This is a genomic window from Sphingomonas antarctica (genome assembly GCF_965137005.1).
Lineage (GTDB): Bacteria > Pseudomonadota > Alphaproteobacteria > Sphingomonadales > Sphingomonadaceae > Sphingomonas_O > Sphingomonas_O antarctica.
Genome location: NZ_CBCRXM010000009.1, coordinates 55,021 through 110,691, shown reverse-complemented (window position 1 = coordinate 110,691; position 55,671 = coordinate 55,021). Strand labels below are relative to the sequence as shown.

Sequence of the window (55,671 nt, the reverse complement as noted above, 5' to 3'; positions counted from 1 at the left end):
ACTGCCGTTTCCGCTCGATGTGCTGGCTGCAGTGTCGCCGATCAGGGCATTCGTAGCGCGATCAACCGGTCCGCGATTTGGGTCGTCATGGCCGATGGCCGCATCGATCCCGCCCGTGCCGCCGGTGACGGCGTTCGCTGCACGGTCAAGCGGACCACGGTTGGGGTCGTCATGGGTGAAACCGTTGTTGTCATTGTTCATTAGATCTCTCCTTGTGGGTAATTTGGTTTGCTGCGGACCGTGTGCCGACGAAGTCGAATTTAGCGGACCGAGCCGCGACGAACGAGATTGACGATCGCCAGCAGCACTACCGCGCCGAGCAGTGACACGAGGATCGACTGGATGCTGATCACGCCGCTGGTGATGGGTGCGCCGCCAATGAGCGGGGTCACGACGAAGCCTGCGAGTAAAGCGCCCACGATGCCCACGACGACGTTTAAAACGATGCCCTGTTGTCCGTCGGTGCGCATGATCATGCTGGCGAGCCAGCCAATGATCCCACCTACGACGAGGAGAATGATGAGGCCCATGGTTATTCCTTCCGGTATGACAGAGGCCATCCAAACGATCGCACCATCGGGAATGTTCAGAATGCGCACGATCGGCTGGTGTCTCGGTTAGTGCTGGTGCACTAGCTACTGTAGTTATCTCACAGGGAACGTTGGGCGTGTCCGAGCGCTTTGCGGTGATGACCCTTATGTCAGCAAACGACGAACGACCGAGCCTGCGTCATTTGGAGCAGCTCATGGCTCAATTGCTCGACGGCGTAATTCTCGTTGATCCCACAGGTGTCATACTGAGCGCCAACGAAGCTGCATTGCGGATGCATGGCGTTTCGTCTGTCGATGAGTTGGGCGGGACCGCCGAGGGCTATGCGAAGCGGTTCGCTTTATGGTCGGCTGAGCACAAACCGCTCAAGCACCGCGACTACCCGCTGTTCCGGCTGCTTGCTGGTGAAAGCATGCCAGACTCCGTGGTAGAGGTTGCGCCGGCCGGGACAGAGCAGGTCCGTTGGGTTCACGAGGTCCGTGATGTCTTCATGGACGATAATGGTGGGGAGCCAGATTATCTGGCACTGGTCATCAGCGACGTCTCCGAACGGTTCGACGCCGAAGCGCGCTTCAAAGCGATGTTCAATGCGAACCCCGCGCCGGCGATCGTTGTGGGCTTGCGGGACCATCGGATCATGCAGATCAATCCGGGGTTCCAGGCGCTAACCGATTTCGAGCCAGCCAAGCTCGTCGGCGAGAAGCTGGTCAGCTCCGATTTGCTGGGCTCGATCGCTGATCCGCAAACCTTTTGGCGGCTGATCGATACCGGCTCCGTGGTGCCTCAAACGGAGGCCGAGTTGCTCACGGCTGACGGCTCACGGCGGCTTGTGCTGTTCGCTGGTCAACCGATTGATGTTACCGAAGAGGACGCGTTACTGCTGACATTCGCCGATTTGGAGCCGCGGCGAGAAGCGGAAACAGCGCTCGCGGACAGCGAGCAACACTTATCGTCGGTCTTTGAAATGGCTCCGGTCGCCATGGTCGTCACGCGCGATCGTGATCACCGTATTTCTCGCGTGAACGCGGCCTTCCGGCGATTGACCGGCTATGGCGACGACGAAGCAATCGGGCGAACAGCAAACGACCTGCAGCTTTGGAACAGTTCGGAGGAGCGCGCCGCTTTGGAGCGCGACCTGATGACGGGAGGTGGAGTGCGAGACCGGGACGGCCTGCTGCTGTCAAAAGATGGTCACAAGATCGACTGCGTGGTGTCAGCAGAGACGGTGAGCCTAGAGCGAGCCCCATGCGTCCTGTGGGTCTATCAGGATATGACCGAGCGACGTCGCAGCGAGGGCGAGTTGGCTGGCGCGATCAGCGAAGTGATGAAGGACGCCAGCTGGCTCAGTCAGTCGATATTGGACAAATTGGCTAACCTCCGCCGGCCAAAAGTCACCGCGCCAAGCGTAGAGCTCAGTCCACGCGAACGTGAGATCCTCGACCTCATCTGCGATGATCACGACGACACTGCGATTGCCGAACGACTTGGGTTATCGCGCAATACCGTGCGCAATCACGTTGCCCGCATTTATTCGAAAGTCGGCACGAACCGACGCAGCGGTGCTGTTGTGTGGGGCCGAGAGCGAGGCATGGGCAATCGGCAGGAATGAGTTGAGCCGCCGTGTTGACCAAAACCAGATCTGATGTTGGAACAAGCGAGTGGATACCGAACAACCCGGCAGCGAACCGCCGCCACCTAGCCAGGAAGCTCGAGACGCCGAAGCGGCATCGATCCGTCGGCGATGGATCACGATCGGAGAAGCGCTCGCGGTCATCGCCGTGCTTATCTCTGCACTGACGCTGTGGAACAGCTGGTCCGAACGAAGCGCGGACCAAGCGTCGAAAGCAGCGGAGACGCAGAAGGCGGCATCGCGTGCAGAACGGCTGGTCCTTACGGCGTCAGCCGACAAGCGAGGGCTGGCTTTGGCCCCGACCTCCTCAGAGCAGACGATCCAGGAACAGACGATAACGTTTCCGACGGCGCTGGCTGCAGCGCCCGCCAAGACGACGGGAGAGCCGCGTATCGAAACAGCCTGGTTCGCTCAGCCCCTGAAGCGGGCTCGAGAGAATGCGGGGATGCCAGATGACAGCCGCGGCGACGAGAAGCTGCCGGTGCTGATCGAGACGCGTTTCATCGTCAGTGGAGAGCCGCACGTCGACGTCGCGATCTACGACCTTGGCTACACAGTGGCGGGCAAGTGGATTGGCGGTCATGACGTTGACCTGCGCGGGCTGGCGCGTGTTTCCGCAGCGCGAAAGGGTGCGGCGCAGTCCCAGCTGGACGCCCGCTGGAAACGGCTCTTCCCGCACGTAAAGGCTCAGTAGTTATCGGGCGTGCCGGTACGCCCGCCGCCCGTGCGACTGCACGGATGCGAAGTGCAGCCGCGAGCGCGTCCTCAACGTCGGCATAGAGGTCGCACGCCGGGTCGAAATATCCTTGGCAGAAATCGATCAGGATCAGTGCCGGCCGTACGCCAAAACCAACGCGGGTGTTGTACGCTCGAGCGTAATTGGCCGCGAGGTCGTCGGTCATGCGTGTTCCCAAAGCCATGGTTGCGCCACCCGTTGCCGATCCTCGAACGCGTCAACGTCGGCCATGCGGGTGTTGAGGATCGTCGCGGTATCGTCCCACCCGTTAAGCATTGCCAGTTTTTGTTCGGCGGGCACCGTAAATCGCGTCTCGGCATCATCGACGACGATTCGTTGCGTACCCAAGTCGACCGTAAACCATCGGCCTGCGCCAGCCAGCACGGCGAGATCGGCAACCGCCGCCTGCGTCAGAACGATCGGCAGCACGCCGTTGCGATAACAATTTGCCTGAAAGATTTCGCCGAAACTCGGCGCGATTACGCAACCAATGCCGATCTCGGCGAGCGCCCACACTGCTTGTTCGCGGCTCGATCCCGATCCGAAATTGGCGTCGGCGATCAGGATACGCGCGGTGTCGAACGGCGCGCGGCTCAGTACGAAGTGGGGGTCGGCGGCACGGCGATCGTGGAACACATATTGCCCCAGTCCGTAGCGCGCGGTGATCAGCAGAAAGCGTGCTGGAAAGATGATGTCGGTATCGACATTCTCTTCCATCAACGGCGCGGCAATGCCTGTCAGGGTTTGGAAAGGCGTCACGCCATCAATCGTCGCACGTCGATCAGATGTCCGGCGATCCCGGCCGCCGCCGCCATTGCCGGGCTCATCAAATGGGTCCTTCCGCCCGCCCCCTGACGTCCCTCGAAGTTGCGATTGCTGGTCGATGCGCAGCGTTCGCCCGGGCTCAGCCGGTCGTCGTTCATGGCCACGCACATCGAGCAGCCCGCATGCCGCCACTCGAAGCCGGCATCGGTGAAGACGCGGTCCAGCCCCTCGACCTCCGCGGCGGCTCTGGTCGCGGTCGATCCGGGGACGACGATCGCGGTCACACCCGGAGCGACGCGCCGTCCCCTTGCGATGGCGGCGGCGGCGCGCAAATCTTCGATCCGTCCGTTGGTGCAGCTGCCGATGAATACGCGGTCGATCGCAATCGCTTCGATCGAGGTACCGGGGGCGAGCGCCATATATGCCAATGCCTTTTCGGCATGACGCCTGGCGCTGGCGGTATTGGCTTTGGCGGGGTCGGGTACGTTTGCGGTAATCGGCGCGGCTTCGTCGGGGGTGGTGCCCCATGTGACATGCGGCGCGATATCGCCCAAATCGAATGTCACTTCGCGGTCGAACACCGCATCGGCGTCGGTGGCCAACGTGCGCCAGTGGTCGACCGCGCGACCCCACATCGTACCCCTGGGCGCGAGCTTGCGGTCGCGCAGGAAGGCGAAGGTTGTGTCATCCGGTGCGATCAGCCCGATGCGGCCGCCAGCCTCGATCGTCATGTTGCACAGCGTCATCCGGGCCGCCATCGACATCGCCGTCACCGATGGCCCGGTATATTCGACGGCATGTCCCGCAGCACCCAGTGCGCCAATTTGGGCGATCAGCGCGAGAGCAACGTCCTTGGCAGAGACCCATGGCGACAATTCGCCGGTCAAGGTCACGCGCATGGTTTTGGCGCGCATCTGGCGCAGACATTGCGCAGCCATCACTGTGCCGCATTCGCTGGCACCGATCCCGAACGCCAGCGCGCCAAACGCGCCGTGGGTGGTAGTGTGGCTGTCTCCGCAGACCAGCGTGATCCCGGGCAGGGTTAACCCGGACTCCGGTCCGACGACATGGACGACGCCTTGGCCCGGGCTGTCGAGCGGCAGATAGGGCATGCCGAACTGGGCCGCATTGCCGGCCAATTCAGCAACTTGCGCCCGCGCCAGCGGATCGATGATGGTGTCGCGGCTTCGCGTCGGCACTGCATGGTCGGCGACGGCGAGGTGTGTTGCGGGTCTGCGCAGTGCGCGACCGTTTTCGCGCAACGCCCGGAATGCCTGTGGACTTGACACCTCATGGACCAGCTGCCGATCGATGTAGAGCAACGCCTCGCCCTCGCCGAAATCGGCAACGACGTGCGCGTCCCACAATTTGTCATACAGCGTGCGTGCCGTCATCGGGGCGTCGCGGCTTCGATCCACGCAGTTGCGATCCGGACGAACCGGTCGGGCGTTTCGATCGGCGGAAAATGCCCGACGTCGGGCATGTAAACGACCGCCGCATCGGTGCCCGTCAGGTAATCACGCAGGGTGCGTCCGGCGGAAGCCGGCAGCAATTTGTCGCTGCCGCCCCAAATCAGCAAGGTCGGCGCGCGTACCGCGGCGTCCGCAGCCACGGCTTTGGCATGATCGGCAACCCTGGCCGTCAAAGCGATCATATTCTTGTTCGGCGAGCGCCGGTTGAAGTCCACGAAACCGGCGCGGGTCGCGGCATCGATCCGTCGCCCATCCCCCGCGAAATAGCTGAGAAACTCATTCCAAAACATGTGGTTCTGAAACCCGCTTGCTTTCGCATCGGCCTGAGCTTTGGCCCATGCGGGAGACAGAACCATGTGAGACGTATCGACCGGATCCGACGGCGCGTTGGAAATGATCAGCCGCTCGACCATATCGGGACGGCGCGCCGCGAGCTGGATGCCCAAAGTCCCGCCGCTCGATACGCCGATCACCGTGACTTTTGTGACCTTGAGCCGCGCGAGCAACCCTTCGGCGATAGTCGCCGGCGCTACCGTAGCGGCCGCTTGGTCGGACACATCGCCCGACAATCCCTGGCCCGGCACGTCATAGCGGATCACGCGGTAACGTGCGGTCAGCAGCCGCGTTGCCGCGTCCCATGTCCGCATCGTACTCGACGATCCGTGGACCAGCAGCAGTGCCGGGCCATGTCCTTCATCCTTATAATGAACGTCGATGCCAGCAATCGTCGCATAGCGACTCGCGCGATTGGCATATTTCGCGCGCAGTTCACCAAGCGTCAGATACGATTTGCCCGGCGCGGTCTGCGCGAACGCCGGCGCACACACCAGCAGCAGCGCTGCCGCCAGACGCGCGATCATTTCTTGCCCTTGAGCGTACCCAGATAGGCGATCAGGTCGGCGCGCGCCGTTGCGTCGGCGACCCCGGCAAAACCCATTTTGGTACCCGGGACCGCCGCCGTCGGTCGTTTGATAAAAGCGTTGAGCACGACCGGGGTCCACGTGATCCCCGACTTCGTCAAAGCAGCGGAGTAGGTGTAATCGGACCGCATGGCCGCCTTTGTGCCGAATATCCCCGCCAGATTGGGGCCGACAGTATTCGCCGCCCCCGGCGCGACTGTGTGACAGGCGCGGCATTGCAGGAACAACCGGCTTCCGCGGACAGGGTCGGGCCGAGCGGGGGGCGGCGCATCGGTCGCCAGCACATCCGGGACGAGCATGAAGCCGCCACTGACGGCGGCAAGCGCAAATACGAGCTTGGCAATGGTCATAGCGTCCTCCTTTGTCAGCGCGAATATCGCGCCACTGCCGTGTATGACTTATCACTCGCGATGTATCCGCTGCGTGAACAACCGCCGTCGCCTTATCGACTGGCAGCAAGATCGTATCGAATGGTGGGTGATGATAGGAGCAAAGCGATGATCCTCACTCGCCGATCATTCACTTTGGGTGCCGCCGCGCTTGGAACCGCGACCGTGCTTGATGGAGCTACTGGCCCCCGTCGAACCAAGCCGGTCGGCGGCGCGATGCTTGATACGATCGTGCTTGGTGCAGGAATTGCTGGGCTCAACACCGCCTGGCTGCTCGAGCAGCAAGGCCAGACGGTCATGGTACTCGAGGCGCGACAGCGTGTTGGCGGGCGTGTCTTCACCCTGCTCGACCAACCGGGCCTGCCGGAAATGGGGTTCAATTCGATGGCGGCCGGTTACGGTCGTGGGATCGACGCGGCAAAACGCGCGGGGGTCGAACTGTACGATGTTTCGCCCCGCTACCGCGCCGCGGGCGGCATGGCGCTGTTCCTGGGCGGTCAGCCCCTAACTCGTGAACAATGGGCTGTCTCACCGCTCAATCCCTTCCCCGACGCGCTCAAAACGGTAATGCCATGGGAGATCGTCAACAAACTGGTCGGTGCCAGAACGCCGCTCGCCGACTGGACCGAATGGACCGATCCAAAGAATGCCGCGCTCGACATATCGCTGCGCGATTTTCTGAAGGCGCAGGGGCTGCCCGATCCGGCGATCCGTCTGGCCTATGACACCTCGCCCTATTACGGCACTTCGGCGTTCGATGCGTCGGCGCTGATGCTCGAATATAATGATGGCTTCGTAAAGGCTCAGGCGCTGGCCGGTCCGGGATCGCTGGCGGTGAGAGGCGGCAACAGCAAGCTGCCGGTCGCCATGGCCAAGCTGCTCAAGGGCGATCTGCTGATGGACAAGGAAGCCGTGGCGATCGACAGCGCGGCGGACGGCGCCACCGTAACCTGCGCCGATGGCAGCAGTTTTCGCGCGAAGCGCATCGTCTGCGCGCTCCCGTTCTCCGTGGCGCGGCGGCTGAAGTTCACGCCCGGCCTAGCGGGTGTGCAGGCGCAAGCGGTCGCGACGCTCGGTGTGCAGCCCCTGTCGGTAGCGTTCCTGACTGTGAAGACGAATTATTGGGAACAGGACAAGCTCAACCCGTCAATGTGGACGGACGGCCCGGCCGGCACTGTGCTCGCGCAGCATTTCGGCCCTACCGATACGGAGGTTACGGGCCTGCTGTTGCAGGCGCGTGGCAATCTGGCGCGCTATTGGGACCGGCTGGGCAAGTCTGCGGCACTCGATCTGATCGCCCGTACGATCGAAACGTATCGGCCCGCTGCGAAGGGACAGATCGTGCCCGCCGCGCTGCATTCTTGGGAAAATGAAGTGTTTAGCGGCGGCGCATGGGCGGTGTTCGCCCCGGGCCAGGTTGCTGCCCTCGCCTCGACGATGTCGGCTCCCGCCGGCCGCGTGCATTTTTGTGGCGAGCACACCGCAGTCGGCGCGCGCGGGATTGAGGGCGCCCTGGAATCGTCGGAACGCGTCGCGATCGAAATCCTCTCCTGACGGTTGGTACGAAGGAGCCATCCGAGACACCGCCTGTATTCGGCGCTATGTCTGGCCGTTTCCATTCGGATTCACCAGACTGATGTCCGCTTTCGATACGTCGTACCAATGATCCCCCGCGAACTGATTGGCGTGGCGGAAGTGCCGGGCGGTCCGCCACTGAGGCTGATCCGGCATGGCGGCGACTTCATCATCATGCTCGATCGCAACGATTTGATGAGTAGCCGCATGAGCGGATCCGAAAAGGCACTCGGCACGATGACCTGCGCCCGGTTGCAGGGGAACCCGGCGCCGCGATTTCTCATCGGCGGCTATGGCATGGGCTTCACGCTGCGCGCGGTTCTCGGAGAGGTTGGGGCAGCAGCGCGGATCGTTGTTGCGGAACTGGTCCCCGGAATCATCGAATGGGCGCGCGGCCCCCTGCAGCACATCACCGGCGATTGCCTCGACGATCCTCGTGTGGAGATCGAAATCGACGATGTCGGCAAGCTGATCAGCTCAGCGAGCCACGCCTATGATGCGATATTGCTGGACGTCGACAATGGTCCGGACGGATTGACCCGCGAGGCCAATGACGGGCTGTACACCATGACCGGACTGGCGCGCGCGCGAGCGGCATTACGGCCGGGGGGCATTCTCGCTATCTGGTCGGCGGGCGCAGACGCGGCATTCACCCGACGGCTGAAACAATCCGGTTTCGATATCGACGAAGTTCAAGTCCGCGCCCGCGAGAACGGCAAAGGCGCGACGCACACCTTGTGGTTCGCGACCGCGAATTAGGCCGTTTAACCGTCCCGGATCTAATTGTCTTCGCCTGAGCCTGCGGGCAACAGGTCAAACCGAATGCGCACCCATGCGCCGATCATCGGTCGGCCATTCTCAGTCGGCGGTTTGACGAGGAATTGATACGACGCCTGCCGCATCGCGCGCGCCAGTCCGGATCCGGCGGGGGATTCGGTCAGCGCGCGGCAATTGTCGACGTGATAATGTTCGACCACCTGGCAGACGATCAGGCCCCAGCCGGTCGGCGTGTCCTTCGTCAGATAGGGTCTCAATACCCCGTCGGGTGGACGCCGGTACCAATCGGCCAGCGCATATTCGCTGCCCATTCCGTCGGGCGGGCCATAAGCCGTGCCCTTGCCGCTGCTCGATCCGCCCTTGCCGCTGCCGAGTTTCGAAATGTCGGTCGCGGCGTAATCCGACGAACTCATCGCCAGGGGATTGGGCGGCGGCTTTGGCACGGCGACGGGCGGCGGTAGCACCGGGGGAGGCAGCGGCGGTTCGACCGAGTGCACCTGCACCTGCTTCTTGCCGCTGGTCGGCGCCTTGGGCGCGCCGCCCGCGCGCGGCATCTTGAAATCGAACGTCTTGAGCACGCGGCTGGGATGCTTGACGAGTTCACGGAAGTTCGGGCTGAACCAGACCAGCAGCAGCAACGCGAATTCGATCGCCAAGGCGAGCGCGAACGACGCGCCGCGCCGCGACCGTTTCGGGTGCAGGAAAGAACCCGGATCGCCCGGGTCGATGGTCGCCGACACTTACTGTCCTGCTCACGGGAGGATTTGCCAGTCCTGTGCCGAGGCGGCATGAACGCGCGATGAGCGATTGGCCGATCATGGGCCGCGCCGCAATGGGGCCTGTTCGTGTCAGCACCAGACAATCAGTTTCCTGTCCGTCGGGTGTTGCCTCGGATGGATCGCCGGTGGCTATGGGTCGGCGTTGCGGTGTTGCTGTTGGTCGTCGCAGTGATCGTCGCTTTGCAACGACGCAAATCGTCGGCGCCAATAAGGGTTCAAACGGTCGAGGATGTCAGCAAGCCGCCCACGCCACCACCCGCAGTTGAGCCGGTCGTCAACGTCGATATTTCGCCCGACGACGCGCGCAAGCTCAACGAGGCAGTGCCGTTTGCCGCCGGTGCCAATCCGCCGGCGCGCCCGTATAATCTGAGTGCCGTCGGCGACGAACGCGAAAAGGCCATCACCTGCCTTGCCGCGGCGGGCTATTACGAAGCGGGCGACGATGCCGACCGGCAGAAATCGGTCGATCAGGTCGTGCTCAACCGCGTGCGTCATCCGGCCTTTCCCAAATCAATCTGTGCGGTGGTCTTCCAGGGAGCGGAGCGCAGCACGGGATGCCAGTTCACCTTTGCGTGCGACGGCTCACTCGCGTCGCGCCAGCCGGCGGCAGCGGCATGGGCGCGCGCACGAACCGTGGCGGAACATGCGCTGCAGGGCACGGTCGACAAGCGCGTCGGCCTCGCGACGCATTATCATACCGATTGGGTCATGCCTTATTGGGGTCCGACGCTCGACAAGATCGCGCGGGTCAAGACGCATTTGTTTTTCCGCTGGAAGGGCTGGTGGGGAACGCAGCCCGCGTTTCGTGGCGGTTATGCGGGCAACGAGCCGCTCGACCCGCGCATCGCCTATCTCGCGCCAGGCTTGAGTGCCGAGGCCGCCGCGACAGTCGGGCCTCCGCCGGTGGTCATCCCCAACGTGTCGCAGGCGACACTCGGCAAAAACGTCCCGCGTTTGATCGACCCGGACCGTGCGCAATATGTCCTGCAACTCGACAAGGATGCGTTTCCGGGCAGCTATGCCTCAACCGCTTTGGGCATTTGCCGGGGCAAGAGCGAATGCACCGTGATGGGCTGGCTCAAGGCCGAGCAAATCCCCCGCGCCGTGCCGATCCGACCGGCGAACATGCAGGCGGTGTCGTTCCTGTATCGACGGCGCGGCAGTCTGGCGCACGATCAGGCATTGTGGAATTGCCGCGTGTTCAAGCGGCCCGATGCGGCACAGTGTATTCCCGGCACTGGTCCGGTCGGCGCCCAGACCACAGCGATGACGGAGTGAGAAGATGAGCGAATTCGAAACGATCAAATATGCCATCGACGATGGTATCGCGACGCTGACGCTCTACCGGCCCGACCGGATGAACGCATTCACCCCGGTGATGATGCGGGAGATGATCTCGGCTTTCGATCTGGCCGACGCTGATGATGCGGTCCGCGCGGTAATCGTGACGGGCGACGGACGAGCGTTCTGCGCCGGAGCCGATCTGGGATTGGGCGGCGACACGTTCGATTACGCCAAGCGCGGCGGCAAATGGGGCGAAGACTCGCCGATGCGCGACGACGGGTCGGTCGATTTCGATCATCCCGGTATACGTGATGGCGGCGGCAAGGTGACGTTGCGCATCTTCGCCTGCAAGAAACCGGTGATCGGCGCGATCAACGGTGCCGCGGTGGGGATCGGCGCGACGATGACGCTGCCGATGGATTTCCGTCTGGCCAGCGACAGCGCGCGTTTCGGTTTCGTATTCGCGCGACGCGGGATCGTGCCAGAAGCCGCCTCGAGCTGGTTCCTGCCGCGCCTGGTCGGGATCAGCCAGGCACTCGAATGGTGTTATTCGGGACGTGTGTTCGGCGCGGATGAAGCGTTGAAGGGCGGGCTGGTGCGCAGCGTTCATGCGCTCGAAGACCTGCTCCCCGCTGCCCGCGCGTTCGCCAAGGACCTGACCAGTGAGAGTGCGCCGGTGTCGATCGCCCTCACGCGGCAGGCGCTGTGGCGGATGATGGGCGCGGCGCACCCGATGGAGGCGCACCGCCTCGACAGCCGGATGATCTGGTCGCGCGGCGCAAGCGGCGATGCGAAGGAAGGCGTCGCAAGTTTCCTCGAAAAACGCGCCGCGAATTATCCGGACCGGGTCAGTAACGACTTGCCGGAATTCTCGCCTTGGCTTGACGATCCTGCCTGGTAAACCTGGATCAATTGACTGGCTTATCAGGCAGTTGCACAGCCGAAACGTGCAGGGGCCGCTGAAATCATTGCTCTATGTGAGCCGCTGTACTGCGCCGCTCGATGATGATCAGATTTTTCGTTTGTATAAGACATCGGTCGAAAACAATGCGATTGACGGTATCACCGGCGTCCTGATCCACGACGGCAATGTCTTTCTCCAGTTGCTTGAGGGAGGCGATAATGCCGTCACTGCGATGATGGCGCGTTTGGGGCGCGACCCGCGACATTGCGCTATTCAGGTGCGTGATGAGCGCGTTATCGAGCAGCGTAGTTTCGGTACTTGGAATATGAAACTGCTCAAGATCGACCGCGCGCACATGGCTGCGGTCACCAATCTTGAAGATGATTTTGGCCCGAGTGTCGCGCCGGAAATTCGTCAGCTGATCATCGATACGCTGCACGAGATTTCATCGGCGGATTGATCGCTTTGCAACTCGCATGGCACCCACTAGCGTCCGTGCGATGAGCGCGCTTTTCCGCCGCAAGGCTTTTTCGACCGAACTCCCCGTCCATCAGCAATTGGCGCGAACGCTCGGCTGGCCGCATTTGCTGGCGCTGGGCATCGGCGCGATTGTCGGCACCGGCATCTTTACCTTGATCGGCGTCGGCGCAGGCCGCGCTGGACCGGCAGTGCTGGTCAGTTTCGCAGTGGCGGGGGCGATCTGCGCCTGCGCCGCGCTGGCCTATGCCGAAATGGCAACGATGATCCCCGCGTCGGGTAGCGCCTACACCTATAGCTACACTGTGCTGGGCGAGGTGATCGCCTGGGTCGTCGGTTGGTCGCTGATCCTCGAATATTCGTTGGTCGTGGCGACGGTCGCAGTCGGCTGGTCGGGCTATGCCAGCGGATTCCTCGACGGCGTGGGCGTGCATCTGCCCGAAATGTTGCGGCACGGCCCAACCGTGGTCGACGGTGCGGTGACCGCATGGGGGCTGAACGTGCCGGCGGTGTTCATTATCTTCGTCGTTGCCGGGCTGCTCAGCGCGGGGACGAAGGAGAGCGCGACGATCAACACTGCTTTGGTGGTGCTGAAGCTCGTCACGCTGGCGTTGTTCGTCGCCGTCGCCTTGCCACACGTCGACACCGCCAACATGCATCCGTTCGCGCCGTTCGGTTATGGCGCGGCGAACGATGGCACCGGCGTGAAGCACGGCGTGATGGCCGCGTCGGCGATCATTTTTTTCGCCTTTTACGGCTTCGACGCGATCTCGACCGCGGCCGAGGAAGCCAAGAATCCCAAGCGCGACCTGGCCATCGGCATCGTCGGATCGATGATCGCCTGCACGATCATCTATATGGGTGTCGCGTTCGTGGCGGTCGGAGCGATGACGTTCTCGGGGTTCGCCAAAAGCCCCGAGCCGCTGGCAGTGATCCTGCGGTCGATCGGACAGGATAATGTGGCGACGGTCGTCGCGGCGGCGGCGGCGATCGCGTTGCCGACCGTGCTGCTCGCGTTCCTGTACGGGCAAAGCCGCATCTTCCTGGTCATGGCGCGCGACGGGTTCCTGCCGATGAAATTGGCCGAAGTGTCGAAGCGCGGCACACCGGCCAAGATCACTTGGCTGACCGCGATATTCGTTGCAGTGATTGCCGGGTTGTCGCCGCTCGATCTGATCGCCAGCCTGGCCAATGCCGGGACGCTCTGCGCGTTCATCGCGGTCGCGGCCTGCGTCCTCGTCATGCGTCGCCGTGCGCCCGACATGGAGCGGAGTTTCCGCACGCCGCTCGCCTGGTTCGTGTGCCCGGCGGCGATCCTCGGGTGCCTTTATCTGTTCACCAGCCTCCAGCCGATCACGCAGATCAGTTTCTTCGTGTGGAACGGTATCGGGCTGCTGATCTATTTCCTCTACGCACGGCGAAAGGCGGTGTTGGCATGAAGCTGTTCCTCCCTCTCATCCTCATTGCGGCGCCGATCGCCGCCAAGACGATCAACGTCGCCCCCGGGCCGGACGTGCAGGAACGGCTGCAAACGGCGCTCATCGACGCGCAGCCGGGCGATGTCGTGCAACTCGCCGCCGGGCGTTTCGTGCTGACCGACGGATTGTCGCTCGATGTCGCGCGGGTGACGGTGCGCGGGGCCGGGGCGGACAAGACCGTGCTCGATTTCAAGGGCCAACAGGGAGCGGGCGAGGGCTTGCTGGTCACGTCGTCCGACGTGGTGTTGCGCGACTTCGCAGTCGAGGATGCCAAGGGCGATGCGATCAAGTCCAAGGGCGTCGAGCGGACAGTCTATAAAAACCTCCGCGTCGAATGGACCGGCGGGCCGAAGCCGACCAACGGCGCGTACGGCCTGTATCCGGTGGCGAGCAAATGGGTGTTGATCGACGGGTGCATCGTCAAGGGCGCGTCGGACGCGGGCATTTATGTCGGCCAGTCGCAGGACATCGTCGTGCGCAACAATATCGCGTCGGGCAATGTCGCCGGGATCGAGATCGAGAATAGTTATCGCGCCGACGTGTTCCACAACATCGCTAGCCACAATACCGGCGGGATCCTGGTATTCGACCTACCCAATCTGCCGCAAATGGGCGGACATTCGATCCGCGTGTTCGAGAATGTGGTGTCGGAAAACGATACCGCCAATTTCGCCCCCAAGGGCAATATCGTCGCCAGCGTGCCCAACGGCACGGGGGTGATGGTCATGGCCAATCGCGACGTGCATGTGTTTCGCAACGCGCTGAGCGAGAACGCCACGGTCAACGTGATGGTCGTCGCGTACAAGCGGCCGTTCACCGATGCGACCTATAACCCGTTGCCGCGCGACGTCGTGGTGCGCGACAACAAGCACGGTCGCGCGGGCTGGGCGCCCGGTTTCGTCGGCGGCAAGGAATTGGCGGCGGCAATGGGCGGCAGCCTCGCACCGATATTCTGGGACGGCGCGGGCGGGCGCGAGCGCACCAACATCATCGTCAACGATACCGCGCCGGTGGTCAGCCTCAATCTGCCCGAAGCGCTGACGCCGGTGGAGCAGGCCCGGCCCGGCCCGGTCGATCTGACGGTCGGGCGTCCGGTCCCTGAGCCCGCCGCAGTGGTCTTGCCCGCGTCGATGGAAGCGGCGGTCGCGGAGAAGGGGACAAAGTGAAGCGCGCACTCGCGGCGTTACTGCTCCTCGGCACGGCGCCGCTGCCACAGGTCGATGACGCGCTGATCACGGGCGATACGTTGCCGCCGAAACTGTCCGACTATCGCTTCTTCAACGGCGGGGCACCCAATGCGCGGGTGACGGCTTATCACCTCAACACCACGCTGTTTTCGGATTATACCGACAAAGACCGCTGGTTCTATTTGCCGCCAAACACGCGCGTGAGTTTCGACGCAGCGGGGACGGTGCAATTCCCGCAGGGCGCCGCGATTATCAAGACGTTCCGTTACGGCGACCGCAAGCTCGAGACGCGCGTGCTGCTGCACCGTGGCGCGGGGTGGCAAGCGCTGCCTTATGTGTGGGACGGCGCGGATGCGGTGCTCAAACGTGGCGGCACGCGACTGGCGGCGACGGTCAAGGGGCAAGCGATCAGTTACGCGGTGCCCAACGTGAACCAGTGCAAGGAATGCCACCAGACCGGTGCGCTGCTGACCCCAATCGGGCCCAAAGCGCGCAACATCGACGATGGGCAGCTCGTTGCCTGGCAAAAGGCGGGTCTGGTGAATGCGGCCCCGGCCGTCGCCAAACTGCCGCGTTGGGATGACCCGACGCAACCGATTGCACTTCGGGCGCGTGCATATCTGGAGGTGAATTGCGCGCATTGTCACAAGCCCGAAGGCTCGGCGAGCAATTCGGGGCTGTATCTCGGTTGGGACAAACCGGTCGGTCCGTCTCTGGGCATCGGCAAGTCGCCGGTGGCGGCTGGGCGCGGCAGCGGCGGGCGGATGGTCGCGATCGATCCCGGTCATCCCGAAGCGTCGATCATGACCTACCGCATGGCGTCGACCGAACCCGGCGTGGCGATGCCTGAATTGGGTCGCGCGACCGTCCATACCGAAGGCGTCGCGCTGATCGCGAACTGGATCGCGGCGATGCGCTGAACGGAACGACGCCACGGCCCGCCGCGTTGAGTGCGCACACCACAGAGGAGGCCTGCATGGCGACGATTTTCGGACAGATCAAAGACGCGATTTTTGGAAGCGAGGCCGAAGCGGCTCCGGCCACGCAAGCCGCGCCGACGGCGGCTGCCGCGACTCCCGCCCCCGCGGCGCCGGTTCCGGCAAGCGCACAGGATGTCGAGGCGCGGCTGCGCGCTATTGCCGCCAAGAAGGGCGCGGCGTCGAATTACGACAGCTCGATCGTGGACCTGATGAAGCTGCTCGATCTCGATTCGAGCCTCGATAACCGCAAGACGCTGGCGAGCGAGCTGGGTTACACCGGCGCCTTGGATGGCAGTGCAGAGATGAACATCTGGCTGCACAAGGCGGTGATGGACAGTTTGAGCAAGCGCGGCGGCTAAACCGCTTAGGGGGCTAGGTATTCATCCCGGCCCCCTTCGTCGTTAAATGTTTGTATCGATGATCGTCGTCAGATTGTCGCCGTCATCCTCGATATCGCCCGAATCGATGTCCTCGCCCATATCGGCGTCCATGTCGGTCAGGATCGTGCCGTCGCTGCGTCCGCCGCCTTCGACTTCGGCGATTTCGGCGCGCTGCGCCTCGTCATAATCATCCTTGTTCGACGAATCCTCCGGGCGACGTCCGCCGGCAGTCGAACCCTCCTGCTGGGGGTTTGTTTCGATATAGGGCTCGCTGACGTCGCGGTTCATCGTTCTCGCTCCTGGTTTGCAAGGTGAACCAGCGGAAGGGCGCGGCGGTTCCCTTGTCCGGTACACCCGCGGGGGGTAGGGTCCGCGGCATGCTCGATACCCCGCTCCAGCGCGTTCCGGCGCTTTCGCTCGACCAGCAAACCAATGATGCGGCAGGCTTTGCCCAGGCGTTCGGCGACAGTTTTCAGCGTTTCGGCTTTGGCATCGTCGTCGATCATGGGATCGACGCCGCGCTGATCGAAAGCGCCTGGGCCGCGACGCGCGAATTCTTTGCTCTGCCGCTGGAAGAAAAACTGAAATACCGCGCTAAAAAGGGCGGGGCACGCGGTTACATTCCCTTCGGGATCGAGATCGCCAAAGGTGCGACCGAGAATGACCTGAAGGAATTCTGGCACATCGGTCGCGACCTGCCTGAGGGCGTGGATTACACTGCAACGATGCCACCCAATGTGTGGCCCGATGTGCCGGTGGACTTCCACCCGATTTTCAAACAGCTTTATGCCGAATTCGATCGTGTCGGCGCGAAGCTGTTGTCCGCCATCGCGACGTGGCTCGGGCTGGCACCCGACTGGTTCGAGACGCCGGTCGAGAACGGGAATTCGGTGCTGCGCCTGCTGCATTATCCGCCGGTCAGCGCTGAAGCTCCCGGAATACGAGCGGGCGCGCATGAGGACATCAATCTGATCACTTTGCTGCTGGGCGCCGAAGAGGCCGGGCTGCAATTGCTGACGCGCGAGGGCAAGTGGCTCGAGGTCGATCCGCCCCAAGGCGCGCTGGTCGTCAACGTCGGCGACATGCTCCAACGGCTGACCAACCATGTTCTGCCATCGACGACGCATCGCGTGGTCAATCCGGCGCCCGAACGGCGCGAGCATTCGCGCTATTCGATGCCGTTCTTCCTGCATCTGGCAGGCGAATTCCCTATCGCCACGCTGCCCGGATGCGTCAGCGGTGAGAATCCCGACAAATATCCCGAGGCGATTACCGCCGACGATTATTTGCAGCAGCGGTTGCGCGAGATCGGCCTCCTGTGAGCTCTGAACCGTTGCGCGTTGCGCTCGCCGGGCTCGGCACCGTCGGAGCGGGCGTGGTCAAATTGCTCGACGCCAATCGCGATCTGATCGCGCGGCGGGCGGGGCGGACGATCGAAGTCGCCGCCGTCTCGGCGCGAGACCGGGCGCGCGATCGCGGGGTCGATCTGGCACGCTTCGCTTGGACCGACGATGTGGCTGATTTGGCAGGACGCGACGATGTCGATGTCGTCGTCGAGCTGATCGGCGGGAGCGACGGACCGGCGCTGACGCTCGCGCGGCGGGCGATTGCAGCTGGCAAGGGCTTCGTCACGGCCAACAAGGCGATGATCGCGCATCATGGTGCCGAACTGGCCGAGGCGGCGGAAGCCGCGGGCGTGGCGCTCAAATTCGAAGCGGCGGTGGCGGGCGGTGTTCCCGTCATCAAGGGGCTGCGCGAGGGCGCGGCGGCCAATGCCATCGCGCAGGTCGACGGCATCCTCAACGGGACGTGCAATTACATTTTGAGCGAGATGGAGGCGAAGGGGTCGGACTTTGCCGATGTCCTCGCGGAAGCGCAGCGGCTGGGCTTTGCCGAGGCCGATCCGTCGTTCGACATCGACGGTGTCGATGCGGCGCACAAGCTGGCCATTCTCGCGACGGTGGCGTTCGGCACGCGGCCCGATTTCGATGGGGTCGAGGTGCGCGGCATCCGCGACGTCGTCGCGGGCGACATCGCCGAGGCGGCGGCGCTGGGCTATCGCGTGCGCCTGATCGGGGTGGCGGCGGCGGATGCGCATGGGCTGTACCAGCGCGTGACGCCGTGCCTGGTGCGCGAAGGGCATCCGTTGGCACGGGTGACGGGCGCAACCAATGCGGTCGTCGCCGAGGGCGATTTCGTCGGGCGGCTGTTGTTCGAAGGGCGCGGGGCGGGCGAAGGACCGACGGCGAGTGCTGTTGTCGCGGATTTGATCGACATTGCGCGCGGCATCGGCGGGACGGCGTTCGGGATGCCGGTGGCGAGCTTGAGTGCCGCCGCGCGCGCTGACCCTGGGGCGCGGCGTGAGCGGGCGTATCTGCGCTTTATCGTGCAGGATCGTGCGGGCGTGCTGGCGGAACTGACTGCCGGGATGCGCGATGGCGGGGTATCGATCGAGAGCATGATCCAACGCGGGGCCGGGGACAGCGAAGGCGTGCTGGTGGCGATGACGACGCACGAAGGCCCAGCGCGGGCGGTGGCGGCGGCGCTCGAGCGGCTGGAGGGTTCGGCGAGCCTGATCGGGCGGCCGATGGTCATGCCGATTGTGGATTAGACTGGGTCTGGATTGAAGTATCCGGTGACGCCCGATGGCCGCTATTTCGTGGTGCGCGGGCGGCTGTGGCGGATGAGCGATCCGCGGCTGGGCGAGAGTGAGCGAGCGGCGCTGACGAGCGCGTTGATGACGGCGCGACGGGCGGTTGGCGTGGCTTTGCGCGTCGGGGATCCGGACGGGCTCAAATCGGCGCGTGCTGATGTTGACACCGCCAAAATAAAACTCGGCGAGCGTGGGCCGGTTTGGTGGGACGATGATGCACCCGACGAAAACCGTAAAATGGTCAAAAATTCGCGCTATGCCGACTGGTGGACTGAGCAGCCCGAGGCGCGTTGACAGGCCCGACCCCTTCGGCCAATGACGCCCGCCTTGCCGCGCTGCATTGCAGCGCTGCGGTGATGGACAGGTGGCCGAGTGGTTAAAGGCGGCAGACTGTAAATCTGCTCTCTCCGGAGTACGCTGGTTCGAATCCAGCCCTGTCCACCATGCGCTTCGTCGCGTAAGCGCCAGTAATGGCAAAACGCGGAAGAAATCAGGGATCGGGCAATGCGCAGCGGCCGCGCTTTTGGGGGCGGCATGCGGTCGAGGCGGCGCTGGCGAACCCGGAGCGGGTGGTGCGCAAATTATGGGCGACGCGGGCGGCGTCCGAGCATCTGACTTTGCCCAAGGATTTGGCGGTCGTGCTGGCCGATGTCGCTGATCTCGGACGGATGGTGCCCGCCGACGCGCCGCATCAGGGGTTGGTTGCCGAAGTCGATCCACTTGAAGACGTGTGGCTGTCCGACATCTTGGCGCAGGACGAGGGCGGGCCGATCCTGGTGCTGGATCAGGTGACCGATCCGCACAACGTCGGCGCGGTGCTGCGTTCGGCGGCGGCGTTCGGTGCGGCGGCGATCGTGACGCAGGACCGGCATGCTCCGGTCGAGGGCGGCGCACTGGCCAAAGCGGCATCGGGCGCGCTGGAACTGGTGCCCTGGGCGCGGGTCGTCAATCTCAGTCGCGCGCTCGAGGAGATGGCCGAAGCGGGCTATTGGCGCATCGGACTGGCCGGCGAGACCGACATGACGCTGGAAGCCGCATTCACACCGGGCAAAATCGCCTTGGTGCTGGGCGCCGAGGGCGAGGGGCTGCGGCACAACGTCGCGCAGCATTGCGATGTGCTGGCGCGACTGCCGATCAGCGACCGGGTGGAGAGTTTGAATATTTCCAACGCGGCGGCGATTGCGCTTTACGCAACGCAGCAGCGAGCCGGATAGGTTGATGTTCTGAGCTTTGGGGGAGTGGCGACGATGATGTGGCGCAAGATGATCGGTGCGGTGGTGGCGGTGGCGGGGCCGTTGTTGCTGACGGGATGTTTCCTGACCCCTGGCGTGTTCGATTCGTCACTCGACCTGCGGCGCGGCGGCGCGTTCAGCTTTGCCTATAAAGGCGAGATCGTCTTCGCGATCCCCGACGACATGATGGGCGGCAAGCCTGAAGTGTGGCGCGACGACATGGCGACCTGTGAAGACAACAGCTCGTCCGACGGCAATTCGATGGATGCCGGTAAATGCACCTTGGCGCAGATCGGCGAGCAGAAGAAAACCTGGGAAGCCGAGCAGGCGACTAAGGCGGCAAAGGCTGCCGAGGAGTCGAAACAATTTGCGTCGATGTTCGGTTATGCGCCGGGCGACGACGAAGCCAACCAGCGGATGGCGGCGCAACTGGCCAAATATGACGGGTTCCGCAGCGCGACTTATGCCGGGAACGGCGTGTTCAACATCGATTACGCCAAGTCGGGCCAACTGGGCCACGACTTCATTTTCCCGGCGCTGTTGCAGGCGAATGTGATGTTCCCGTTCGTGCTGGCCCGGCCGCAGACCGATGGGTCGGTGCGCGTGTCGGCCCCGGCGTTCGTCGGCAATGGCGCGCTGGGCGCGCTGGCGCGGATGAAGGACATGGGCATGGGTAACGCCGACATGAACAAGCTGCCGGCCAACCGTACAAAGGGGCGGTTCGTGCTGACCACCGATGGCGAAGTGCTGACCAACAATACCGAGGACGGCCCGGTGGCGGGACCGCGCGGGAAGACACTCACATGGAATGTGGATGCGCGCAGTGCGGTTGCGCCGGAGGCTTTGGTGAAGCTCCGTTAGCGCGGTGCTCCCCCGTCACCCGATGGGGAGGACCTAATCTTCTTTGGCGATCGTGACCTTCAGCCCGTCCAGATCATCCGTGAACGGGATCTGGCACGACAGGCGGCTGGTGTCGTTGCGGTCGTCGGAACTGTCGAGCAGGTCGTTCTCGTCCTCGCCCATCGGGGCGACCTTGTCTGCGAAGGCGGGATCAATATGGACGTGGCACGTCGCGCACGAGCAGCAACCGCCGCACAAGGCCAGCAATTCGTCCACGCCGCCGTCGCGAATAATCTCCATCACCGACAGACCCGGCTGGCCCTGCAGCTCGAGCGTTTCCCCTTCGCGCGTGGTGACATAAAGCGTCGGCATCGGTCGATATTCCCTGTTCGTCTGTACTGCGGCGGCTATGGGGACAGGCGGGGAGTGACGCAATGGGATTGAGCGCGGAACGGCTGCGAGCGGATTTGGATGCGCTGGCGGCGAAGGAGCCCGCTTTTGCGCGGGCGCTGGCGGAGGCGGGTTACCCCGAACCGCGCTTGCGCGACCGCGGGTATGAAACGTTGCTGCGGACGATCGTCGGACAGCAGATCAGCGTCCATGCGGCGGCGGCGGTGTGGAACAAGCTGGCGGCGGCGGTGGGCGACATGACCGATCCGCGAGCATTGTTGGCGGTGGGCGCGGATGGGCTGAAGGAAGCGGGGTTTTCGCGCCAGAAAACCGGATATGCGCTGAGTTTGGCGCAGCTGATCGTCGATGGGGAATTAGACCTCGAACATTTGCCCGAGGATGATGAGGAGGCGATTGCCGCGCTGATCAAGGTCAAGGGCATCGGGCGATGGTCGGCGGAGATTTACCTGCTGTTCGCCGAAGGACGCGGCGACATCTGGCCCGCGGGCGACCTCGCGGTGCAGGAACAGGTCGGGCGGATTTTGGGACACAGCGAGCGGCCCAAGGAGCCGCTCGTGCGCGAACTGGCCGAGGCATGGCGGCCGTATCGCGGTGCTGCGGCGATCTTTGCGTGGCACCAATATAGCATCAAGCCGATTTAACCCGGCGGCATGCTGCCGGTATGTCGGACCGGTTGGCAAAGCAGGTGTAGCAGGTATGCCACAGTGCGCCTTTTTCTGACGAAATGTAACGGAACTCATGGCGGTAGTTTCGCTCGCACTATATCGAACGATAGTAATCGACCCACCATCGTTCGATAGTGTTGAGGTATGCCCGAAGATAGTCTTCCTCCGCGAAAACTGGCCCAATGGCTGCTGGAGCGGGCGGGGGTTCGTCTGTTCGGCGACGTTTACGAACGCAGTTCCTCGCTCGGGCCCGCATTTCCCGTTCCGCTGGACCGCAAGCGGCGTGACCGGTTGCGCGCGATCGAAGATGGGGGCGCCTTGTTCATCCACATTCCCAAAAACGCCGGCATGGCCGTGTCGCAGGCGCTGTATGGGCGGCAAGTCTATCACCCAACCATCCGTTATTATCGGCGGTTCGCTCCGGATCTGGTCGACCGTCTGCCAAGTTTCGCGATCTGGCGCGACCCCGCACAGCGGTTCTTATCGGCTTTGCGGTTCGCCCGTACTGTTGGCAATCCCGGCAACCGCATCGCGGCGGGTTTCCGCGAAACCTATGCGCGCTTCGCGACGGTCGACGACGCGCTGGATCATGTCGAGGCGGGCCCCGACATCTTTGCCCTGGATCACATCTTCCGTCCGCAATTCTGGTATGTTGCGGATCGCTCCGCCCGGATCGCCGTCGATCGGATATTGCTGATCGACGAACTGGATAGCGCGCTGGCCGACATGCGCTTGCCCAACCTCAGCCATGTCGCGCACCTCAACGAATCGGCGGACCTCGATATCGAACTGACGGTACAACAGGAGAACCGGCTGCGGCGCCTCTATGCGATCGATTTCGCGATCCATGACTCGTTGCGCTCGCGGGCGATGCCGGCGATCCTCAACAGCCCGATGGCGAGGCAGCGCGCGCTTGACTGACTCGTCCCGGCACGCTGCCGCCAATGACTAAGCGGCCGCCTTCTCTCGCGCCGGATTGCTGAACTTCATCGTGCCGTCGTCGAGCTTGCCGTAACGCAGTGTCAATGTGTCCTTGGCGTAATTCTGGTGGAGTTTCCACGGTGCCTTGCTGCCCTGTTTGGGGAGCTGTTCGAGCGCGCGCTGGACGTAGCCGGAGCTGAAATCGAGGAACGGTTCGGGTTCGATCCCGTCGGTCAGCACCGGCGTGGCGATGGTCGTCCCGCTGGCCTTCATACGGTTGAGCAGGCGGCAGACGAACTCGCTGGTCAGGTCGGCCTTCAGCGTCCAACTGGCATTGGTATAGCCGAACACGAAGGTCAAATTGGGCACACCGCCAATCATCATCCCCTTGTAGATGATCGATTTGCCGACATCGACCGGCACCCCGTCCATCGAGAATTTGGCATCGCCGAACACGTTGAGTTTCAGTCCCGTCGCGGTGACGATGATGTCCGCGGGCAAGGTTTTGCCCGACGACAATTTGATACCTTCGGACACGAACTTTTCGATCGTGTCGGTCGCGACTTCGGCCTTCCCCGATTTCAGCGACTCGAACAGATCCGCATCCGGAATCAGGCACATCCGCTGTTCCCACGGATTATAGCGCGGCGTAAAGTGCGTCGCGACGTCGTAATCGGGGCCGAGCGCATCGCGGACCATGCCGATCAGCCGGTTCTTGATCTGCGCCGGTTTGCGCTGCGTCAGATTGTAGAAGAACAGCTGCCAACCGACGTTGCGCCAGCGGGTCAGGGCATAGCCCGCCTTGGCACCGAGGAGCTTGCGCATGCGGTTGGCGAGCTTGTCCTCACCGGGGCGCGAGACAACATAGGTGGGGGAGCGTTGCAGCATCGTCACCTTGGCGGCCTTCTTGGCCATTTCGGGGACCAATGTCATCGCGGTCGCGCCCGATCCGATTACCACGACGTTCTTGCCGCTGTAATCCAGGTCGGCTGGCCAGAATTGCGGTTGGACGAATGTGCCCGCGAAATCCGCTTCGCCACCCCAGGTCGGAACATAGCCCTCGGCGTAACTATAATAACCCGAGCACATCAGCAGGAAATTGCACGTGGTGGTGACGGTCGCGTCGCCGCGCTGTGCGGTAACCGTCCAAAGTGCGGTGGCGCTGTCCCAATCTGCGGACGTGACGCGCGTGTCGAACGCGATGTGCTTGTCGATGCCTTCGTCGCGCGCGGTGTCCTGAACATATTTCAGGATCGACGGGCCGTCGGCAATGGCTTTGGCTTCGGTCCAGGGTTTGAAGCGATAGCCTAGCGTGTGCATGTCGCTGTCCGAGCGGATGCCGGGATAGCGGAACAAGTCCCACGTCCCGCCGATCGCGCCGCGCGCCTCCCAGATGGCGTAGCTGCGCCCGGGCGAACGGTGCTTGATGTGCCACGCGGCGCCGATGCCCGACAGGCCAGCGCCCACGATCAGGACGTCCACATGCTCCATATCCCGCACCCTCTTATTATGGCGGAGATACTCGCGGCGGTTTACGTGAGCGTCAAGGTTGCAATCCGCAACCTGACGCTCGGCGTTGAAATCAGGCTGCTTTGGGCGCGCTGTCGCGGACGCCCTGTTCGACATGGTCGGCGAACTGCTCGAAATTATTGATGAACTTGCCGACCAAGTCCGCCGCCGTGCGGTCATACTCGCTTTTGTCGGCCCAGGCGGCGCGCGGGTCGAGCATGTTGCTGTCGACACCCGCCACCGCGACCGGAACCATGAAGCCGAAATTGGGATCGCGCTTGAATTCGGCGCTGTTGAGGCTGCCGTCGAGGGCTGCGTTGAGTAGCGCGCGCGTTGCCTTGATTGGCATCCGCTTGATGCCGGGCATCGTCGCCTTGCCGCCGGTCCAGCCGGTGTTGACCAGCCAGCAGTCGACGCCGCCCTTGGCGATGCGTTCTTTCAGCAGGTTGCCATAGACCGACGGATGACGCGGCATGAACGGCGCACCGAAGCAGGTCGAGAAGGTCGCCTCGGGTTCGGTTACGCCGATTTCGGTGCCCGCGACGCGCGCGGTGTAGCCCGACAGGAAGTGATACATCGCCTGATCGGGGGTCAGCTTCGCGATCGGCGGGAGAACGCCATAGGCATCGGCGGTGAGGAAGATGATGTTCTTCGGCACCGGACCCAGATTCTTCTCCGACGAATTGGGAATGAATTCAATCGGGTAGGAACCGCGGCTGTTCTCGGCGAGCGTTGCGTCGTCGAAATCGAGCTCGCGCGTGACGGGGTCCATCACGACGTTTTCGAGGACGGTGCCGAAACGCTTGGTCGCCGCGAAAATTTCGGGTTCGGCTTCGGCCGACAGGCGGATCATCTTGGCGTAACAGCCGCCTTCGAAATTGAAGACAGCCGTGTCCGACCAGCCATGCTCGTCATCGCCGATCAGCGTGCGGCTGGCATCGGCGCTAAGCGTCGTCTTGCCGGTACCCGACAGGCCGAAGAAGACGGCGGTGTCGCCGTCGGGGCCGATATTGGCCGAACAATGCATCGGCATCGTACCTTCGACCGGCAATTTGTAATTGAGGATGCCGAACACCGACTTCTTCATTTCGCCGGCATAGCGTGTGCCGCCGATCAGGATCAGCTTTTCGGTGAAATTGACCGCGATGACGGTCTCTCCGCGGCTGCCGTGACGCGCCGGATCGGCGACAAAATAGGGCAGGTCGATAATCGTATATTCGGGGACGAACGCGGCGAGCGCTTCGGCTTCCGGACGCACCAGCAGCGTGCGGATGAACATCGAATGCCACGCTAACTCGGTGACGACGCGCACGTTGACGCGGTGTTCGGGCTGCGATCCGCCGAACAAATCCTGGACGAACAGCGTGTCCTTGCGACCCAGTTCGGCAAAGAAATCCGCCTTCAGCGCGGCGAAATGTTCGGGCGTCATGCCCTTGTTGGTCTTGCCCCACCAAACGGTATTTTCGGTTTCGGCGTCGCGGACGATGAACTTGTCCTGCGCGCTGCGACCGGTGTGTTTGCCGGTTTCGACGACCAGCGGGCCGTCCTTGGCCAGCTTGCCTTCACCGCGGGCGATGGCGTGTTCGACCAACTGTGCCGGGATCAGGTTCCAATGCGTCTCGGCCGAGGTGCGTACGCCCTGATCGGCGAGCGTGAAGGCGGGCGTCCGGGTAATCACTTGGCATACTCCCTACGGGTCGCCGCGCGCCCGGGTTCAAAACCGGACCGGACAACTCTCGATTTGCAGAACTGCAACGATGCCCGCCGCATAATCTGCGGGCCGATTCGCGTCAAACCGGCAGGGTTAAGTTGCGCGCGTCGCTGGCGGAGTTTACCGGCGAGGCGTGAGCGCCACGATCGCCCTGGTCGACGATGACCGCAACATCCTGACTTCGGTTGCGATGACGCTGCAGGCCGAAGGCTTTTCAACGCGCGTTTACGCCGATGGCGAAGCGGCGTTGAAGGCGTTGACGGACAACCCGCCCGACCTTGTGGTGTCGGACATCAAGATGCCGCGGATGAACGGGCTGGAGCTTTTGCGGCGGCTGCGCGAGGCGACCGATGTGCCGGTGATCATGCTAACGTCGAAGGACGACGAGGCCGATGAGGCGCTGGGCCTCGATCTCGGCGCCGACGATTATATCACCAAGCCGTTTTCTCCGACGTTGCTGGTCGCGCGCATCCGGGCGATCCTGCGCCGCAGCGCAACCGTTGCGTCGCGAGCTCAGGACGAGGCCGACAGCGAAGTGGTGCGCGGCGATCTCGCGCTCGATGCCGAGCGGCACCGGGTGGTATGGCGCGGCCATGAGGTGAGGCTGACCGTGACCGAATTCCTGATCCTCGAAGCACTCGCCCAGCGCCCCGGCGTGGTCAAGACGCGCAACCAGTTGCTCGACGCGGCCTATGGCGACGACGGTTTCGTCGACGACCGCACGATCGACAGTCACATCAAGCGCATCCGTCGCAAGTTCCGCACCGCGGACGGCGAATTCGATGGCATCAAGACTCTGTATGGCGCCGGTTACCGCTTCGCCGCCGACTGAGCCCGGCGAGCGCCCGCTGCGCTTTCGCTGGTCGCTCACCGTGCGGATTCTGCTGCTCAACGTGCTTGCGCTCGCGCTGACCGGCGGGAGCATTTTCTACCTCGACAGCTTTCGCGGGCGATTGCTGAGCGAGCGGCAGGAACAGCAGCAGCGGCTGGCACGGACGATGGCGACGGCATTTGCCGGGGCACCGCGCGACGACTGGCCGGCGATCAGCGCGGCAAGCCAGACGCAGGAACAGCGCCGTGTCCTGGTGTTCGATGCGAAGGGCCGACCGATCTTCGATTCGATCGATGCGGGGCAGGAGTTCCGCATCGTCGATCCGTCGCGAGAGGCATGGCGGCGCAAGGCAGCGCGCGCGATGGATCGCACCATCGACACCATCGTCGGCGCCGACGACCTGACCGATTTCGAGCCCGCACAGACTCCCAATGCGAAATATTGGTCGAGTTTGGGATTGTTCGCTGACCCCGCGAGTGTGACGCTGTTCGCCCCTGACCGCACGCCGCTGGTCGCAGCAGGGGCGCCGGTCGGAACGGCGTTGCACCTGATCACGCTTGAAAATGCGCGCGACGCGACCCGTCTGGTCCGCGCCGAGCGCAGCCGGTTGGCCGAGGTCGTGGCGATGGCGTTGCTGCTATCGGCACTGGTTTCGCTGTATCTGGCGCGCACCATCGTCAAGCCGCTCAGGCGCCTCACGCGCGCGGCGGTGCGCGTCCATCAAGGGCGCGGGCGCGAGGTGATCGTCCCCCGCCTCGAAGGACGGCGCGATGAAGTCGGGCTGTTGGCGCGTGCGGTATCGGACATGACCGCCGAACTCCGCGCGCGCACCGATGCGATCGAGAGTTTTGCTGCCGATGTCAGCCACGAATTGCGCAATCCGCTGGCGTCGCTGCGCTCGGCGATAGAGACGTTCGCGCGGGTTGATGCAGCGGGACAGGCGCAGTTGCTCGATATCCTGCGCGACGATGTCCAGCGGCTCGACCGGCTGATCGGCGATGTCGCGGAAATGTCGCGGCTCGATGCGCAATTGACGCGCACGCCGTTCGACCAGGTCGATCTGGGGCTATTGCTCGAGGAGATGGTCCGCGAACGTGAGCGCCGTGGCGAAGATCGGAACGTCAGCATCGCCTTCGCGCGCCCCTATCGCGCGCTGGCGACGGTTGCCGGAGATCCTGGGCGGCTGGCCCGCGCCATCTCCAATTTGCTCGACAATGCGGTGTCGTTCAGCCCGGCCGACGGCTGTGTCCGGTTGGGCGCGACACGCGTCGATCGTGAAGTGCTGGTTAGCGTCGAGGATGAAGGGCCGGGCGTGGAGCCGGGTCTGCGCGCTGCGATCTTCGAACGCTTCGCCACCGATCGGCCCGCCGAATTCGGCGACGAACGCCATTCGGGGCTCGGTCTCGCGATCGCCAAGACGATCGTCGAGCGGCACAATGGCCGCATCGAGGTGAGCGCACCCGAATCGGGCAAGGGCGCGCGGTTCGTCATTCGCCTGCCGGCGTTGTAAGCGTGGCTGCGATGCGCACTTTGTCCTCCGAAACAATACACGCGTCGTGCATCGCGATCGATGGCCGGGCCGTGCTGATCGAGGGCCGTTCGGGCAGTGGCAAGTCCGATCTGGCGCTGCGCCTGATCGATCGCGGCGCTTCCCTGGTCGGCGACGACCAGGTCATCATTCGCCGCGACGGCGCACACATTCTGGCGACCGCGCCTGAAACGATTGCAGGAAAACTGGAAGTGCGTGGCGTCGGCATCGTCACGCTTCCGGCTCAAAACGACGTGTCCGTGCGCCTGATCGTCAGCTTGGTCGAAGCAGAGATCGAGCGCATGCCCATCGGCACGACACGCTTGCTGCTCGGAGTCGAAATGCCGCTGGTCAGCTTGCGGCCGTTCGAAGCTTCAGCGGCGGCCAAAGTTGCTGCTGCCTTGAACCACTTGGCGCACTGATGGCCCAGGCCGATCCCGCCCGCATTCTGCTGGTCACCGGCATGTCGGGGGCGGGCAAGACGACCGCGCTCAAGACGCTGGAGGACATTGGCTGGGAGGTTGTCGACAACCTTCCGCTGCGCCTGCTCGACCGATTGCTCGCGACGCGCGGTGCGGAAGGGGCGGAGGCCGGGCGGCCGCTGGCCTTGGGGATCGACAGCAGGACACGTGGGTTTGACGCCGAAGGGATCGTAAAGCGCATCCAGGCGATGCGTGGCGACGGCGCCGATATCGCCACCTTGTTCCTCGATTGCGGACGAGTCGAACTGAACCGGCGGTTCTCGGAAACGCGCCGCCGCCACCCGCTGGCGCCTGATCGCCCCGCCGCCGACGGCATCGAGCGCGAGCGTGAATTGCTCGCCCCGCTGCGCCATTGGGCTGAGACGGTGATCGATACCCGCGCGTCGACAACCAACGATTTGCGCCTCGAAATTCGTCACCGATTTCCGACCGACGGCAGCGGCGCTCCGACGCTGCAGGTGATGTCGTTCGGCTTTGCCCGCGGGCTGCCGCGCAATGCCGATCTGGTGTTCGACATGCGGTTCTTGCGAAATCCGCACTGGGTCGACGATTTGCGTCCACAATCGGGACTCGATCAACCCGTGGCGGATTATATCGCCGGCGATCCGGCTTATGCCGAGGCGATTCCGCAGATCGAAAACCTCCTGCTGACGCTCCTGCCGCGCTATGCCGCCGAGGGGAAAAGCTATGTTACCGTCGCGATCGGCTGCACCGGCGGGCGGCATCGCAGCGTCCATGTGGCGGAGCGCATCGCAAAGCGATTGCGCGACGGAGGATTTTCGCCGACAATCGCGCATCGCGACCTGGCAACCCGACCCGACGATGTGACGGAAGGGGCGCGGGCCGGGTCGAGCGGGGATGTGACGCATTGATGATCGGTTTGGTGCTGGTGACGCACGGCGCGCTTGCGACGGAATTCGTCACCGCGATGGAACATGTGGTGGGCAAGCAGCGCGCGATCGCCGCGATCTGCATTGGCCCCGATGACGATATGGACGCGCGGCGCGAAGATATCGCCGCCGCGATCGCCGAAGTCGATGGCGGGCGCGGCGTGATCGTGCTGACCGATTTGTTCGGCGGCACGCCATCGAACATGGCGATTTCGCTGATGCAGCCGGGCAAGGTCGAGGTGATTGCCGGGATCAACCTGCCGATGCTCATTCGCCTGGAAGGCGCGCGTCGCACGATGGGCGTGCGCGATGCCGTGGCGGCGGCGCGCGAGGCGGGGCGCAAGTATATTTCGGTCGCGTCCGAGGTGCTTGGCGAGAAGGCCGCGTGATCGAACGTACCGTCACGATCACCAACAAACGCGGCCTTCACGCCCGCGCCAGTGCCAAATTCGTGACCATGGCCAGCGAACTGCCATGCGAAGTGCGTGTGGCCAAGGACGGCGATAGCGTCGTCGGCACGTCGATCATGGGCCTGATGATGTTGGGCGCGGCAATGGGCGACAGCGTGACGATTTCGGCGGACGGCGATGGCGCGGACGATGCGGTGGGCAAACTTTCCAAGCTGGTGGAAGACAAGTTCGGAGAGGACTGAATGCTCCGCGAGATCACCGGCTTCTCCAATCCGCTCGTCAAGGACGCGCGGGCATTGCGCGACAAGAAGGCGCGGCGGGAGACGGGGCGGTTTCTCGCGGAGGGCTTGCGGATTCTGACCGAAGGACTGGAGGCGGGCTTTGCGCCGATCCAGCTGTGGCGGACCGAGGCGAGCGCCGATCACCCCTTGGTCAAGGCGCTCGAACGAGCCGCCGGCGAGACGTTGGTCACGTCGCCGGACATCCTCGGCAAACTCAGCGGCAAGGACAATCCGGGGCAGGTGCTGGGCGTCTATGCCGAGTTCGCCACGCCGCTGGCCGAATTGGACCGATCTGCGGCGGATATCTGGCTGGTGGCGCAGGCAATGCGGGACCCGGGGAATCTGGGGACGACGATGCGGACGGGTGATGCGGTGGGTGCGGGCGGGGTGATCCTGATCGACGATTGCGCCGATCCGTTCTCGGTCGAGGCGGTTCGCGCGAGCATGGGGGCGATCTTTACGCAGAAAGTTGTCCGGACAAATTGGGCGGAGTTTATCGCCTGGTTGCGCGACGGGCCGGGGCAATTGGTCGGGACCAGCCTCAATACCGATGTGGATTACCAGGCGGCGAGTTATGCCGCGCCGACCTTCGTGCTCACCGGCAACGAGAGCCAGGGGCTGCCCGAATCGTACGAAGCCGACTGCGACCTGCTCGTCAAAATGCCGATGCGCGGGAAGGCGGACAGCCTCAATGCGGCGGTGGCGACCGCGGTGATGGCGTATGAAGTGCTGAACCAGCAGCGACGTGTGTTAGTCGGCTAGACCTGTTGCTCGCGTAACGGCGGTGCTATTCCGCCGCCATGACCGAACATCACAACCCGCTGGGCCTCGACGGTTTCGAGTTCGTCGAATTCACCGCCCCCGAAAAAGGCGTGCTCGAGCCCGTTTTCGAAACGATGGGCTTTACCCGCGTCGCGCACCACCGGTCCAAGGACGTCGATCTGTGGCGGCAGGGCGAGATCAATTTGATCGCCAATTACGAGGCGCGCAGCCCCGCCGCCTTTTTTGCCGCCGAGCACGGCCCGTCGGCCTGCGGCATGGGTTTTCGCGTGAAAGATGCGGCGGCGGCTTATGAGGAAGCGATCAAGCGCGGTGCCGAGCCGGTCGAAAGCAAGACCGGCGCGATGGAGCTGCGCATCCCCGCGATCAAGGGGATCGGCGGCGCGTTCATCTATCTGATCGACCGCTACGCGACGCTCGATCAGCCCGGCGCCTTGTCGATCTACGACATCGATTTCGTCTATCTGCCCGGCGTCGAGCGCCACCCGGCGGGTGCGGGCTTCACCAAAATCGATCACCTGACGCACAATGTATATCGCGGCCGCATGGCGCATTGGGCGGGCTGGTACGAGCGCATCTTCAACTTCCGCGAGATCCGCTTTTTCGACATCAAGGGCGAATATACCGGCCTGACGTCGAAGGCGATGACCGCGCCCGACGGCAAGATCCGCATCCCGCTGAACGAGGAAGGCAAGGCCGGCGGCGGGCAGATCGACGAGTATCTGCAAGCCTATAATGGCGAGGGCATTCAGCACATCGCGCTGATCTGCGACGATTTGATCGCCTGCTGGGACAATCTGCAAAAGCTGGGTGTGCCGTTCATGACCGCGCCGCCCGAAACCTATTACCGCATGCTCGACGAGCGGCTGCCGGGGCATGGCGAGCCGGTCGATGAATTGCAGCGCCGCGGGATCCTGCTCGACGGCACGACCGAAGGCGGGCAGCCGCGCCTGTTGCTGCAGATTTTTGCGCAGCCGCATATCGGCCCGGTGTTCTTCGAATTCATTCAGCGCCGCGGCGACGAAGGCTTTGGCGAGGGCAATTTCAAAGCGCTGTTCGAATCGATCGAGCGCGATCAGGTCGAACGCGGCGTCCTCGCGCCGGCGGCTTAAGGAAGAAGCTGGACCCCGGATCAAGTCCGGGGTGACGAAGTGGTTTTTCCTCTACGTCGCCCCGGCCCCAGAGCCGGGGTCCAGCTTTTTCGAATTTCAGTGAGACGAGCATGATCACCAACCGCTACCTCACCGGCTTCGGCAATCATTTCGCGACGGAAGCGGTTCCCGGCGCGCTGCCGGTCGGGCAGAACAGTCCGCAAAAGGTGCCGTTCGGGCTTTATGCCGAACAATTGTCGGGCACGGCGTTCACCGCGCCGCGCGATGAAAATCGCCGGTCGTGGCTGTATCGCCTGCGCCCGACCGCGCAGCATGGCGCGTTGGTGCGCTACGACGGCGCGACGCGGCTGAAGGCTGACGGCGGCGTCCTGTCGCCCAACCGGATGCGCTGGGACCCGATTGCCAAGCCCGACGCGGACGTCGACTTCATCGACGGTCTGTTCACCTATGCCGGCAATGGCGGACCCGACGCACAGGCGGGCGTGGCGGCGCATGGCTATGCCGCCAATCGCGACATGGCCGGGCGCGCCTTCATGAATGCGGATGGCGAAATGCTGATCGTGCCGCAACAGGGACGGCTGGCGATCGCCACCGAATTCGGGCTGATCGATGCCGAGCCGCAACAAGTTGTGCTGATCCCGCGCGGGGTGCGCTTCCGCGTCGCGCTACCCGACGGCGAAGCGCGCGGTTATGTCTGCGAGAATTATGGCGCGCCGTTTCGCTTGCCCGATTTGGGGCCAATCGGTTCCAACGGCCTCGCCAACCCGCGCGATTTCGAGACGCCCGAGGCATGGTACGAGGATCGCGACGAACCGACCGAAATCGTCCAGAAATTCGGCGGCAAGCTGTGGGCCGTGACGCTCGATCACTCGCCGTTCGATGTGGTGGCGTGGCACGGCAATCTCGCGCCGTGCCGTTACGATCTGCGGCGGTTCAACACCATCAACACGGTCAGTTACGACCATCCCGATCCGTCGATCTTCACCGTGCTGACATCGCCGAGCGACACGCCGGGCACCGCCAATTGCGATTTCGTGATCTTCCCGCCGCGCTGGATGGTCGCCGAACATAGTTTCCGCCCGCCGTGGTTCCACCGCAACGTCATGTCCGAATTCATGGGCCTGATCACCGGTGCCTATGACGCCAAGCAAGGCGGCTTCGCGCCCGGCGGGGCGAGCCTGCACAATTGCATGAACGGGCATGGGCCGGATCAGGCGAGCTATGACGGCGCGGTCGCGGCGGACCTGAAACCGCACAAGATCGACAACACGATGGCGTTCATGTTCGAGGCGCGCTGGCCGTATCGCGTGACCGATTGGGCGACCGAATGCCCCGAAATGCAGCTGGATTATGACGAGGTGTGGCAGGGATTCGCCAAGGCCGAATTGCCAAAATAGCTGCGCTTTTCAGATAATCGAAACAACAACTTAACCCACAAGCCGCTATGTCCGGTCATCAACGAGTGACCGAATTGAATGCGCGCGACCCGTGCCCTGATCATCGACGATTCGCTGACCATCCGGGCGATGGTCGAACAATTGCTGGCGACGCAGGGGCACATAACCGAGATCGCGACGGCGTCGGACGTGCCCGCCGCACGCGCGTTGATGAAATCCTTCAAACCGACGATTATCACGCTCGATCTGAACATGCCGGGGATCGACGGCATGGCGTTGCTCGACGAGTTGCGTGATTACCCGCATGCGCCGGTCGTCGTCGTGTCGTCGGCCACCACCGAAGGCAGCGACGCCGCGCGCGAGGCGATCGAACACGGCGCCGACGCCTGTTTCGACAAGGGCCGCATCCTGGCGGATTCCAAACGCTTCATCCGCGTCCTGATCAAGGCATCGGTGTCGAAGCGACGGGCGTTCATGGCGAACCCGTTGGAGGTGGTTGAGTAGGGAGGAGCGGCCTGCAGATTGCAGCCGCCCTTATCCTCAGCGGCCCTAAATCGCGGCGGAGGCAGCGCTCGTGGTGTTTGATCGACGGCGGGACAACCCACCGACAAATCCAAATCCTGCTAGCAGCATGGTCCAAGCGGCTGGTTCGGGCACAAACGCCGAAACATCAGTGGTGATCAAATAAGAAATGGGCGCGAACGATGCGCTGCGAACCGTAAGATCAGCATATTGGAAGAGCTGATATGTGCCATACAGCACGACTTTGGAGAACCTCGGATCGTAATACGGTCGAGAGCGATTGGGTGCGACGTTGAAGGCGAAGGAATAGGATGCGCGGTTGAATTCGTGATAGCCGCCTATGCCTCCCTCATTGCCCTCCAATTCTTGTCCCGTATCGGGATCGATGATGTTGTAGCGGTCTTCCAATTGATAATAAAAGGAACCCTCGAATGCTCGGGAAAACTGCGCGGTGACAGCGTAGCGCGCGCCGATCGAACTTCCGTCGAAAGGAATGTTGATCGAGGGACGGGCCATATCGAGGGTGCCACTGATTGTGGTGATTGCCGCTCCCGCAGCCGCACTCATTCCTGCCAGCGCCAACGCGCTGGCTATGCCGAATCGGTTCATGGCTACTCCCTTATGCGATCAACCTGACGGGACGCATGGGCAAAGTCGAATCCGCGCTGGCTCCCCGAGTTGGATTCGAACCAACGACCAAGTGATTAACAGTCACCTACTCTACCGCTGAGCTATCGGGGAACAGCGCGAAGGCGCGGCCTATATCAGCCTCTCGCCTTGTTTCAAGTCACTCGACCCAAGTAGGTGCGGCAAAGCCGCACCTCGTCGGTCCCCGCGGTGCGAGGCCGGCCGGGTCTTCGCAAGTCGAGGATTGGCGGCGCTTGCTGCGCGCCGCTTCGCCAATCCTTCGCTCGCTCACACCGCAAACTGTTCCATCGCGATGCGGTCGTCCAGCGCATGTTCTGGGTCGAACAACAGCTTCAGCGCCGTCACCTTGTCGATCATCACGTCGATGCGCGTCACGTCGCGCACTTCGCGCTGATCGGCGACCGCGGACACCGGGCGTTTGCCGGGTTCGAGAATGCGAAAGCTGATCCGCGCGGTGTCCGGCAGGATCGCGCCGCGCCAGCGACGCGGGCGAAACGGGCTGATCGGGGTCAGCGCGAGCATCGCCGAGCCGAGGGGCAGGATCGGTCCCTGGGCGGAGAAATTATAGGCGGTCGACCCGGCGGGCGTCGCGACCAGCACCCCATCGCACACCAGTTCGGGGATGACGATGCGGTCGTTGACGGTGACTTCCAGTTTCGCGGTCTGGCGCGTTTCGCGCAGCAGCGAGACTTCGTTGATCGCGGGCAGGATCACGCGTTCGCCCGAGATGGTTACCGCTTCCATCTTCAGCGGATTGACCGAAAACGTCTTGGCGGCGGCAATGCGCGCCGACAGCCCGCCTTCGCGCCATTCGTTCATCAGAAACCCGACGGTGCCGAGGTTCATGCCGAACGTCGGCAGGATGCGCCGCGTCTCCAGCATCTGGTGCAAGGTCTGCAGGAGGAAACCGTCACCGCCCAGCGCCACGACCTCGTCCGCCTGCGCCAGATCGACCCAGTCGTCACGTTCGCGCAGGGCACGCGCGGCATCCTCCGCCGCATCGGTGGGGGAGACGAGCAGGGCACGGCGAACGTCGCTCATGGCCGCGGGTGCTAGCAGTTTGGTCAAAGCGGGCAACAGGCGTAAGCAAGCGTCGTGGGCAGTTCGGGGGACAGCATGCCGCGCGTTGCGCTGGCTTCGGCAGGGGATGCCGAAGACATTCGCACGGCGCTCGACCGGCTGGGCGTCACCATCGCGGCAGACGGCGACGCGCGGATCGTCGATGTGCGCCACGTCGCCAGCCCACCACCGCCGGGCGACACACCACTGATCGTGATCGCCGGTGCGGATGACGGCGCCGCGCTCGATCGCCTGATCGTGGCCGGGGCCAGCCAGCATCTGGCGGCGCCGTTCGACGATATTTCACTGGCGCGCGCGCTGCGCATGGCCGGTGTGCCGGTGGCGCTGCCCGACACGCCGACGTCGACCATCGCCGACGCCCTGGCCACCGGACATCAGGGGTATCTGCTGCGCGTCGCGCTGTCGCATTTCGATGTGGTCAATGCGGCATTCGGACGCGAGGCGGGCGATGCCCTGTTGTCGGCAGCGCAACAGCGGATTGCCGATCTGGTGCCTGGCAAGGCGTTGGTCGAACGGCTGCCCGGTCCGGAATTCGCAGTGCTGATCGAACATACGCCCGATGATTGTGCCCGCAATATTATCGAGGCGCTCGAGCATCCGTACCTCACCGATGGACGCCCGCTCAGGATCGGCTGTCTGGTCGGGATCGCCGCGACGCAGGTGGGCGACACGGCGCTGGCGCTAATCCGGCGCGCGGGGCTGGCGCTGGCCTGGGCACGTTCGGGCGAGGAACAGGTGCGCTGGTTGCCCGAAAGCGATCCGCTGGCGCTGGCCCTGGTCGACGGGACGCTGGAGCATGATCTGCCACGGGCGATCAAGGCGGGCGAGATCGAAGTGCTGTTTCAACCGCAGGTGTCGGTTGCCGACGGGGTAATGACCGGGGTCGAGGCGCTGGCCCGCTGGCGGCACCCGAAACATGGCGAGATCGGCGCGTCGCTGCTGTTTTCGACCGCGGCGCGGCGCGGGCTGACCGCCGCCTTGTCGCGCCATGTGCAAAAGCTCGCTTTGGGCGAGGTGTCGCGCTGGCCCGCCGCGCTGGGCCATTTGCGCGTCGCCATCAACGTCAGTGCGCGTGAATTCGGCCTTGCCGGATTCGTCACCGACCTGATCGCGATGATCGAACAATCCGGCGTCGCGGCCGAACGCATCACCATCGAACTGACCGAAAGCGAGCTGGCCACCGACCTGACCACGGCATCGCGGATGCTCGCCGAACTGCGCGCCAGAGCATGCCGCGTGGCGATCGACGATTTCGGGACAGGCTATTCGAGCCTCGCTTATCTGAAGGCGCTGCCGGTCGATTATCTGAAGATCGACAAGGCATTGGCGCAGGATATCGCCGGATCGTCGCGCGACCGGGTGGTGGTGCGCGGGGTGATCGAACTGGCGCGCTCGCTGGGCATCGCGGTGATCGCGGAGGGGGTCGAGACGGGCGAGCAACTCGCGCTGCTCGCGGCAGAGGGGTGCCAATATTATCAGGGGTTCTTGTATGCCCCGCCGCTCAACAGCGAGGCGTTGATCGCGCTCGTCGGTTGAGTTCAAGCCATAGTCGGATCGTCACCCTGACGAACGTCAGGGTCTATCAGTCCGTTGATTCGAGCAGCGAGCGAATGGACCCCGGATCAAGTCCGGGGTGACAAAGTAGTTCAAGAGACCTTCGCCAGCCCTTTGGACAATTGCAGCGCGCCGTGGAGGCGGGCCTTGGCCGTGTCCCAGTCGCGGGTGATCGCCAGCTTGCTGTCGGGGCGCAATTTGGCGGTGCCTTTCAAGCGTTCGACATAAGCGAGCAGCCCGTCGAGATTGGGCGGGCGGTCTTCCCAGAACGACACCAGCGCGCCCTTCGGCCCGGCGTCGAGCTTGGCGATGCGCGCAATGCGGGCGTTGAGTTTGATGCTCATCAGCTTGAGAAGATTGTCCGCTTCCTCGGGCAATGTGCCGAACCGGTCGATCATTTCGGCGGCAAACGCCTCGATCGCACTTTGGTCCTCGAGTTCGTTGATCCGGCGATAGAGCGACATGCGCAGATCGAGATCGGGAACGTAATCCTCCGGGATGAGGATCGGCGCGTCGACGTTGATCTGCGGCGAGAAATCGCTTTCGCGCACCTGCGGCGTGCCGCCCGAACGCGCATCGAGGATCGCCTCTTCGAGCATCGACTGATACAATTCGAAGCCGACTTCCTTGATGTGGCCGGACTGTTCGTCGCCGAGCAGGTTGCCCGCGCCGCGAATGTCGAGGTCGTGGCTGGCGAGCTGAAATCCCGCGCCGAGGCTGTCGAGATCGGACAGCACTTTCAGGCGTTTGTCGGCGGTTTCGGTCATCGTGTCGCCGGTCGTCAGATACGCATAGGCGCGCGTTTTCGACCGGCCCACGCGCCCGCGCAGCTGGTACAGTTGCGCCAGGCCGAAGCGATCCGCGCGATTGACGATCAGCGTGTTGGCGCTGGGGATATCGAGGCCGGATTCGATGATCGTGGTCGAGACCAGCACCTCGAACTTCTTGTCGTAAAACGCCGACATGCGTTCCTCGACTTCGGTCGGGGATTGCTGGCCGTGCGCCACGACATAGCGGACTTCGGGCACGTCCTTGCGGAGGAATTCCTCGATATCGGGCAGATCGGCGATGCGCGGGGTGACGACGAAACTCTGCCCGCCGCGATAATGTTCGCGGAGCAGCGCCTCGCGGATCACCACCGGATCCCATGGCATGACGTAGGTGCGGACCGCGAGGCGATCCACCGGCGGGGTCTGGATCACCGACAATTCGCGCAGGCCCGACATCGCCATTTGCAGCGTGCGCGGGATCGGCGTGGCGGTCAGCGTGAGCATGTGGACGTCGGTCTTGAGTGCCTTCAGCCGTTCCTTGTGCGTCACCCCGAACCGCTGTTCCTCATCGACGATGACGAGACCGAGCCGTTTGAATTCGATCCCCTTGGCCAGCAGTGCGTGGGTGCCGATGACCACGTCCATCTGACCGTCGGCGAGCGCGGCCTTGGTGTCCTTGGCTTCCTTGGCGGGGACGAGGCGCGACAGGCGGCCGATGTTGATCGGGAAGCCACGAAAGCGTTCCTCGAACGTCTTGAAATGCTGACGCGCGAGGAGCGTCGTCGGGCAGATCAAAGCGACCTGCATCCCGGCCATCGCCGCGACGAACGCCGCGCGCAATGCGACCTCGGTCTTGCCGAAGCCGACATCGCCGACGATCAACCGGTCCATCGGCTTGCCGGCCTCCAGATCGCCGAGCGATTCGGCGATCGCGCGGTCCTGATCTTCGGTTTCCTGATAGGGAAAACGGTCGGTGAATTCGGGGTAGCTATGGTCGACCGCGGCGATTTCGGCGGGTTTGAGCGCGCGTTCGGCGGCGGTGGCGATCAATTCACCGGCGATTTCGCGGATGCGTTCGCGCATCGTCGATTTGCGGCGCTGCCATGCCTCGCCGCCCAGTTTGTCGAGCGAAGCGCCTTCGCTGTCCGAGCCGTAGCGCGACAAGACGTCGAGGTTTTCGACCGGGACGTAGAGCTTGTCGCCACCCGAAAAGACCAACGCGACGCAATCGTGCGGCGCCTTTTGCACCGGGATCTGGGTCAGCCCGTCATAGCGCCCGATGCCGTGATCGCGGTGGACGACAAGGTCGCCCGGCGACAGCGCGGCGATTTCGGCGAGGAATGCGTCGGCGGATTTCTTGCGCTTTTGCCGCCGGACGAGGCGATCGCCGAGCAGATCCTGTTCAGTCACCAGCGCAAGATCGGGGGCGACGAAGCCGTGATCGAGCGGAACGATGGCCAGCGCGACCTTGCCCTGCGCGGCCAGTCCCTGTGCCTCCTGCCACGTCGCGGCTGCGGCAAGTTTGGTCAGGCCGTGGTCTTCGAGCAACCCGGTCAGCCGCTGGCGCGACCCGGTCGAATAGCTGGCGATGACCAGCCCCTGCTTGCCCTGTTTCTTGCGGAATGCGCCGAGCGCTTCGTAGACGTTTTCGCCGCGTCCGCGCTCGGGCGCAAAGTCGCGCGGGCCGTCGATCTCGAAGCTGACGACCTGACCGCTGTCGGGCTGGTCGAAGGCGGTGACGCGGTGCACTGGGCGCCCGACGATTGCAGCAGCCCATTCGTCGCGCGACAGATAGAGGGCCGTCGGCCCGAGCGGACGGTACGAGCCCGGTTCACGACTCATCGCGCGCTCGCGGTTGGCGAAATAGTCCTCGACCGCGTCGAAACGCGCGGTGCCGGCGCCCTCGGTTGCGGCATCGCGCATGACGAAGTCGCTGTCGTTCAAGTGATCGAACAGCGTGCCGAGCTTTTCCTCGACCAATGGCAGCCAGTGATCGACGCCCGCCAGCCGCCGCCCGTCGCTAATCGCTTGGTACACCGGATCGCCGGTCGCGGTTGCGCCGAATTTGTCACGGTAGCGGCTGCGGAAGCGCTTGATCGACGTCTCGTCGAGCAGCGTTTCCGACGCGGGCAACAGGGTGAAGCCGTCGACCCGTTCGATCGTGCGTTGATCGGCAGGATCGAAGCTGCGCACGCTTTCGATTTCGTCGCCAAAGAAATCGAGGCGCAGGGCGTGCGGCTCGCCCGCCGGGAACAAATCGACGAGGCTGCCGCGCACCGCAAAATCGCCCGCGTCGGCCACGGTCTCGCTGCGAATATAGCCATTGGCCGACAGCAGTTGGACCAAGGCTTCGCGGTCGATTCGCGTCCCTGCCTCAAGCCGCGCGGTCAACTGGCGGATACGGAACGGGGTGAGCACGCGCTGCGTCGCCGCGTTGACGGTGGTCACCAGCAATTGCGGTCCGGCGGATTTGACTTGCAGCGCGGCGAGCGTGGCCAGGCGTTCGGCGGTGATGCGCAGCGACGGCGAGGCGCGGTCGTAAGGCAGGCAATCCCAGGCCGGAAAGGCGAGCACATCGACTTCGGGGGCAAAGAACGCCGCGGCGTCCACAATGGCGCGCATCGCCGCCTCGTCCGGCATGATCGCCACCGCACGGCCTGCAGCTCGTGCGAAATCCGTCGCCAGCCACGGCAAGAACCCCGCCGGCACGCCCGCGAGCGTCAGCGGTTTCTCCGCTGCGATGATGCGCTGAAGATCGGGCATCAGGCGGGCTGCGCGGGCGGCGTCAGATAATCGATGCGCTGCATTTCGGGCATCAAGCCGCCGGCGAACGCCGTGGGCGGCGGCGCGGAGCCCATGGCCCACATGATGATGTCGACGTCCTGTTCCTCAAGCAAAGTCTCGAACCAATCGAGTTCGCCTTCGTTCCAGCCCGCCGCGCGCGCGTCGAAAAACCCGCCGATCAGCAGATCGGCTTCGCGCGTGCCGCGATGCCATGCGCGAAAACGCAGGCGCTTGAGGCGGGTGTCGTGATTCATCGAATTCGGGGTTAAGCGTCGCCCTAGCATGCGCCCCGACATCCTCAACCCGCTGTTCGCCGAAGTGACCACGCTGAAGGGTGTGGGGACCGTCGTCGAAAAGGCACTGGGCAAGCTGGGCATTACGCGGGTCATCGACCTGTTGTTCCATTTGCCGAGCGGCTGGACCCACCGGCGGCGGATCGCGCGGCTGGACGATGCGGTGGCGGGAGAGATCGTGTCGATCACCGTCACGCCGGTCGAATATCGCCAGGGTGGCCGTGGGCCGATCCGGGTACAGTGCGTCGACGGGCAGGGCGATTATCTGTCGCTGATCTATTTCGGGAGGCAGGCGGGCGGCTATGCCAAGAAGCTGTTGCCGCTGCAGGTGCCGGTGACGGTCAGCGGCAAGCTCGATCTCTACGGCCAGGAACGCCAGATCGCGCATCCGGAAGTGCTGGCACCGGGGGAGAACTTTGCGCTGGCCGAACCCGTCTATCCGCAGAGCGAGGGCGTCACGAGCCGGCAATTGGCGAAACTGGTCGAACAGGCGCTGGAGCGCATGCCGCCATTGCCCGAATGGATCGAGCCGGGGTTGCTGGGCCAGCGCCGATGGGCCGGATTCAACGCCACGCTCGCAGCCGTGCATGGCCAGCCAGACGGCGCGACGGCGCGGCTGGCTTATGACGAGGTGTTCGCCAACCAGCTCGCGCTGATGCTGGTGCGGGCGAGCGCTCGGACGCGGCGGGGCACACCACTGACGGGCGATGGGCGACTGCGCGCCCAATTGCGGCTGCCTTACGAACCCACCGGCGCGCAACGGCGGACTATGGGCGAGATCGAGGGCGATATGGCGCAGGCCACGCCGATGGTTCGCCTGCTGCAGGGCGATGTCGGCGCGGGCAAGACGTTGGTCGCGCTGGAGGCGTTGCTGATCGCGGTCGAGGGCGGTGCGCAGGGCGCCTTGCTGGCGCCGACCGAAATCCTCGCGCGGCAGCATTTCGCGAACCTCTCCGCGCTGCTCGCCGGGGTCGATGTGCGCATCGCGATCCTCACCGGGCGCGACAAGGGGCGGGTGCGCGAAGCGACGCTGATGGGCCTGGCGTCGGGCGAGATCGACATTCTGGTGGGCACACACGCGATCTTTCAGGAGCATGTTCAGTATCGCCGCCTCGGCCTTGCGGTGGTCGATGAGCAGCACCGCTTCGGCGTCGCGCAGCGCATGTTGCTGACCGACAAGGCCGAGCGGCCGCCGCATCTGCTGGCGATGACCGCGACACCGATCCCGCGCACCCTGACGCTGACCCAATATGGCGAGATGGACGTCAGCCGGCTCGACGAAATGCCGCCGGGACGAACGCCGGTGCGCACGACGATCTTTCCCACCAGCGGCGTGGCGACGGTGGTCGAGCGGCTGGGCACGCACATTGCCGATGGCGGGCAGGCGTTCTGGGTCTGCCCGTTGGTCGAGGAGAGCGAGGCGTCCGATCTCGCCTCCGCCGAAGCGCGCGCGGAAATGCTGCGCGCACGGTTCGGGGCCAAAATCGGGCTGGTGCATGGCCGGATGAAGGGGCCGGAAAAGGACGCGGTGATGAGCGCGTTCTCGGCGGGCGATCTGGCGGTGCTGGTCGCGACGACGGTGATCGAAGTCGGCGTCGATGTGCCCAACGCATCGCTGATGATTGTCGAGGAGGCGGAGCGGTTCGGGCTGGCACAGTTGCACCAGTTGCGCGGGCGGGTGGGGCGCGGCGCGAAGGAATCGACCTGCGTGCTGCTGCGCGGCGAGACGCTGAGCGAGGTCGCGCGGCAGAGGTTGGCGTTGATGCGCGAAACCAATGATGGGTTCGTGATTGCGGAGAAGGACCTGGAATGGCGTGGCGGGGGCGCGGTGCTGGGCACGCAGCAGGCGGGCAAGGGCGTCGGCTACAAGATCGCGACGCCCGAGCAGCTGCAGGAGTTCGCGCAGATCGCGACTGACGATGCGCGGCTGTTGACCGAGCGCGACGGCGGCTTGGCGGGGGAACGGGGGCAGGCCGCGCGCACGGCGCTGTATTTGTTCGAGCGCGATTCGGGAGTGGCGCTGCTCCGCTCGGGTTAGCGAATCAGGAGGCCGTGGAGTTTCTTCCCCGCCGACAATTTCACGGGTTCGCTGCCGACCGCGATCGAGACGTTTTCGTCGGCGACGCGTTCGCCGTCGATCTTCGCGCCGCCGCCCGCGATCAGGCGGCGTGCCTCGCCCTTCGACTTGACGAAATCGAGCGCGATCAGGGCGTCCATGACGTTGATCGCGCCGCCTTCGCCGATCGCATGGGTCGGCAAGCCTTTGCCCGCGCCGCCTCCGGCAAAAACCGCCGTCGCCGTCTCATGGGCGACCCGCGCTGCCTCAGGTCCGCGGCACATCGCCGTCGCGGCATTGGCCAGCGCGATCTTCGCCTCATTGATGTCGGCGCCTTCGAGCGCTTCGAGGCGGGCAATCTCGTTCAGCGGCAGGTCGGTGAAAATCCGCAGGCGATTGCCGACATCGCGATCGTCGGTGTTCCGCCAGAATTGCCAGTAATCGTAATGCGGCAGCTGATCCTCGTGCAGCCACACCGCGCCCGACACGGTCTTGCCCATCTTCGACCCGTCCGAATTGGTGATCAGCGGCGTGGTCACCGCGAACACCTCGGTCTGATCGGCCCGGCGCGCGAGATCGACGCCGTTGACGATATTGCCCCACTGGTCCGACCCGCCCATCTGCAACCGGCAACCCATCCGCCGCGAGAGTTCGAGGAAGTCGTATCCCTGCAGGATCATGTAATTGAATTCGAGGAAGCTCAGCGATTGCTCGCGGTCGAGCCGCAGCTTGACGCTGTCGAAGCCGAGCATGCGGTTGACCGAGAAATACTGCCCGATGTCGCGGAGAAACGGCAGATATTCGAGCTTGTCGAGCCAGTCGGCATTGTTGACCAGCACCGCATCGGTCGGACCGTCGCCGAACGTGAGAAACCGTTCGAAGATGCGGCGGATCGCCGCAATGTTGTTGTCGATCGTTTCCTCGGCGAGCAGCTTGCGCGCTTCGTCCTTGAAGCTGGGGTCGCCGACCTTCGACGTGCCGCCGCCCATCAGCACGATCGGCTTGTGCCCGCTCTGCTGGAGCCGGCGCAGCAGCATGATCGACACCAGATTGCCGACATGGAGCGACGGCGCGGTCGCGTCGAAGCCGACATAACCGGGCACGACCTGTTGCGCGGCGAGGGCGTCGAGCCCCGCCGCATCGGTCATCTGGTGAACGTAACCGCGCTCGTCGAGCAGGCGGAGCAAAGGGGAGGTGTATTCGGCCATCGTGCGGGCCGCTTAGCACAGCAAAGGCGGCACTCGTCTAGCGGGCGTCGTTCCAAGCGGTTAACGAGGCGCATCGGAGGGGGTTTGCATGCAGGTCGTTTCGCTGATCCCGCATCCGTCGAGCCGTCCGCACCGCGATGTGGCGGTGCAGGTGACGGTGGAAGCGGCCGGGCGCGGCTATGCGCTCGCCTATCAAGTGGCGGGGGTGTCGCGGCTGTGCATCGACGGGCGCGGGGTCGGACGGACCGACGAATTGTGGCGCCACACCTGTTTCGAATTGTTCGTCAGGACGGTGGGCGCGACGGCGTATCGCGAGTTCAACTTCGCGCCGACGGCGGCGTGGGCGATGTATGATTTCGACGATTGGCGCAGTGGCATGCGCAGCCCGCCGGTCAAGCATACGCCGGGAGTGGTTGATGGGCGGATCAGCGGTCGCAAGCCGACATTCGGGGCTTATGCGTTGTACGTCACGATCGACGCCGCGTTGTTGCCGCAAGGGCCGATGATCGCCGCGCCGACGGCGGTGATCGAGGCGATCGACGGCAGCAAAAGCTATTGGGCGATGGCGCATCCGCCGGGCGAGCCGAATTTCCACCACCCGGCTTGCTTCGCCCTCGACCTTTCGCCACCGACCGCTGCATGATCCAGTTCGGTATCGATCGCCTACTTGCCGATCCGGCACTGCGCAAACCGCTGGAGGGCAAGCGCGTCGCGTTGCTCGCGCATCCGGCTTCGGTGACGGCGAATTTGACGCACTCGCTCGACGCGTTGGTCGCGGCGGGGGTCAACATCAGCGCGGTATTCGGCCCGCAGCACGGCGTGCGCGGCGACCTGCAGGACAATATGATGGAGTCGCCGGACTATACCGACGCGACCTATAATGTGCCGGTGTTCAGCCTGTATGGCGAGGTGCGCCGCCCGACCGGCCAGTCGATGGGAACGTTCGATACGATCCTGATCGACCTGCAGGATGTCGGCTGCCGCATTTATACCTTTGTGACGACGCTGCTCTACGTCCTCGAAGCGGCGGCGCAGCACGGCAAGGCGGTGTGGGTGCTCGACCGGCCCAATCCCGCCGGGCGCCCGGTCGAAGGGACGACGTTGCTGCCCGGCTGGGAAAGTTTTGTCGGGGCGGGGCCGATGCCGATGCGCCACGGCCTGACGCTGGGCGAAATGGGGCGCTGGTTCATCGACCGGTTCAAGCTCGACATGGACTACCGCGTGATCGAGACGGCGGGCTGGCAACCCGATGCCGCGCCCGGATATGGCTGGCCGCCCGAGCGGGTGTGGATCAACCCCAGCCCTAATGCCGCCAATGTGAACATGGCGCGGGCCTATGCCGGGACGGTGATGCTGGAGGGGACGAACCTGAGCGAGGGACGCGGCACGACCCGCCCGCTCGAACTGTTCGGGGCGCCCGATATCGATGCCAAGGCGGTGATTGCAGAGATGCGGCGGATCGCGCCCGACTGGCTGGCAGGCTGCACGCTGCGTGACATCTGGTTTCAGCCAACGTTTCACAAACATGCCGGTCAGTTGTGTTCGGGCGTGTTCATCCATGCCGAAGGTGCGGGCTACGATCATGCGGCGTTCCAGCCGTGGCGGCTCCAGGCGCTGGGCTTCAAGGCTATCCGTGCGCTTTATCCCGATTACGATCTGTGGCGCGATTTCCCGTACGAATATGTGTTCGACAAGCTGGCAATCGACGTGATCAACGGCGGTCCGCAGTTGCGCGAATGGGTCGACGATGCGGCGGCGCTGCCCGGCGATCTCGATTCACTTTCTTGTTCAGATGAAGCGGCTTGGCGCGAAGAACGCGCACCGTTTCTTACATATTGATTGCAAGTAACGCCGAGTCGAACAGGACTCGCGCCGAGTCGAAGCCGCCCCCCGCTTGCCCCCGTTAGGGATTTCTTTAACCAAGTTAATGCAAGACAAGCGAGTCGAAGTGTTTTCCGGGGGGAAGGCCCAGTATGGAATCGGATCTGCGATACTATTCGCGCCGCGCCGCCGCTGAGCAGGCCGCCGCGATTCGCGCTTTGACTCCCGAAGCCCGCGGCCGCCGCTTGATGCTGGCCGAACAATTCGCGGCGAAGGCGCGCGACCTGATGAACCTCCCCGAGCGCGTCGCCGCCGAGTAATCAGCCGGCCTTGCGCGTCAACGCGCGCATCGCGTCGTCCAGCCCCGCCAGCGTCAGCGGGTACATCCGGTCTTCCATCAGCTCCCGCATCACGCGGATCGACTGCGAATATCCCCAATGCTGCTGTGGCACGGGGTTGAGCCAGGCGGCGGCGGGATAAGTGTTGGTCAGGCGCTGCATCCACACCGCGCCGGCTTCCTCGTTGAAATGTTCGACCGAGCCGCCCGCATGGCTGATCTCATAGGGGCTCATCGACGCATCGCCGATCAGGATCAGTTTGTAGTCGTGGCCGTATTTGTGGAGCACGTCCCATAGCGGCGTCCGCTCGGTAAAGCGGCGGCGATTGTCCTTCCACACGCCTTCGTAAGGGCAGTTGTGGAAATAGAAGAATTCGAGGTTCTTGAACTCGCTGGTCGCGGCGGAAAACAGTTCCTCGCACAGCTTGATATGCGGATCCATCGACCCGCCGACGTCGAGGAACAGCAGCAATTTGACCGCGTTGCGCTTTTCCGCGCGCATCTGGATGTCGAGCCAGCCCTTGCGCGCGGTCCCGTCGATCGTGCCGTCAATATCGAGCTCGTCGAGCGCCCCTTCGCGCGCGAAACGGCGCAGGCGGCGCAGCGCGATCTTGATGTTGCGGGTGCCGAGTTCCTTGGTCGAATCGAGGTTCTTGAACTCGCGCTTGTCCCACACTTTCAACGCGCGCTTGTGCTGGCTTTCGCCGCCGATGCGGACGCCTTCGGGATTGTAGCCCGAATTGCCGTAGGGCGAGGTGCCGCCGGTCCCGATCCATTTGCTGCCGCCCTGGTGACGGCCTTCTTGTTCCTCGAGCCGCTTTTGCAGCGTCTCCATGATCTCTTCCCATGAGCCGAGCGATTCGATCGCGGCCATTTCTTCGGGGCTGAGGTATTTTTCCGCCACCGCCTTGAGCCAATCGGCCGGCAATTCGATCGCCTGCTCGCCGAAACTGGTCTCCAGACCGTTGAACACCTTGGCGAACACCTGATCGAACTTGTCGAGCAGCCCCTCGTCTTTCACGAAGGTCGCGCGGGAGAGATAGTAAAACGATTGCGGATCGCGCTCGATGACGTCGCGGTCGAGCGCCTCGAGCAGCACGAGATGCTCCTTCATGCTCGCCGGAATGCCCGCGGCGCGGAGTTCGTCGAGGAAGTTGAAGAACATTTCCGCTGTCTGCGCGGGCGCATCGCGGCGCGCAAGGTTAACCGCCCGCTTACCCTGTCGCGCTATGCCGGGCGCAACACGGAGATGCGCATGAAACTCGATCGGATCGAAGCGGCGGATGCCAGCCTGGTAGACCTTGCCGCGCGGCAGTGCGGCGAACTCGCCATTGGCTGCACCGATACGTCGGGCGAAGTCACCGCGGTGATCGAAAGCGTGCGCGGGCAATTGGGCACGCTGACCGGGCTACAATCGGTGATGGAGAGCCTCGAGGTCGATCAGCGCCAGGTGGCGGATGCGACCGACGAAGCGCGTCTCCATGCCGAACAGGCGCGCCGACGGCTCAACGATGGCGGCGAAACCGTCGCCAAATCGATTGCCGATCTAGGGCGGCTGACGGCATTGATCGACCGGCTGGGCCTGCGCATCAACAGTTTCGCGTCGGCGCTGGAACAGGTCCGCCGCACCACCGAAGTCATCGATTCGATCGCGCGCACCACCAACATGCTCGCGCTCAACGCCGCGATCGAGGCCGAACGCGCGGGCGAAGCGGGCGCGACCTTCGCCGTCGTCGCGATGGAGGTGAAGAAGCTCGCCCGGGACACTCGCGCCGCGACCGACGAGGTCGGGCAGACCATGTCGCTGCTGACCCGCGAGGCCGAAACGTTCGTCGAAGAGGTTCAGGACGGCGTCGAACAAGGCCGCGCCGCACAGGCCAGCTTTACCGCAATCACCGGCACGCTGCGCGAAGTGACGACCCTGGTCGAACAGGTCGATCAACAAAGCGAGGATGTCGCCCGGTCGACCAGCGTGATCCATGACAGCATCTGCCGGGTCGGCGATGCACTCGACGGCTTTGCCGATGCTGCGCGCGCCAACGACCAGCAACTCGGCGCGTCGCTCAGCCGCATGGGCGCGCTGGAGCAACAGGCCAATGCGATGTTCGACACCATCGTCCGCTCGGGCTTCGCACACGACGACGGCGCGATGGTCGAACGCGCGATCGCCGAGCGCGATATCTTCCTCGCCAAGGCGGAGGAGGGGTTGAAGAACGGCACGCTGACCGAGGCGCAGTTATTCGATGTGGATTACCGCCTGATCCCCGCATCCAATCCCGAACGCTTCGACACGCGATTGAACGCCTTTGCCGATGCGGCGTGGCGCCCCGAACTCGACCGCGTGTTAAGCTCGGCACCCAATATCGTCTCGACCGCCTGTACCGACGTGAACGGCTATCTGCCGACGCACACGGCGCGCTACAGCCGCGCGCCGACCGGCGATCCGATCCACGACGCCGCATTCTGCCGCAACCGGCGCAAGCTGGTCGATGATACCGACCGCATCGCCAAGGCCTCGACCAAAGCCTTCCACGTCGCCGTCTTCCGCCGCGAACGCGAAGGCGGCGGGTACGACGTGGTTCGCAATGTCTACGTCCCGCTGTTCATCGCGGGGCGCCGCTGGGGCGATTTCGAGATCGCTTACCGGTTGGATTAACGCGCCGCGCCCTGTCGCCGGGCCATGAAGGCGAGGCGTTCGAACAGCATGACGTCCTGCTCGTTCTTGAGCAGCGCGCCGTGGAGCGGGGGGATGGCCTTGGACGGGTCCTTCGACTGGAGCACTTCCAGCGGCATGTCCTCCGCGAGCAGCAATTTGAGCCAGTCGAGCAATTCGCTGGTCGAGGGCTTTTTCTTCAGGCCGGGAACCTCGCGGACGTCGTAGAAGATGTCCATCGCGCGGTTGACGAGGATTTTCTGGATGCCCGGAAAATGGACGTCGATGATCGCCTGCATCGTGTCGCGGTCGGGGAATTTGATGTAGTGGAAGAAGCACCGGCGCAGGAACGCGTCGGGCAACTCCTTTTCGTTGTTGGACGTGATCACGACGATCGGGCGTTCCTTCGCCGTGACCGTCTCGTGCGTTTCATACACGTCGAAAGACATGCGATCGAGTTCCTGCAACAGGTCGTTGGGGAATTCGATGTCGGCCTTGTCGATCTCGTCGATCAGCAGGACTGGGAGCTGAGGCGACGTGAATGCCTCCCACAATTTCCCTTTGCGAATGTAATTGGCGATGTCGTGGACACGCTCGTCGCCCAATTGGCCGTCGCGGAGGCGGGCGACCGCGTCATATTCGTACAGGCCCTGATGCGCCTTGGTCGTCGATTTGACGTGCCATTCGATCAGCGGCGCGTTGGCCGCCTTGGCGATTTCGTGCGCGAGGACGGTTTTGCCGGTGCCGGGCTCGCCCTTGACGAGCAACGGCCGGCGCAGCGTCACCGCCGCATTGACCGCGACCTTCAGGTCGTCGGTCGCCACATAATCGCTGGTGCCTTCGAAACGCATCGGCTTTCCCTTGACGTGAAGGGAAAGCGTTAGGCGGAGCGGCCGCCGTCTAGCAAGCCTTAGAGCGTTGCCGCTCGGGCCACGGCGCGGCTTTCGAGCAGATCCCACAGCCCGCGATGCTGGGCCAGCAATTGCTGTGCACCGAATTGTGCGGCGCGAACTTCGGCGTCGCTGCGCACGGTGTCGCCCAGCCGGGCCACCGCATTTGCGGGGAGGGGATTGGCGGGCGCCGCGACCAGCAGTCGGTCGGCGACCTGATCGATCAACGGGCGAACCTGGCTCCAGTCGAGCGCCAGCGCGATCGTCGCGCCCGAGGCACAGCCAGGCCGTTCGGACTTGGCGAGCATTTCGAGCGCATGGCGCTGCGCGATGACGATGCTTTCGCTCTGCATCTGCGCGGGGGTGGAGGGCAATGGGCCGACCGCAACGACCAGCCGGGTCAGCAACGCACGCTCGGTATCAAACCAGTTGGCCAGCGCTTCGAGCGCATTGCGTGCCTCGCCGTCGCGGGCGCGCCACGCGGCGTGATCGACCACGCCCGGATGGCGACCGTGCAGGGAACACATGAAATGGATCGCATCGGCCAGATTGCGCGGATATTCGGCACAGCGTTGCGGCACGACATGCGCAAAAAACGCATGACCCGCCGACCCTTCATATTCGACCAGGCCGAGCAGCGCATCGAGCGGCTGCGGCCGGGGAAGCGTTTTAAGCTGAACTTGCTCGACCACGATGCCCCCGAACCTTCGATGAATGACCAGGGCGTTAGTAGCGGGGCGGGGTTAAGGGCGTGTTGACGACGGGTTTGCGTCAGCGTGGACTCACTCGCGGCATCAGCGGGTCAGGCGGTCGATTGCGCCTTGCAGGATATAGGCGGCGGCGGCGTTGTCGATCGTCGCGGCGCGTTTCTTGCGGCTCATATCGGCGGCGATCATCTGCCGCTCCACCGCCGCGGTCGACCAGCGTTCGTCCCACAGGAAAATAGGCATTTCGAGCGCGGCGAGGTTTTTGGCAAAGGCGCGAACCGACTGAGTGCGCGGCGAATCGCTGCCGTCGAGGTTGAGTGGCAGGCCGACGACGAGTCCCTTCACCGATTGCTGTGCGATAAGTTTTTCCAGCGTGGCTTTGTCCGCACCCCATTTGCCGCGCGTAATCAGCGTGGCGGGGGATGCGATCATCCAGCCGGCATCGCACAATGCCGTGCCGATCGCGGTGGTGCCGACGTCGAGCCCCAGCAACCGCCCGCCGCCGGGCAACGCCGCGACGAAATCGGCGGGATCGACCGAAATCACTTCGCGCCGAATGCCGCCAGGCGAATCGCCGCGTCGGCGCGCAGGTTCGACCAGAACAGGCTGTAGTCGAACACGTGATAATTGTTGCCGGGCAGGACGTACGTGCCGAACCCTTCGGGCGGCGCGCCGATCAACAGGAACCCGCGATCGTCACAGCGTGCGCCGATCGTCCCGATCTCGAGCTTGCCCGATTTGAGATCGCTCGACGGAACGACTGCGCCGAGATTTGCTTGCGGCGGGGCGCTGCCGCCCGGCGTGCCGGTTAGCGGGTTGGTGCACAATATGCGTGTGCCCTGCCGCGTTTTCCCGGTGTAGCCGGGGGAGCGATCGAACAAATCGACGATCTGCGACGGGTCGGCGGGCTCGGCGAAACTTTGCCAGCTGACGAGGCAACCGGTCGCATTGCGGGTGGCGCAGGCCGGGATGAGGACGGGCAAATCTGCTTCGACCGAGATTGGCCAGCCAATGGCATAAGCTGCGACGATGCGGCTGGCGACCGGCTGCCCGGCGATGCGGTCGTGGATCAGGCGGACAATATGCAGTGCGCCCTGGCTGTGTCCGGCGATGATGATCGGGCCGGAAGGATTGGCGATCAGGAACGCGTCCCACGCCGCGACGACGTCACGATAGGCGGCGTCGAGCGCCAGCTGGCTTTCGCGCTGGCCGCTCAGGAACGCGCCGAACGTCGCCTGCCGGTATCGTGGCGCCCAGACCTTGCCGACGCCGTTGAACGCGGACGCCTGCCCGCGCGCGAACAGCGCCGCCCGGTCGTTGGCGGTCGCGTCGTCCAGCGGCGCATTCCACGCCGATCGGTCGAGATAACTGGTTGGGTGAACGTAAAACACCGCCGCATTGCCCGGCGCGACAGGCTGATAGCCGTCGGGCAGCCACTCAGACGGATTGTTGCGGATGTCGGGCCGCGCCAGCCACATCTTCGCATCGGCCCAGTCATTGGCGGGCATCGGCGGCTGCGCCTGAAAGTCCGCGCTGGGCACCATCGCCGCGCGCATCAATTGCGGCCCGGCGAGGCGATAGGTCACCAGCCCGGCAATGATCAGAAAAATGATCGCGGCGATGATGTAGAGGAACTTGCGGGCCATGATGCTCTTGCGGTTGTCGGCGGATGGTGCCGCTGCTACCCGCCCGCTTTATGTCCGTCGATAGCGCAACAGTACGCAAGATCGCCGGCCTCGCGCGGATTGCGATGAGCGACGCGGAGGTCGAGGCGATGGTGCCCGAGCTCAACAACATCCTTGGCTGGATCGAACAGCTGGGAGAGGTCGATACGTCGCAGGTCGCACCGATGACCGCGGTCATCCCGAATACGCTGCGCCTGCGCGACGATGTCGTCACTGACGGCAATGTCCGCGACAAGGTGCTGGCCAATGCGCCCGCGCCCGAGCACGGCTTTTTCGGCGTGCCCAAGGTAATCGAATAGTGTCTGATCTTACCGAATTGGGCATCGCGCAGATTCGCGATGGTGTCGCCGCGGGCGACTTCACCGCGCGCGAAGTGGCGGAGGCGTTCGTCGCCAAGGTGGCTGCGGCGAAATCGCTGAATGCCTTTCTGGTGGAAACCCCAGATCACGCATTGGCTGCGGCGGATGCGGCGGACGCAGCGCGCGTCGCGGGCGACCTCAAGCCGATGTCCGGAGTGCCGATCGGTATGAAGGATTTGTTCTGCACCGAGGGTGTACCCGCCACCGCCGCGAGCCACATCCTGGAGGGCTTCACTCCGCAATATGAAAGCACCGTGTCGGGCAAGCTGTGGGCCGCAGGTGCCGGAATGCTCGGCAAGCTCAACATGGATCAGTTCGCGATGGGATCGTCCAACGAGACCAGCGCGTTCGGCAATGTCATTTCGCCGTGGCGGCGCAGCGATGGCGGCAACACCGCATTGACCCCCGGCGGCTCGTCGGGCGGCAGCGCCGCGGCGGTCAGCGCGCGGCTGTGTCCCGGTGCAACCGGCACCGACACTGGCGGCTCGATCCGCCAGCCTGCCGCCTTTGTCGGCATTTCGGGGATCAAGCCGACTTACGGACGCTGTTCGCGCTGGGGCGTGGTGGCGTTCGCCTCGTCGCTCGATCAGGCGGGATCGATGGCGCGCGACGTCACCGATTGCGCGATCATGCTCGGCAGCATGGCCGGGTTCGATCCCAAGGATGCAACCTCGCTCGATTTGCCGGTGCCCGATTGGGCGGGTAGCCTGAACGGCAGCATGGCGGGCAAGCGCGTCGGCATTCCCAAGGAATATCGGGTGGACAACATGCCGCCCGAAATCGACGCGTTGTGGGAACAGGGCATAGCCTGGCTGCGCGACGCGGGGGCGGAAATTGTCGAAGTCTCGCTGCCGCACACCAAATATGCGCTGCCGGCCTATTACATTGTCGCGCCCGCCGAAGCCTCGTCCAACCTCGCGCGGTATGACGGCGTGCGGTACGGTCTGCGCGACCTGCCCGAGGGGGCGGGGCTGCAGGACATGTATGCCGCGACGCGCGCCGCCGGTTTCGGCCCCGAGGTCAAACGCCGCATCATGATCGGCACTTACGTGCTGTCGGCCGGGTTTTACGACGCGTATTTCACGCAGGCATCGAAGGTGCGCGCGCTGATCGCCCGCGATTTCGAGCAGGCGTGGGCGCACTGCGACGTCCTGCTAACCCCGACCGCGCCGAGCGCGGCTTTCGGATTGGGCGACAAGTCTAGCGATCCGCTGGCGATGTATCTCAACGACGTGTTCACGGTGCCGTCGTCGATGGCCGGGCTGCCCGCGATGTCGGTTCCGGGCGGGCTCGATGGGCAGGGATTGCCGCTGGGCCTCCAGATCATCGGTAAGCCACTGGACGAACAGGGTGTCCTCGACGCATGTCTCGCCATCGAACAGCGCGCGGAATTCGTCGCGCGGCCCGAGAGCTGGTGGTAAGCCAGGCCGCACGGGTTTAGGGGAGGGACGTCAATGCATCGATTTGCCAATCCTGCCCGATTCCTGCGCATCGCGCGGCCGCTGACGCTGCCATTGCTGCTGATCGGCGCGTTGCTGATCGCAGCGGGCTGTTACGCCGGCCTGTTCGTGACGCCGCCCGATTATCAGCAGGGCGACACGGTGCGCATCATGTACATTCATGTGCCCGCCGCGTGGCTGGGCATGGCGGGGTGGAGCGGCATCGCCATCGCCAGCCTGATGCAATTGGTGTGGAAACATCCGCTGTCGGGCGTCGCGGCGCGCGCCGTCGCGTTGCCGGGCGCGCTGTTCACCGCGATCTGCCTCGCCACCGGATCGATCTGGGGTCGCCCGACCTGGGGTACCTGGTGGCAATGGGACGGGCGGATGACGTCGATGCTCGTGCTGTTGTTCATGTATATCGCCTACATCGCGCTGGCCGATGCGGGCGAGGAGCGCACCAGCGTGTCGCCCGCAACCGCGATTTTCGGTATTGTCGGGGCGATCAACCTGCCGATCATCAAGTTCAGCGTGACATGGTGGAATTCGCTGCACCAACCGCCGTCGATCGGCCTGCGGTCGAGCGCCATCGCGCCCGAATTGCTATGGCCGCTGGGGCTGACGACGCTGGGGTTCAGCCTGTTGTTCGGCGCCATCGTGCTGATGCGGATGCGCGCGATCTTGGGTCAGGCGAAGCGCGAAGCGCGGCTGGAACGGATGGCGCGCGCGTGAATCAGTGGGCCTTTGTATGGGCGGCGTACGCGCTGACGCTGGGCGGCACCGCCGTGCTGGTGGTCTGGGCGTGGACGGCGATGCGCCGCGCGGAAGGCGAATGAAGCCCAAGAATCAACGGCTGGTGCTGGGCGTCGCCGCGTTGGTCGCGGTCGTCGGCGCGGGCTTGCTGTCGCTCAGCGCGCTCAAGGACAAGG

59 protein-coding genes and 2 tRNA genes (2 of these 61 cut by a window edge) are annotated in these 55,671 nt (G+C 64.1%); 39 read left to right on the top strand and 22 right to left on the bottom strand.

Features of this window, described 5'->3' with window-relative positions; translation table 11 throughout:
- Positions 1-201, bottom strand: partial view of a hypothetical protein gene (locus ACM9ME_RS10655; RefSeq protein ID WP_415643438.1) — the start only. The gene continues 516 nt to the left of window position 1, outside the view; 201 of the gene's 717 nt are visible here — the first part of the coding sequence; it begins with the start codon at positions 199-201; its stop codon lies beyond the left edge, outside the window.
- Between the two features lie 59 nt (positions 202-260).
- Entirely contained in the window at positions 261-530 is a 270-nt protein-coding gene (locus ACM9ME_RS10650) for a GlsB/YeaQ/YmgE family stress response membrane protein (protein ID WP_415643450.1), read from the bottom strand.
- A 158-nt stretch (positions 531-688) separates the two neighbouring features.
- Here ACM9ME_RS10650 and ACM9ME_RS10645 point away from each other — a divergent pair, with 158 nt between their 5' ends.
- Positions 689-2,158 carry a PAS domain S-box protein gene (locus ACM9ME_RS10645; RefSeq protein WP_415643449.1) on the top strand — a complete coding sequence of 490 codons (1,470 nt, stop codon included), beginning with the start codon at positions 689-691 and terminating at the stop codon, positions 2,156-2,158.
- A 49-nt stretch (positions 2,159-2,207) separates the two neighbouring features.
- On the top strand, positions 2,208-2,873 hold the full coding sequence (locus ACM9ME_RS10640; RefSeq protein ID WP_415643437.1) for a hypothetical protein: 666 nt from the start codon (positions 2,208-2,210) through the stop codon (positions 2,871-2,873).
- A 204-nt stretch (positions 2,874-3,077) separates the two neighbouring features.
- On the opposite strand, the gene leuD is transcribed toward ACM9ME_RS10640, so the two are convergent.
- The 4 genes from leuD to ACM9ME_RS10620 are packed head-to-tail and all read right to left on the bottom strand — an operon-like array spanning position 3,078 to position 6,422.
- Positions 3,078-3,674 (bottom strand): 3-isopropylmalate dehydratase small subunit, encoded by a 597-nt coding sequence (gene leuD, locus ACM9ME_RS10635; RefSeq protein ID WP_415643436.1) that lies wholly within the window; start codon positions 3,672-3,674, stop codon positions 3,078-3,080.
- The gene (gene leuC / locus ACM9ME_RS10630; protein WP_415643435.1) at positions 3,671-5,074 is read right to left on the bottom strand and encodes a 3-isopropylmalate dehydratase large subunit; all 1,404 of its coding nucleotides are present in this window, start codon (positions 5,072-5,074) and stop codon (positions 3,671-3,673) included. Before leuC ends, leuD begins: the two co-directional genes overlap by 4 nt.
- Positions 5,071-6,012 carry an alpha/beta fold hydrolase gene (locus ACM9ME_RS10625; RefSeq protein WP_415643434.1) on the bottom strand — a complete coding sequence of 314 codons (942 nt, stop codon included), beginning with the start codon at positions 6,010-6,012 and terminating at the stop codon, positions 5,071-5,073. Before ACM9ME_RS10625 ends, leuC begins: the two co-directional genes overlap by 4 nt.
- Positions 6,009-6,422, bottom strand: coding sequence for a c-type cytochrome (locus ACM9ME_RS10620; RefSeq protein ID WP_415643433.1), 414 nt, complete (start codon positions 6,420-6,422; stop codon positions 6,009-6,011). The genes ACM9ME_RS10625 and ACM9ME_RS10620 overlap by 4 nt, the downstream gene beginning before the upstream one ends.
- A gap of 147 nt (positions 6,423-6,569) precedes the next feature.
- Here ACM9ME_RS10620 and ACM9ME_RS10615 point away from each other — a divergent pair, with 147 nt between their 5' ends.
- On the top strand, positions 6,570-8,015 hold the full coding sequence (locus tag ACM9ME_RS10615) for a flavin monoamine oxidase family protein (protein WP_415643432.1): 1,446 nt from the start codon (positions 6,570-6,572) through the stop codon (positions 8,013-8,015).
- Positions 8,016-8,123: 108 nt separating this feature from the next.
- Positions 8,124-8,795: a spermidine synthase gene (locus tag ACM9ME_RS10610; protein WP_415643431.1), complete on the top strand. Its 672-nt coding sequence runs from the start codon at positions 8,124-8,126 to the stop codon at positions 8,793-8,795.
- A gap of 20 nt (positions 8,796-8,815) precedes the next feature.
- Here the strand turns inward: ACM9ME_RS10610 and ACM9ME_RS10605 are convergent, their stop codons facing one another.
- A complete protein-coding gene (locus tag ACM9ME_RS10605; protein ID WP_415643430.1) occupies positions 8,816-9,553 on the bottom strand; it encodes a hypothetical protein in 738 nt (245 codons plus the stop codon).
- 153 nt (positions 9,554-9,706) lie between these two features.
- On the opposite strand from ACM9ME_RS10605, the gene ACM9ME_RS10600 reads away from it, so the two are divergent.
- From ACM9ME_RS10600 to ACM9ME_RS10570, 7 genes are read left to right on the top strand one after another with little or no spacing between them, the layout of a single operon-like run.
- Positions 9,707-10,870 (top strand): cell wall hydrolase, encoded by a 1,164-nt coding sequence (locus ACM9ME_RS10600; protein WP_415643429.1) that lies wholly within the window; start codon positions 9,707-9,709, stop codon positions 10,868-10,870.
- 4 nt (positions 10,871-10,874) lie between these two features.
- Positions 10,875-11,777: a crotonase/enoyl-CoA hydratase family protein gene (locus tag ACM9ME_RS10595; RefSeq protein WP_415643428.1), complete on the top strand. Its 903-nt coding sequence runs from the start codon at positions 10,875-10,877 to the stop codon at positions 11,775-11,777.
- A 46-nt stretch (positions 11,778-11,823) separates the two neighbouring features.
- Positions 11,824-12,240 carry a BLUF domain-containing protein gene (locus tag ACM9ME_RS10590; RefSeq protein WP_415643427.1) on the top strand — a complete coding sequence of 139 codons (417 nt, stop codon included), beginning with the start codon at positions 11,824-11,826 and terminating at the stop codon, positions 12,238-12,240.
- A gap of 40 nt (positions 12,241-12,280) precedes the next feature.
- Positions 12,281-13,696, top strand: a complete 1,416-nt coding sequence (locus ACM9ME_RS10585; RefSeq protein ID WP_415643426.1) for an amino acid permease — start codon at positions 12,281-12,283, stop codon at positions 13,694-13,696.
- Positions 13,693-14,901: a parallel beta-helix domain-containing protein gene (locus ACM9ME_RS10580; protein WP_415643425.1), complete on the top strand. Its 1,209-nt coding sequence runs from the start codon at positions 13,693-13,695 to the stop codon at positions 14,899-14,901. Before ACM9ME_RS10585 ends, ACM9ME_RS10580 begins: the two co-directional genes overlap by 4 nt.
- Entirely contained in the window at positions 14,898-15,842 is a 945-nt protein-coding gene (locus ACM9ME_RS10575) for an SO2930 family diheme c-type cytochrome (protein ID WP_415643424.1), read from the top strand. The genes ACM9ME_RS10580 and ACM9ME_RS10575 overlap by 4 nt, the downstream gene beginning before the upstream one ends.
- 56 nt (positions 15,843-15,898) lie before the next feature.
- Positions 15,899-16,261, top strand: coding sequence for a DUF3597 domain-containing protein (locus tag ACM9ME_RS10570; RefSeq protein WP_415643423.1), 363 nt, complete (start codon positions 15,899-15,901; stop codon positions 16,259-16,261).
- Positions 16,262-16,303: 42 nt separating this feature from the next.
- On the opposite strand, the gene ACM9ME_RS10565 is transcribed toward ACM9ME_RS10570, so the two are convergent.
- Positions 16,304-16,570, bottom strand: a complete 267-nt coding sequence (locus ACM9ME_RS10565; protein WP_415643422.1) for a hypothetical protein — start codon at positions 16,568-16,570, stop codon at positions 16,304-16,306.
- Between the two features lie 89 nt (positions 16,571-16,659).
- Between ACM9ME_RS10565 and ACM9ME_RS10560 the strand changes: the two genes are divergently transcribed.
- The 6 genes from ACM9ME_RS10560 (at position 16,660) to ACM9ME_RS10535 (ending at position 21,028) form a co-directional block, all read left to right on the top strand.
- Entirely contained in the window at positions 16,660-17,604 is a 945-nt protein-coding gene (locus tag ACM9ME_RS10560; RefSeq protein WP_415643421.1) for an isopenicillin N synthase family dioxygenase, read from the top strand.
- A complete protein-coding gene (locus ACM9ME_RS10555) occupies positions 17,601-18,893 on the top strand; it encodes a homoserine dehydrogenase (protein ID WP_415643420.1) in 1,293 nt (430 codons plus the stop codon). Before ACM9ME_RS10560 ends, ACM9ME_RS10555 begins: the two co-directional genes overlap by 4 nt.
- Positions 18,894-18,905: 12 nt before the next feature.
- On the top strand, positions 18,906-19,229 hold the full coding sequence (locus tag ACM9ME_RS10550) for a hypothetical protein (protein ID WP_415643419.1): 324 nt from the start codon (positions 18,906-18,908) through the stop codon (positions 19,227-19,229).
- Between the two features lie 64 nt (positions 19,230-19,293).
- Positions 19,294-19,379, top strand: a tRNA-Tyr gene (locus ACM9ME_RS10545).
- A 26-nt stretch (positions 19,380-19,405) separates the two neighbouring features.
- Complete coding sequence (rlmB, locus tag ACM9ME_RS10540; protein WP_415643418.1) at positions 19,406-20,149, top strand: 23S rRNA (guanosine(2251)-2'-O)-methyltransferase RlmB; 744 nt, start codon at positions 19,406-19,408, stop codon at positions 20,147-20,149.
- 33 nt (positions 20,150-20,182) lie between these two features.
- Positions 20,183-21,028, top strand: coding sequence for a hypothetical protein (locus tag ACM9ME_RS10535; RefSeq protein ID WP_415643417.1), 846 nt, complete (start codon positions 20,183-20,185; stop codon positions 21,026-21,028).
- A gap of 33 nt (positions 21,029-21,061) precedes the next feature.
- Here the strand turns inward: ACM9ME_RS10535 and ACM9ME_RS10530 are convergent, their stop codons facing one another.
- On the bottom strand, positions 21,062-21,379 hold the full coding sequence (locus ACM9ME_RS10530) for a 2Fe-2S iron-sulfur cluster-binding protein (protein ID WP_415643416.1): 318 nt from the start codon (positions 21,377-21,379) through the stop codon (positions 21,062-21,064).
- Between the two features lie 62 nt (positions 21,380-21,441).
- On the opposite strand from ACM9ME_RS10530, the gene ACM9ME_RS10525 reads away from it, so the two are divergent.
- Positions 21,442-22,059, top strand: coding sequence for a DNA-3-methyladenine glycosylase family protein (locus tag ACM9ME_RS10525; protein ID WP_415643415.1), 618 nt, complete (start codon positions 21,442-21,444; stop codon positions 22,057-22,059).
- Positions 22,060-22,227: 168 nt separating this feature from the next.
- A complete protein-coding gene (locus ACM9ME_RS10520) occupies positions 22,228-23,004 on the top strand; it encodes a sulfotransferase (RefSeq protein ID WP_415643414.1) in 777 nt (258 codons plus the stop codon).
- Positions 23,005-23,031: 27 nt separating this feature from the next.
- On the opposite strand, the gene ACM9ME_RS10515 is transcribed toward ACM9ME_RS10520, so the two are convergent.
- Together ACM9ME_RS10515 and ACM9ME_RS10510 are read right to left on the bottom strand one after the other, a co-directional pair.
- Complete coding sequence (locus tag ACM9ME_RS10515; RefSeq protein WP_415643413.1) at positions 23,032-24,495, bottom strand: flavin-containing monooxygenase; 1,464 nt, start codon at positions 24,493-24,495, stop codon at positions 23,032-23,034.
- A gap of 91 nt (positions 24,496-24,586) precedes the next feature.
- Positions 24,587-26,191 carry a phosphoenolpyruvate carboxykinase gene (locus tag ACM9ME_RS10510; RefSeq protein ID WP_415643412.1) on the bottom strand — a complete coding sequence of 535 codons (1,605 nt, stop codon included), beginning with the start codon at positions 26,189-26,191 and terminating at the stop codon, positions 24,587-24,589.
- A 166-nt stretch (positions 26,192-26,357) separates the two neighbouring features.
- On the opposite strand from ACM9ME_RS10510, the gene ACM9ME_RS10505 reads away from it, so the two are divergent.
- From ACM9ME_RS10505 to ACM9ME_RS10460, 10 genes are all read left to right on the top strand, one after another.
- Positions 26,358-27,056: a response regulator transcription factor gene (locus tag ACM9ME_RS10505; protein ID WP_415643411.1), complete on the top strand. Its 699-nt coding sequence runs from the start codon at positions 26,358-26,360 to the stop codon at positions 27,054-27,056.
- Positions 27,025-28,566, top strand: coding sequence for a sensor histidine kinase (locus ACM9ME_RS10500; RefSeq protein ID WP_415643410.1), 1,542 nt, complete (start codon positions 27,025-27,027; stop codon positions 28,564-28,566). Before ACM9ME_RS10505 ends, ACM9ME_RS10500 begins: the two co-directional genes overlap by 32 nt.
- Positions 28,567-28,577: 11 nt before the next feature.
- The gene (locus ACM9ME_RS10495; protein ID WP_415643409.1) at positions 28,578-29,006 is read left to right on the top strand and encodes an HPr kinase/phosphorylase; all 429 of its coding nucleotides are present in this window, start codon (positions 28,578-28,580) and stop codon (positions 29,004-29,006) included.
- The gene (gene rapZ, locus ACM9ME_RS10490; RefSeq protein WP_415643408.1) at positions 29,006-29,938 is read left to right on the top strand and encodes an RNase adapter RapZ; all 933 of its coding nucleotides are present in this window, start codon (positions 29,006-29,008) and stop codon (positions 29,936-29,938) included. The genes ACM9ME_RS10495 and rapZ overlap by 1 nt, the downstream gene beginning before the upstream one ends.
- A complete protein-coding gene (locus ACM9ME_RS10485; protein ID WP_415643407.1) occupies positions 29,938-30,345 on the top strand; it encodes a PTS sugar transporter subunit IIA in 408 nt (135 codons plus the stop codon). Before rapZ ends, ACM9ME_RS10485 begins: the two co-directional genes overlap by 1 nt.
- On the top strand, positions 30,342-30,608 hold the full coding sequence (locus ACM9ME_RS10480; protein WP_415643406.1) for an HPr family phosphocarrier protein: 267 nt from the start codon (positions 30,342-30,344) through the stop codon (positions 30,606-30,608). Before ACM9ME_RS10485 ends, ACM9ME_RS10480 begins: the two co-directional genes overlap by 4 nt.
- Complete coding sequence (locus ACM9ME_RS10475) at positions 30,609-31,409, top strand: TrmH family RNA methyltransferase (RefSeq protein ID WP_415643405.1); 801 nt, start codon at positions 30,609-30,611, stop codon at positions 31,407-31,409.
- Positions 31,410-31,447: 38 nt separating this feature from the next.
- Positions 31,448-32,539: a 4-hydroxyphenylpyruvate dioxygenase gene (gene hppD, locus ACM9ME_RS10470; RefSeq protein WP_415643404.1), complete on the top strand. Its 1,092-nt coding sequence runs from the start codon at positions 31,448-31,450 to the stop codon at positions 32,537-32,539.
- A gap of 110 nt (positions 32,540-32,649) precedes the next feature.
- Positions 32,650-33,936 (top strand): homogentisate 1,2-dioxygenase, encoded by a 1,287-nt coding sequence (hmgA, locus tag ACM9ME_RS10465; protein WP_415643403.1) that lies wholly within the window; start codon positions 32,650-32,652, stop codon positions 33,934-33,936.
- A gap of 78 nt (positions 33,937-34,014) precedes the next feature.
- Positions 34,015-34,440: a response regulator gene (locus ACM9ME_RS10460; RefSeq protein ID WP_415643402.1), complete on the top strand. Its 426-nt coding sequence runs from the start codon at positions 34,015-34,017 to the stop codon at positions 34,438-34,440.
- A gap of 45 nt (positions 34,441-34,485) precedes the next feature.
- On the opposite strand, the gene ACM9ME_RS10455 is transcribed toward ACM9ME_RS10460, so the two are convergent.
- From ACM9ME_RS10455 to ACM9ME_RS10445, 3 genes are all read right to left on the bottom strand, one after another.
- Positions 34,486-35,067 (bottom strand): PEPxxWA-CTERM sorting domain-containing protein, encoded by a 582-nt coding sequence (locus ACM9ME_RS10455; protein WP_415643401.1) that lies wholly within the window; start codon positions 35,065-35,067, stop codon positions 34,486-34,488.
- Positions 35,068-35,124: 57 nt separating this feature from the next.
- Positions 35,125-35,199, bottom strand: a tRNA-Asn gene (locus tag ACM9ME_RS10450).
- 174 nt (positions 35,200-35,373) lie between these two features.
- Positions 35,374-36,147, bottom strand: a complete 774-nt coding sequence (locus tag ACM9ME_RS10445; protein WP_415643400.1) for an NAD kinase — start codon at positions 36,145-36,147, stop codon at positions 35,374-35,376.
- Between the two features lie 75 nt (positions 36,148-36,222).
- On the opposite strand from ACM9ME_RS10445, the gene ACM9ME_RS10440 reads away from it, so the two are divergent.
- Positions 36,223-37,722: a putative bifunctional diguanylate cyclase/phosphodiesterase gene (locus tag ACM9ME_RS10440; protein WP_415643399.1), complete on the top strand. Its 1,500-nt coding sequence runs from the start codon at positions 36,223-36,225 to the stop codon at positions 37,720-37,722.
- Positions 37,723-37,832: 110 nt separating this feature from the next.
- On the opposite strand, the gene mfd is transcribed toward ACM9ME_RS10440, so the two are convergent.
- The gene (gene mfd, locus ACM9ME_RS10435) at positions 37,833-41,273 is read right to left on the bottom strand and encodes a transcription-repair coupling factor (RefSeq protein ID WP_415643398.1); all 3,441 of its coding nucleotides are present in this window, start codon (positions 41,271-41,273) and stop codon (positions 37,833-37,835) included.
- Positions 41,273-41,548, bottom strand: a complete 276-nt coding sequence (locus ACM9ME_RS10430; protein ID WP_415643397.1) for an FAD assembly factor SdhE — start codon at positions 41,546-41,548, stop codon at positions 41,273-41,275. Before ACM9ME_RS10430 ends, mfd begins: the two co-directional genes overlap by 1 nt.
- A gap of 28 nt (positions 41,549-41,576) precedes the next feature.
- Here ACM9ME_RS10430 and recG point away from each other — a divergent pair, with 28 nt between their 5' ends.
- Complete coding sequence (gene recG, locus ACM9ME_RS10425) at positions 41,577-43,625, top strand: ATP-dependent DNA helicase RecG (protein WP_415643396.1); 2,049 nt, start codon at positions 41,577-41,579, stop codon at positions 43,623-43,625.
- Here the strand turns inward: recG and tyrS are convergent.
- A complete protein-coding gene (gene tyrS, locus ACM9ME_RS10420; protein WP_415643395.1) occupies positions 43,622-44,851 on the bottom strand; it encodes a tyrosine--tRNA ligase in 1,230 nt (409 codons plus the stop codon). The genes recG and tyrS overlap by 4 nt on opposite strands.
- A gap of 88 nt (positions 44,852-44,939) precedes the next feature.
- Between tyrS and ACM9ME_RS10415 the strand changes: the two genes are divergently transcribed.
- The 3 genes from ACM9ME_RS10415 to ACM9ME_RS10405 all read left to right on the top strand — a co-directional run bounded on the left by ACM9ME_RS10415 (position 44,940) and on the right by ACM9ME_RS10405 (position 46,992).
- Positions 44,940-45,494 (top strand): DOMON-like domain-containing protein, encoded by a 555-nt coding sequence (locus tag ACM9ME_RS10415; RefSeq protein ID WP_415643394.1) that lies wholly within the window; start codon positions 44,940-44,942, stop codon positions 45,492-45,494.
- A complete protein-coding gene (locus ACM9ME_RS10410) occupies positions 45,494-46,690 on the top strand; it encodes an exo-beta-N-acetylmuramidase NamZ family protein (protein WP_415643448.1) in 1,197 nt (398 codons plus the stop codon). The genes ACM9ME_RS10415 and ACM9ME_RS10410 overlap by 1 nt, the downstream gene beginning before the upstream one ends.
- A 134-nt stretch (positions 46,691-46,824) precedes the next feature.
- Positions 46,825-46,992 (top strand): hypothetical protein, encoded by a 168-nt coding sequence (locus ACM9ME_RS10405; protein ID WP_415643393.1) that lies wholly within the window; start codon positions 46,825-46,827, stop codon positions 46,990-46,992.
- Here ACM9ME_RS10405 and ACM9ME_RS10400 read toward each other — a convergent pair whose 3' ends face one another.
- Positions 46,993-48,174 (bottom strand): vWA domain-containing protein, encoded by a 1,182-nt coding sequence (locus ACM9ME_RS10400; RefSeq protein ID WP_415643392.1) that lies wholly within the window; start codon positions 48,172-48,174, stop codon positions 46,993-46,995. It abuts the gene before it with no gap.
- A gap of 90 nt (positions 48,175-48,264) precedes the next feature.
- Here ACM9ME_RS10400 and ACM9ME_RS10395 point away from each other — a divergent pair, with 90 nt between their 5' ends.
- A complete protein-coding gene (locus ACM9ME_RS10395) occupies positions 48,265-49,665 on the top strand; it encodes a methyl-accepting chemotaxis protein (RefSeq protein ID WP_415643391.1) in 1,401 nt (466 codons plus the stop codon).
- On the opposite strand, the gene ACM9ME_RS10390 is transcribed toward ACM9ME_RS10395, so the two are convergent.
- The 4 genes from ACM9ME_RS10390 to ACM9ME_RS10375 all read right to left on the bottom strand — a co-directional run bounded on the left by ACM9ME_RS10390 (position 49,662) and on the right by ACM9ME_RS10375 (position 52,905).
- On the bottom strand, positions 49,662-50,513 hold the full coding sequence (locus ACM9ME_RS10390) for an AAA family ATPase (RefSeq protein ID WP_415643390.1): 852 nt from the start codon (positions 50,511-50,513) through the stop codon (positions 49,662-49,664). The two genes, ACM9ME_RS10395 and ACM9ME_RS10390, sit on opposite strands and share 4 nt — an antisense overlap.
- A 59-nt stretch (positions 50,514-50,572) precedes the next feature.
- A complete protein-coding gene (locus ACM9ME_RS10385) occupies positions 50,573-51,244 on the bottom strand; it encodes a DUF6975 family protein (protein ID WP_415643389.1) in 672 nt (223 codons plus the stop codon).
- 102 nt (positions 51,245-51,346) lie between these two features.
- Positions 51,347-51,805, bottom strand: coding sequence for a Holliday junction resolvase RuvX (gene ruvX / locus ACM9ME_RS10380; protein ID WP_415643388.1), 459 nt, complete (start codon positions 51,803-51,805; stop codon positions 51,347-51,349).
- Positions 51,802-52,905, bottom strand: a complete 1,104-nt coding sequence (locus tag ACM9ME_RS10375) for a DUF3089 domain-containing protein (protein ID WP_415643387.1) — start codon at positions 52,903-52,905, stop codon at positions 51,802-51,804. The genes ruvX and ACM9ME_RS10375 overlap by 4 nt, the downstream gene beginning before the upstream one ends.
- 50 nt (positions 52,906-52,955) lie before the next feature.
- Between ACM9ME_RS10375 and gatC the strand changes: the two genes are divergently transcribed.
- The 4 genes from gatC to ccmE all read left to right on the top strand — a co-directional run.
- Complete coding sequence (gatC, locus tag ACM9ME_RS10370) at positions 52,956-53,243, top strand: Asp-tRNA(Asn)/Glu-tRNA(Gln) amidotransferase subunit GatC (protein WP_415643386.1); 288 nt, start codon at positions 52,956-52,958, stop codon at positions 53,241-53,243.
- Positions 53,243-54,724, top strand: coding sequence for an Asp-tRNA(Asn)/Glu-tRNA(Gln) amidotransferase subunit GatA (gene gatA / locus ACM9ME_RS10365; protein WP_415643385.1), 1,482 nt, complete (start codon positions 53,243-53,245; stop codon positions 54,722-54,724). The genes gatC and gatA overlap by 1 nt, the downstream gene beginning before the upstream one ends.
- 33 nt (positions 54,725-54,757) lie before the next feature.
- Positions 54,758-55,474, top strand: a complete 717-nt coding sequence (ccmC, locus tag ACM9ME_RS10360; RefSeq protein ID WP_415643384.1) for a heme ABC transporter permease CcmC — start codon at positions 54,758-54,760, stop codon at positions 55,472-55,474.
- Between the two features lie 100 nt (positions 55,475-55,574).
- Positions 55,575-55,671, top strand: partial view of a cytochrome c maturation protein CcmE gene (gene ccmE / locus ACM9ME_RS10355; protein WP_415643383.1) — the start only. Its footprint extends 335 nt past the window's final position; the window shows 97 of its 432 coding nt (coding positions 1-97); it begins with the start codon at positions 55,575-55,577; its stop codon lies off the right edge, out of view.

Coding starts and splice junctions, on each gene's coding strand:
- ACM9ME_RS10650 (WP_415643450.1), bottom strand. CDS start 530: ATGGGCCTCATCATTCTCCTCGTCGTAGGTGGGATCATTGGCTGGCTC.
- ACM9ME_RS10645 (WP_415643449.1), top strand. CDS start 689: ATGACCCTTATGTCAGCAAACGACGAACGACCGAGCCTGCGTCATTTG.
- leuC (WP_415643435.1), bottom strand. CDS start 5,074: ATGACGGCACGCACGCTGTATGACAAATTGTGGGACGCGCACGTCGTT.
- ACM9ME_RS10625 (WP_415643434.1), bottom strand. CDS start 6,012: ATGATCGCGCGTCTGGCGGCAGCGCTGCTGCTGGTGTGTGCGCCGGCG.
- ACM9ME_RS10620 (WP_415643433.1), bottom strand. CDS start 6,422: ATGACCATTGCCAAGCTCGTATTTGCGCTTGCCGCCGTCAGTGGCGGC.
- ACM9ME_RS10615 (WP_415643432.1), top strand. CDS start 6,570: ATGATCCTCACTCGCCGATCATTCACTTTGGGTGCCGCCGCGCTTGGA.
- ACM9ME_RS10610 (WP_415643431.1), top strand. CDS start 8,124: ATGATCCCCCGCGAACTGATTGGCGTGGCGGAAGTGCCGGGCGGTCCG.
- ACM9ME_RS10600 (WP_415643429.1), top strand. CDS start 9,707: ATGGATCGCCGGTGGCTATGGGTCGGCGTTGCGGTGTTGCTGTTGGTC.
- ACM9ME_RS10595 (WP_415643428.1), top strand. CDS start 10,875: ATGAGCGAATTCGAAACGATCAAATATGCCATCGACGATGGTATCGCG.
- ACM9ME_RS10585 (WP_415643426.1), top strand. CDS start 12,281: ATGAGCGCGCTTTTCCGCCGCAAGGCTTTTTCGACCGAACTCCCCGTC.
- ACM9ME_RS10580 (WP_415643425.1), top strand. CDS start 13,693: ATGAAGCTGTTCCTCCCTCTCATCCTCATTGCGGCGCCGATCGCCGCC.
- ACM9ME_RS10570 (WP_415643423.1), top strand. CDS start 15,899: ATGGCGACGATTTTCGGACAGATCAAAGACGCGATTTTTGGAAGCGAG.
- ACM9ME_RS10565 (WP_415643422.1), bottom strand. CDS start 16,570: ATGAACCGCGACGTCAGCGAGCCCTATATCGAAACAAACCCCCAGCAG.
- ACM9ME_RS10560 (WP_415643421.1), top strand. CDS start 16,660: ATGCTCGATACCCCGCTCCAGCGCGTTCCGGCGCTTTCGCTCGACCAG.
- rlmB (WP_415643418.1), top strand. CDS start 19,406: ATGGCAAAACGCGGAAGAAATCAGGGATCGGGCAATGCGCAGCGGCCG.
- ACM9ME_RS10535 (WP_415643417.1), top strand. CDS start 20,183: ATGATGTGGCGCAAGATGATCGGTGCGGTGGTGGCGGTGGCGGGGCCG.
- ACM9ME_RS10530 (WP_415643416.1), bottom strand. CDS start 21,379: ATGCCGACGCTTTATGTCACCACGCGCGAAGGGGAAACGCTCGAGCTG.
- ACM9ME_RS10525 (WP_415643415.1), top strand. CDS start 21,442: ATGGGATTGAGCGCGGAACGGCTGCGAGCGGATTTGGATGCGCTGGCG.
- ACM9ME_RS10520 (WP_415643414.1), top strand. CDS start 22,228: ATGCCCGAAGATAGTCTTCCTCCGCGAAAACTGGCCCAATGGCTGCTG.
- ACM9ME_RS10515 (WP_415643413.1), bottom strand. CDS start 24,495: ATGGAGCATGTGGACGTCCTGATCGTGGGCGCTGGCCTGTCGGGCATC.
- ACM9ME_RS10500 (WP_415643410.1), top strand. CDS start 27,025: ATGGCGCCGGTTACCGCTTCGCCGCCGACTGAGCCCGGCGAGCGCCCG.
- ACM9ME_RS10495 (WP_415643409.1), top strand. CDS start 28,578: ATGCGCACTTTGTCCTCCGAAACAATACACGCGTCGTGCATCGCGATC.
- rapZ (WP_415643408.1), top strand. CDS start 29,006: ATGGCCCAGGCCGATCCCGCCCGCATTCTGCTGGTCACCGGCATGTCG.
- ACM9ME_RS10485 (WP_415643407.1), top strand. CDS start 29,938: ATGATCGGTTTGGTGCTGGTGACGCACGGCGCGCTTGCGACGGAATTC.
- ACM9ME_RS10475 (WP_415643405.1), top strand. CDS start 30,609: ATGCTCCGCGAGATCACCGGCTTCTCCAATCCGCTCGTCAAGGACGCG.
- hppD (WP_415643404.1), top strand. CDS start 31,448: ATGACCGAACATCACAACCCGCTGGGCCTCGACGGTTTCGAGTTCGTC.
- hmgA (WP_415643403.1), top strand. CDS start 32,650: ATGATCACCAACCGCTACCTCACCGGCTTCGGCAATCATTTCGCGACG.
- ACM9ME_RS10460 (WP_415643402.1), top strand. CDS start 34,015: ATGCGCGCGACCCGTGCCCTGATCATCGACGATTCGCTGACCATCCGG.
- ACM9ME_RS10455 (WP_415643401.1), bottom strand. CDS start 35,067: ATGAACCGATTCGGCATAGCCAGCGCGTTGGCGCTGGCAGGAATGAGT.
- ACM9ME_RS10445 (WP_415643400.1), bottom strand. CDS start 36,147: ATGAGCGACGTTCGCCGTGCCCTGCTCGTCTCCCCCACCGATGCGGCG.
- ACM9ME_RS10440 (WP_415643399.1), top strand. CDS start 36,223: ATGCCGCGCGTTGCGCTGGCTTCGGCAGGGGATGCCGAAGACATTCGC.
- mfd (WP_415643398.1), bottom strand. CDS start 41,273: ATGCCCGATCTTCAGCGCATCATCGCAGCGGAGAAACCGCTGACGCTC.
- ACM9ME_RS10430 (WP_415643397.1), bottom strand. CDS start 41,548: ATGAATCACGACACCCGCCTCAAGCGCCTGCGTTTTCGCGCATGGCAT.
- recG (WP_415643396.1), top strand. CDS start 41,577: ATGCGCCCCGACATCCTCAACCCGCTGTTCGCCGAAGTGACCACGCTG.
- tyrS (WP_415643395.1), bottom strand. CDS start 44,851: ATGGCCGAATACACCTCCCCTTTGCTCCGCCTGCTCGACGAGCGCGGT.
- ACM9ME_RS10415 (WP_415643394.1), top strand. CDS start 44,940: ATGCAGGTCGTTTCGCTGATCCCGCATCCGTCGAGCCGTCCGCACCGC.
- ACM9ME_RS10405 (WP_415643393.1), top strand. CDS start 46,825: ATGGAATCGGATCTGCGATACTATTCGCGCCGCGCCGCCGCTGAGCAG.
- ACM9ME_RS10400 (WP_415643392.1), bottom strand. CDS start 48,174: ATGTTCTTCAACTTCCTCGACGAACTCCGCGCCGCGGGCATTCCGGCG.
- ACM9ME_RS10395 (WP_415643391.1), top strand. CDS start 48,265: ATGAAACTCGATCGGATCGAAGCGGCGGATGCCAGCCTGGTAGACCTT.
- ACM9ME_RS10390 (WP_415643390.1), bottom strand. CDS start 50,513: ATGCGTTTCGAAGGCACCAGCGATTATGTGGCGACCGACGACCTGAAG.
- ACM9ME_RS10375 (WP_415643387.1), bottom strand. CDS start 52,905: ATGGCCCGCAAGTTCCTCTACATCATCGCCGCGATCATTTTTCTGATC.
- gatC (WP_415643386.1), top strand. CDS start 52,956: ATGTCCGTCGATAGCGCAACAGTACGCAAGATCGCCGGCCTCGCGCGG.
- ccmC (WP_415643384.1), top strand. CDS start 54,758: ATGCATCGATTTGCCAATCCTGCCCGATTCCTGCGCATCGCGCGGCCG.